The sequence below is a fragment of the Modestobacter lapidis genome, from assembly GCF_054780755.1.
This window is the reverse complement of record NZ_BAAGVS010000008.1, coordinates 1-56,100: the sequence shown is the minus strand read 5'-3', so window position 1 is coordinate 56,100 and position 56,100 is coordinate 1. Positions and strand designations below refer to the sequence as shown.

General features: G+C 74.7%; 53 protein-coding genes, 4 tRNA genes, 1 other RNA gene and 1 pseudogene (1 of these 59 only partly in view). 17 read left to right on the top strand and 42 right to left on the bottom strand.

The window, feature by feature from the left end; genetic code table 11:
- The 6 genes from ACYVG5_RS11015 to ACYVG5_RS10990 form a co-directional block, all read right to left on the bottom strand.
- On the bottom strand, positions 1-808 hold the 5' portion of the coding sequence (locus ACYVG5_RS11015; RefSeq protein WP_222047415.1) for a Gfo/Idh/MocA family protein. The gene continues 374 nt to the left of window position 1, outside the view; only the first 808 of its 1,182 coding nucleotides appear in the window; the start codon lies at positions 806-808; its stop codon lies off the left edge, out of view.
- Between the two features lie 64 nt (positions 809-872).
- Positions 873-1,928 carry a substrate-binding domain-containing protein gene (locus ACYVG5_RS11010; protein ID WP_222047416.1) on the bottom strand — a complete coding sequence of 352 codons (1,056 nt, stop codon included), beginning with the start codon at positions 1,926-1,928 and terminating at the stop codon, positions 873-875.
- A 117-nt stretch (positions 1,929-2,045) separates the two neighbouring features.
- Positions 2,046-3,212 carry an ABC transporter permease gene (locus ACYVG5_RS11005; protein ID WP_222047439.1) on the bottom strand — a complete coding sequence of 389 codons (1,167 nt, stop codon included), beginning with the start codon at positions 3,210-3,212 and terminating at the stop codon, positions 2,046-2,048.
- On the bottom strand, positions 3,209-4,771 hold the full coding sequence (locus ACYVG5_RS11000; RefSeq protein WP_460683179.1) for a sugar ABC transporter ATP-binding protein: 1,563 nt from the start codon (positions 4,769-4,771) through the stop codon (positions 3,209-3,211). Before ACYVG5_RS11000 ends, ACYVG5_RS11005 begins: the two co-directional genes overlap by 4 nt.
- Before the next feature lie 271 nt (positions 4,772-5,042).
- Positions 5,043-6,206, bottom strand: coding sequence for an ROK family protein (locus ACYVG5_RS10995; protein ID WP_460683178.1), 1,164 nt, complete (start codon positions 6,204-6,206; stop codon positions 5,043-5,045).
- Between the two features lie 84 nt (positions 6,207-6,290).
- On the bottom strand, positions 6,291-7,049 hold the full coding sequence (locus ACYVG5_RS10990; protein WP_222047445.1) for a VOC family protein: 759 nt from the start codon (positions 7,047-7,049) through the stop codon (positions 6,291-6,293).
- A gap of 142 nt (positions 7,050-7,191) precedes the next feature.
- On the opposite strand from ACYVG5_RS10990, the gene ACYVG5_RS10985 reads away from it, so the two are divergent.
- Positions 7,192-7,548 (top strand): Rieske (2Fe-2S) protein, encoded by a 357-nt coding sequence (locus tag ACYVG5_RS10985; protein WP_460683177.1) that lies wholly within the window; start codon positions 7,192-7,194, stop codon positions 7,546-7,548.
- A 35-nt stretch (positions 7,549-7,583) separates the two neighbouring features.
- Here ACYVG5_RS10985 and ACYVG5_RS10980 read toward each other — a convergent pair whose 3' ends face one another.
- The 9 genes from ACYVG5_RS10980 to ACYVG5_RS10940 form a co-directional block, all read right to left on the bottom strand.
- The gene (locus ACYVG5_RS10980; protein WP_222047451.1) at positions 7,584-8,402 is read right to left on the bottom strand and encodes a MetQ/NlpA family ABC transporter substrate-binding protein; all 819 of its coding nucleotides are present in this window, start codon (positions 8,400-8,402) and stop codon (positions 7,584-7,586) included.
- 62 nt (positions 8,403-8,464) lie between these two features.
- Positions 8,465-9,124 (bottom strand): methionine ABC transporter permease, encoded by a 660-nt coding sequence (locus tag ACYVG5_RS10975; protein WP_222047454.1) that lies wholly within the window; start codon positions 9,122-9,124, stop codon positions 8,465-8,467.
- Positions 9,121-10,212: a methionine ABC transporter ATP-binding protein gene (locus ACYVG5_RS10970; protein ID WP_222047457.1), complete on the bottom strand. Its 1,092-nt coding sequence runs from the start codon at positions 10,210-10,212 to the stop codon at positions 9,121-9,123. Before ACYVG5_RS10970 ends, ACYVG5_RS10975 begins: the two co-directional genes overlap by 4 nt.
- 422 nt (positions 10,213-10,634) lie before the next feature.
- Positions 10,635-11,234 (bottom strand): recombination mediator RecR, encoded by a 600-nt coding sequence (recR, locus tag ACYVG5_RS10965; RefSeq protein WP_222047460.1) that lies wholly within the window; start codon positions 11,232-11,234, stop codon positions 10,635-10,637.
- A gap of 66 nt (positions 11,235-11,300) precedes the next feature.
- Entirely contained in the window at positions 11,301-11,633 is a 333-nt protein-coding gene (locus ACYVG5_RS10960; protein WP_222047463.1) for a YbaB/EbfC family nucleoid-associated protein, read from the bottom strand.
- Between the two features lie 68 nt (positions 11,634-11,701).
- Positions 11,702-13,951, bottom strand: coding sequence for a DNA polymerase III subunit gamma and tau (locus tag ACYVG5_RS10955; protein WP_460683176.1), 2,250 nt, complete (start codon positions 13,949-13,951; stop codon positions 11,702-11,704).
- A gap of 81 nt (positions 13,952-14,032) precedes the next feature.
- Positions 14,033-14,734 carry a YceI family protein gene (locus tag ACYVG5_RS10950; protein ID WP_460683175.1) on the bottom strand — a complete coding sequence of 234 codons (702 nt, stop codon included), beginning with the start codon at positions 14,732-14,734 and terminating at the stop codon, positions 14,033-14,035.
- A gap of 45 nt (positions 14,735-14,779) precedes the next feature.
- Positions 14,780-14,875, bottom strand: an RNA gene (gene ffs / locus ACYVG5_RS10945) — signal recognition particle sRNA small type.
- 236 nt (positions 14,876-15,111) lie between these two features.
- Positions 15,112-15,196, bottom strand: a tRNA-Ser gene (locus ACYVG5_RS10940).
- Between the two features lie 163 nt (positions 15,197-15,359).
- On the opposite strand from ACYVG5_RS10940, the gene ACYVG5_RS10935 reads away from it, so the two are divergent.
- The 3 genes from ACYVG5_RS10935 to ACYVG5_RS10925 are packed head-to-tail and all read left to right on the top strand — an operon-like array spanning position 15,360 to position 17,918.
- The gene (locus ACYVG5_RS10935; RefSeq protein WP_222047472.1) at positions 15,360-15,707 is read left to right on the top strand and encodes a hypothetical protein; all 348 of its coding nucleotides are present in this window, start codon (positions 15,360-15,362) and stop codon (positions 15,705-15,707) included.
- A gap of 37 nt (positions 15,708-15,744) precedes the next feature.
- Positions 15,745-17,370 carry a serine/threonine-protein kinase gene (locus tag ACYVG5_RS10930; protein WP_222047475.1) on the top strand — a complete coding sequence of 542 codons (1,626 nt, stop codon included), beginning with the start codon at positions 15,745-15,747 and terminating at the stop codon, positions 17,368-17,370.
- 44 nt (positions 17,371-17,414) lie between these two features.
- Positions 17,415-17,918: a hypothetical protein gene (locus tag ACYVG5_RS10925; protein ID WP_222047478.1), complete on the top strand. Its 504-nt coding sequence runs from the start codon at positions 17,415-17,417 to the stop codon at positions 17,916-17,918.
- 93 nt (positions 17,919-18,011) lie between these two features.
- Here ACYVG5_RS10925 and ACYVG5_RS10920 read toward each other — a convergent pair.
- The 4 genes from ACYVG5_RS10920 to ACYVG5_RS10905 all read right to left on the bottom strand — a co-directional run bounded on the left by ACYVG5_RS10920 (position 18,012) and on the right by ACYVG5_RS10905 (position 19,945).
- Positions 18,012-18,096, bottom strand: a tRNA-Ser gene (locus ACYVG5_RS10920).
- A gap of 10 nt (positions 18,097-18,106) precedes the next feature.
- Positions 18,107-18,583 carry a nucleoside deaminase gene (locus tag ACYVG5_RS10915; RefSeq protein WP_246629974.1) on the bottom strand — a complete coding sequence of 159 codons (477 nt, stop codon included), beginning with the start codon at positions 18,581-18,583 and terminating at the stop codon, positions 18,107-18,109.
- 133 nt (positions 18,584-18,716) lie between these two features.
- Positions 18,717-19,400, bottom strand: a complete 684-nt coding sequence (locus tag ACYVG5_RS10910; RefSeq protein WP_222047481.1) for an HAD family hydrolase — start codon at positions 19,398-19,400, stop codon at positions 18,717-18,719.
- Positions 19,397-19,945: a tRNA adenosine deaminase-associated protein gene (locus ACYVG5_RS10905; protein ID WP_222047484.1), complete on the bottom strand. Its 549-nt coding sequence runs from the start codon at positions 19,943-19,945 to the stop codon at positions 19,397-19,399. Before ACYVG5_RS10905 ends, ACYVG5_RS10910 begins: the two co-directional genes overlap by 4 nt.
- A 12-nt stretch (positions 19,946-19,957) precedes the next feature.
- On the opposite strand from ACYVG5_RS10905, the gene ACYVG5_RS10900 reads away from it, so the two are divergent.
- Together ACYVG5_RS10900 and ACYVG5_RS10895 are read left to right on the top strand one after the other, a co-directional pair.
- Complete coding sequence (locus ACYVG5_RS10900) at positions 19,958-20,449, top strand: PaaI family thioesterase (protein WP_222047487.1); 492 nt, start codon at positions 19,958-19,960, stop codon at positions 20,447-20,449.
- Positions 20,446-21,357, top strand: coding sequence for a prephenate dehydrogenase/arogenate dehydrogenase family protein (locus ACYVG5_RS10895; protein ID WP_460683174.1), 912 nt, complete (start codon positions 20,446-20,448; stop codon positions 21,355-21,357). Before ACYVG5_RS10900 ends, ACYVG5_RS10895 begins: the two co-directional genes overlap by 4 nt.
- Positions 21,358-21,365: 8 nt before the next feature.
- Here the strand turns inward: ACYVG5_RS10895 and ACYVG5_RS10890 are convergent, their stop codons facing one another.
- A complete protein-coding gene (locus ACYVG5_RS10890; RefSeq protein ID WP_222047490.1) occupies positions 21,366-21,797 on the bottom strand; it encodes a VOC family protein in 432 nt (143 codons plus the stop codon).
- 104 nt (positions 21,798-21,901) lie between these two features.
- Here ACYVG5_RS10890 and ACYVG5_RS10885 point away from each other — a divergent pair, with 104 nt between their 5' ends.
- Complete coding sequence (locus tag ACYVG5_RS10885) at positions 21,902-22,144, top strand: DUF2630 family protein (protein ID WP_222047493.1); 243 nt, start codon at positions 21,902-21,904, stop codon at positions 22,142-22,144.
- Positions 22,145-22,299: 155 nt separating this feature from the next.
- The gene (locus tag ACYVG5_RS10880; RefSeq protein ID WP_222047496.1) at positions 22,300-23,289 is read left to right on the top strand and encodes a UDP-glucuronic acid decarboxylase family protein; all 990 of its coding nucleotides are present in this window, start codon (positions 22,300-22,302) and stop codon (positions 23,287-23,289) included.
- Between the two features lie 60 nt (positions 23,290-23,349).
- Here ACYVG5_RS10880 and ACYVG5_RS10875 read toward each other — a convergent pair whose 3' ends face one another.
- The 9 genes from ACYVG5_RS10875 to ACYVG5_RS10835 all read right to left on the bottom strand — a co-directional run bounded on the left by ACYVG5_RS10875 (position 23,350) and on the right by ACYVG5_RS10835 (position 32,805).
- Positions 23,350-24,267, bottom strand: a complete 918-nt coding sequence (locus tag ACYVG5_RS10875) for a glycosyltransferase family 9 protein (RefSeq protein ID WP_460683173.1) — start codon at positions 24,265-24,267, stop codon at positions 23,350-23,352.
- 98 nt (positions 24,268-24,365) lie between these two features.
- Positions 24,366-25,724 (bottom strand): D-glycero-beta-D-manno-heptose 1-phosphate adenylyltransferase, encoded by a 1,359-nt coding sequence (rfaE2, locus tag ACYVG5_RS10870; RefSeq protein ID WP_460683172.1) that lies wholly within the window; start codon positions 25,722-25,724, stop codon positions 24,366-24,368.
- Positions 25,721-26,431 carry a D-sedoheptulose-7-phosphate isomerase gene (locus tag ACYVG5_RS10865; protein ID WP_246629975.1) on the bottom strand — a complete coding sequence of 237 codons (711 nt, stop codon included), beginning with the start codon at positions 26,429-26,431 and terminating at the stop codon, positions 25,721-25,723. The genes rfaE2 and ACYVG5_RS10865 overlap by 4 nt, the downstream gene beginning before the upstream one ends.
- The gene (locus ACYVG5_RS10860) at positions 26,428-27,672 is read right to left on the bottom strand and encodes a glycosyltransferase (protein ID WP_222047502.1); all 1,245 of its coding nucleotides are present in this window, start codon (positions 27,670-27,672) and stop codon (positions 26,428-26,430) included. Before ACYVG5_RS10860 ends, ACYVG5_RS10865 begins: the two co-directional genes overlap by 4 nt.
- Entirely contained in the window at positions 27,669-28,634 is a 966-nt protein-coding gene (locus ACYVG5_RS10855) for a glycosyltransferase (protein ID WP_222047505.1), read from the bottom strand. Before ACYVG5_RS10855 ends, ACYVG5_RS10860 begins: the two co-directional genes overlap by 4 nt.
- Complete coding sequence (locus tag ACYVG5_RS10850) at positions 28,631-29,632, bottom strand: glycosyltransferase family 9 protein (protein WP_460683171.1); 1,002 nt, start codon at positions 29,630-29,632, stop codon at positions 28,631-28,633. The genes ACYVG5_RS10855 and ACYVG5_RS10850 overlap by 4 nt, the downstream gene beginning before the upstream one ends.
- Positions 29,629-31,128, bottom strand: coding sequence for an HAD-IIIA family hydrolase (locus ACYVG5_RS10845; protein ID WP_460683170.1), 1,500 nt, complete (start codon positions 31,126-31,128; stop codon positions 29,629-29,631). Before ACYVG5_RS10845 ends, ACYVG5_RS10850 begins: the two co-directional genes overlap by 4 nt.
- Before the next feature lie 82 nt (positions 31,129-31,210).
- On the bottom strand, positions 31,211-31,744 hold the full coding sequence (locus ACYVG5_RS10840; RefSeq protein ID WP_222047512.1) for a MarR family winged helix-turn-helix transcriptional regulator: 534 nt from the start codon (positions 31,742-31,744) through the stop codon (positions 31,211-31,213).
- A gap of 32 nt (positions 31,745-31,776) precedes the next feature.
- Positions 31,777-32,805, bottom strand: a complete 1,029-nt coding sequence (locus tag ACYVG5_RS10835; RefSeq protein ID WP_222047515.1) for a hypothetical protein — start codon at positions 32,803-32,805, stop codon at positions 31,777-31,779.
- A gap of 621 nt (positions 32,806-33,426) precedes the next feature.
- On the opposite strand from ACYVG5_RS10835, the gene ACYVG5_RS10830 reads away from it, so the two are divergent.
- The 3 genes from ACYVG5_RS10830 (at position 33,427) to ACYVG5_RS10820 (ending at position 35,724) form a co-directional block, all read left to right on the top strand.
- Complete coding sequence (locus ACYVG5_RS10830; RefSeq protein WP_222047518.1) at positions 33,427-33,780, top strand: hypothetical protein; 354 nt, start codon at positions 33,427-33,429, stop codon at positions 33,778-33,780.
- Positions 33,770-34,333 (top strand): hypothetical protein, encoded by a 564-nt coding sequence (locus ACYVG5_RS10825; RefSeq protein WP_222047521.1) that lies wholly within the window; start codon positions 33,770-33,772, stop codon positions 34,331-34,333. The genes ACYVG5_RS10830 and ACYVG5_RS10825 overlap by 11 nt, the downstream gene beginning before the upstream one ends.
- A gap of 77 nt (positions 34,334-34,410) precedes the next feature.
- Positions 34,411-35,724, top strand: coding sequence for an alpha-hydroxy-acid oxidizing protein (locus tag ACYVG5_RS10820; protein ID WP_222047524.1), 1,314 nt, complete (start codon positions 34,411-34,413; stop codon positions 35,722-35,724).
- Between the two features lie 180 nt (positions 35,725-35,904).
- On the opposite strand, the gene ACYVG5_RS10815 is transcribed toward ACYVG5_RS10820, so the two are convergent.
- The 5 genes from ACYVG5_RS10815 to ACYVG5_RS10795 form a co-directional block, all read right to left on the bottom strand.
- Positions 35,905-38,730, bottom strand: a complete 2,826-nt coding sequence (locus ACYVG5_RS10815) for a penicillin-binding protein (RefSeq protein ID WP_460683169.1) — start codon at positions 38,728-38,730, stop codon at positions 35,905-35,907.
- Between the two features lie 152 nt (positions 38,731-38,882).
- Entirely contained in the window at positions 38,883-40,166 is a 1,284-nt protein-coding gene (locus ACYVG5_RS10810) for a benzoate/H(+) symporter BenE family transporter (RefSeq protein ID WP_222047527.1), read from the bottom strand.
- Between the two features lie 53 nt (positions 40,167-40,219).
- Positions 40,220-40,292, bottom strand: a tRNA-Arg gene (locus ACYVG5_RS10805).
- Between the two features lie 26 nt (positions 40,293-40,318).
- Positions 40,319-40,407, bottom strand: a tRNA-Ser gene (locus ACYVG5_RS10800).
- Positions 40,408-40,516: 109 nt separating this feature from the next.
- Positions 40,517-41,725, bottom strand: a complete 1,209-nt coding sequence (locus tag ACYVG5_RS10795) for an MFS transporter (RefSeq protein ID WP_222047530.1) — start codon at positions 41,723-41,725, stop codon at positions 40,517-40,519.
- A 102-nt stretch (positions 41,726-41,827) separates the two neighbouring features.
- Between ACYVG5_RS10795 and ACYVG5_RS10790 the strand changes: the two genes are divergently transcribed.
- The 6 genes from ACYVG5_RS10790 (at position 41,828) to ACYVG5_RS10765 (ending at position 46,161) form a co-directional block, all read left to right on the top strand.
- The gene (locus tag ACYVG5_RS10790; protein WP_222047533.1) at positions 41,828-42,358 is read left to right on the top strand and encodes a CGNR zinc finger domain-containing protein; all 531 of its coding nucleotides are present in this window, start codon (positions 41,828-41,830) and stop codon (positions 42,356-42,358) included.
- A 192-nt stretch (positions 42,359-42,550) separates the two neighbouring features.
- Positions 42,551-43,126: a DUF6318 family protein gene (locus ACYVG5_RS10785; RefSeq protein WP_222047536.1), complete on the top strand. Its 576-nt coding sequence runs from the start codon at positions 42,551-42,553 to the stop codon at positions 43,124-43,126.
- 485 nt (positions 43,127-43,611) lie between these two features.
- Positions 43,612-44,037, top strand: a complete 426-nt coding sequence (locus tag ACYVG5_RS10780) for a hypothetical protein (RefSeq protein ID WP_246629976.1) — start codon at positions 43,612-43,614, stop codon at positions 44,035-44,037.
- Positions 44,038-44,233: 196 nt separating this feature from the next.
- Positions 44,234-44,416, top strand: coding sequence for a hypothetical protein (locus tag ACYVG5_RS10775; protein WP_222047539.1), 183 nt, complete (start codon positions 44,234-44,236; stop codon positions 44,414-44,416).
- 145 nt (positions 44,417-44,561) lie between these two features.
- Positions 44,562-45,110 carry a DoxX family protein gene (locus ACYVG5_RS10770; RefSeq protein ID WP_222047542.1) on the top strand — a complete coding sequence of 183 codons (549 nt, stop codon included), beginning with the start codon at positions 44,562-44,564 and terminating at the stop codon, positions 45,108-45,110.
- 10 nt (positions 45,111-45,120) lie between these two features.
- Positions 45,121-46,161: a PHP domain-containing protein gene (locus tag ACYVG5_RS10765; RefSeq protein WP_222047545.1), complete on the top strand. Its 1,041-nt coding sequence runs from the start codon at positions 45,121-45,123 to the stop codon at positions 46,159-46,161.
- A 26-nt stretch (positions 46,162-46,187) separates the two neighbouring features.
- Here ACYVG5_RS10765 and ACYVG5_RS10760 read toward each other — a convergent pair whose 3' ends face one another.
- The 8 genes and pseudogenes from ACYVG5_RS10760 to ACYVG5_RS10725 form a co-directional block, all read right to left on the bottom strand.
- Positions 46,188-47,612, bottom strand: coding sequence for an acyltransferase family protein (locus tag ACYVG5_RS10760; protein ID WP_222047548.1), 1,425 nt, complete (start codon positions 47,610-47,612; stop codon positions 46,188-46,190).
- Entirely contained in the window at positions 47,609-48,664 is a 1,056-nt protein-coding gene (locus tag ACYVG5_RS10755) for a glycosyl hydrolase family 18 protein (protein WP_222047551.1), read from the bottom strand. The genes ACYVG5_RS10760 and ACYVG5_RS10755 overlap by 4 nt, the downstream gene beginning before the upstream one ends.
- Positions 48,661-51,036: pseudogene (locus tag ACYVG5_RS10750) on the bottom strand (bifunctional polysaccharide deacetylase/glycosyltransferase family 2 protein). The gene ACYVG5_RS10755 and the pseudogene ACYVG5_RS10750 overlap by 4 nt, the downstream one beginning before the upstream one ends.
- A 199-nt stretch (positions 51,037-51,235) precedes the next feature.
- Entirely contained in the window at positions 51,236-52,639 is a 1,404-nt protein-coding gene (locus ACYVG5_RS10745) for a hypothetical protein (protein WP_222047557.1), read from the bottom strand.
- A gap of 137 nt (positions 52,640-52,776) precedes the next feature.
- Entirely contained in the window at positions 52,777-53,847 is a 1,071-nt protein-coding gene (gene argB, locus ACYVG5_RS10740) for an acetylglutamate kinase (RefSeq protein ID WP_222047560.1), read from the bottom strand.
- Positions 53,844-54,593 carry a BPL-N domain-containing protein gene (locus tag ACYVG5_RS10735; RefSeq protein WP_222047563.1) on the bottom strand — a complete coding sequence of 250 codons (750 nt, stop codon included), beginning with the start codon at positions 54,591-54,593 and terminating at the stop codon, positions 53,844-53,846. The genes argB and ACYVG5_RS10735 overlap by 4 nt, the downstream gene beginning before the upstream one ends.
- A 4-nt stretch (positions 54,594-54,597) precedes the next feature.
- A complete protein-coding gene (locus tag ACYVG5_RS10730; RefSeq protein WP_222047565.1) occupies positions 54,598-55,899 on the bottom strand; it encodes a heparan-alpha-glucosaminide N-acetyltransferase domain-containing protein in 1,302 nt (433 codons plus the stop codon).
- The coding region (locus tag ACYVG5_RS10725) for a hypothetical protein (RefSeq protein ID WP_460683168.1) at positions 55,896-56,100 on the bottom strand (205 nt) is incomplete at its 5' end. The genes ACYVG5_RS10730 and ACYVG5_RS10725, both read right to left, overlap by 4 nt.

The following is a 56,100-nucleotide window of genomic DNA, read 5'->3' as shown; positions in this document are numbered from 1 at the left end:
TGGCCTCGAAGGTGGCCACCGCCCCGCCGGTGAAGCGGCCGAGGAACACCGCGGCGTCGTCCACGGTGACCTCCCCCGTCTCGTCTCCGCCCACCCCGGACAGCTTCCCGGTGGCTGCCGGCAGCGGCCGCTGGTGCACGAACGTCTCCAGCAGCGCGCTCACCCCGGTGAGCCGCTCGCCGGTGATGAACTGGGTGAGGTCGACGATGTGCGCGCCGATGTCGCCCAGCGCCCCCGAGCCGGCCTTGTCCCGCTCCAGCCGCCAGGACATCGGCGCGGCCGGGTCGGCGATCCAGTCCTGCAGGTACTGGGCCCGCACGTGCCGGATCTGCCCGATCCGCCCCTCGGCGACCAGCCGCCGGGCGAGGGTGACCGCCGGCACCCGGCGGTAGGTGAAGCCGACCATGGCCATCACCCCCCGCGCGGCGGCCCGCTCGGCGGCGGCGGCCATGGCCTCGGCCTCGGCGACCGAGTTCGCCAGCGGCTTCTCGCACAGCACGTGCCTGCCCGCGTCCAAGGCGGCGATGGCGATCTCGGCGTGGGTGTGCCCGGGCGTGCAGACGTCGACCAGTGCGACGTCGTCCCGCTCCAGGACCCGCCGCCAGTCCGTCTCGGTGGCCGCCCAGCCCAGCCGATCGGCGGCGGCGGCCACCCCGGCTGCGTCCCGGCCGGCCAGCACCGCCATCCGCGGGTGCAGCGGCAGGTCGAAGAAGCGGGGCGCGGTGCGCCACGCGTGGCTGTGGGCGGCGCCCATGAAGGCGTACCCGATGAGGCCGATGCCCAGGGAAGGGCGGCCGGGGGATGTCATGGGGGCTCCTCGGTGCGGCGGAGCCGCCGGGTGCGGGAACAGGGCACCCGGCGGCTCCGGTCGGTCAGGACTCGAAAGCGCTGTCGATGTACTGGTCGACGTTCTCAGCCGTGACAACCGGGGCGTTCAGCACGATCTCCCGCGGCACCTCCTGGGAGACCAGGTCGGACATGCTCTTGCCCTGGGCGATCAGCCGGGCCAGCGCGATCCCGTCGGCCGCCTGGGTGGAGGGGTAGATGACGGTCGCCTCGAGCACCGAGTCGCCGGACTGGATCTCCCGCATCGCGTTGGCCGAGCCGGCGCCGCCGACCATGAAGAACTCGTCCCGGCCGGCGTTGCTGATCGCGGCCAGGACACCGACGCCCTGGTCGTCGTCGTGGTTCCAGAGGGCGTCGATCTCCGGGGCGGCCTGCAGCAGGTTCGCCGCCGCCTCCTCACCGGACTCGACGGTGAACTCCGCCGCCACCCGGTTGTCGACGTCGAGGCCGCAGTCGGCCAGCGCGTCGGCGAAGCCGCGGCTGCGGTCCTGGGTGAGCGGGAGGGAGTCGATGCCGGCGATCTCGGCGACGACGGCGTCGGGCTGGTCGCCCAGCCGCGAGCAGATGTAGGTGCCGGCCGAGACGCCCATGCCGTAGTTGTCGCCCAGGATCGTGGCGCGGGCGGCGAACGGGCTGGAGAACTCGCGGTCGACGTTGACGACCGGGATGCCGGCCTCCATGGCCTTCATCGCCACCGGGGTCAGCGCGGCACCGTCGAAGGGCAGCAGCACGATCGCGTCGACGCCCTCGTTGATGAACGTCTCGACCTGGGCGATCTGGGTGCTGACGTCGTTGGTGCCCTCGGCGACGATGAGGTCGACGTCCTCGTGGGCCTCGGCCTCGGCCTGCGCCGCGTTGCTGATGCCGGCCATCCAGCCGTGGTCGGCGGCCGGGGCGGAGAACCCGATCCGGACGGTCTCGCCGGTCTCGTCGTTCGAGCTGGCGACGTTGGCGGCACCGTTCCCGGACCCCTCGTTCTCGGGGGTGTTGCCCGTGCACCCGGTCACCAGCACACCGGCACCCACCAGGGCGGCGGTCGTGGACATCAGACGGCGGAACGGGCGCTGCCTCGTTGCAGACATGTTCTCTCCTCGCAGATCGCCTCCCTGGCTGTTCGCCAGGTGGTGGTGGGGCACCGACGGGCCCGGGTGGCCCGCCGGGTCGTGCTGACCCGGGCGGCGGCGCGCGCCGCGGACGGTTCAGGTGGGCGGGCGACCGTCCGCGTCGCCGGGACGGTCGCCGGCCGGGCCGCCGGCGGCGGCGGACCCGCCGGACACGGCACCGGCCGGGCTGCCCGCCGCCGCGTCCCGCCCGGGCCGGCGACGACGGGCGCCGCCGCCGGCCAGCCGCTGCTGCAGCAGGACGGCGATCACGATGATCACGCCACGGGCCACGGCCTGGGCGGAGCTGGAGAGGTTGTTCAGCGTGAAGACGTTGCCGAGCGTGGTGAAGATCAGCACGCCGAGCACGGTGCCGACGATCGTGCCCCGCCCACCGACCAGCAGCGTCCCGCCGATCACCACCGCGGCGATCGCGTCCAGCTCGTAGAGGGTGCCGTGGGTGGAGCTGCCGGTCGTCGTCCGGGCCATCAGCATCACGGCCGCGATGCCGCAGGTGACCCCGGACAGGACGTAGAGCCACACGGTGTGCCGCTGGACGCGGATGCCGGCCAGGCGGGCGGCCTCGGCGTTGCCGCCGACGGCGAAGGTCCGGCGGCCGAAGGTCGTCCGGTTGAGCAGGACCCACCCGGCGACGGCGACCAGCGCGAAGATGATGACCAGGGTCGGCACGCCGAGGACGTCGCCGGCGAAGAAGTCGCGGAACCCCGGGTTGTCGACGATCTGGGTCCGCCGGTTGGCGATGATCTCGGCCAGGCCCCGGGCCGCGGCCAGCATCGCGAGGGTGGCGATGAACGCGACGATCTTTCCGTAGGCGATCACCACGCCGTTGACCAGCCCGGCGACCGCACCGACCAGGACGGCGGTGAACACCATGACGATCCAGTGGAAGTCACGGGCCAGCGCCTGGGTGGCCAGCGTGGTGGCCCAGACCGAGGAGAGCGCCACGAGGGCACCCACCGACAGGTCGATCCCGCCCCCGATGATCACGAACGTCATCCCGATGCTGACCACGCCGATCACGGCAGCGAGCCGCAGGATCGTCAGCACGTTGTCGATGTCGACGAAGCGTCCCGGCGCCGTGATGCTGCCGACCACGCAGAGCACGACCAGGGCGACGACCAGGCCGAGGTTGCGGCCCAGCGGGCCCGACATCAGTCCCGGCCCCTTGCCGCCCGGCTCCTGCGGCGCGGTCGACCCGGCGGGAGGACCGCCCGCAGCCGGCGTCGCGGTGCTGCTCTCGCTCATGCCACTTCCCCTTCGTGTGCGGCACCCGCGGCCGGGCCCGCGCCGTGCATGACCAGGTCCAGCACGCGGTGCTCGTCCAGCGCGTCGGCCGGCGCCTCCGCAACCACCGCGCCATCAGCGATGACCAGCACCCGGTCGGCCAGCCCGAGCACCTCGGGTATCTCGCTGGAGACGACGACGACGGCCACCCCGCGGTCGGCCAGCCGGCGGATCAGCGCGTAGATCTCCGAGCGGGCGCCGACGTCGACCCCCCGGGTGGGCTCGTCCAGCAGCAGCACCGTGCAGTCGCGCAGCAGCCAGCGGGCCAGCACGACCTTCTGCTGGTTGCCGCCGGACAGCGTCCGGACCTCACGGGAGACGTCGACGGGCCGCAGGTCCAGCGCCTCGGCCTGCTCCCGGGCCGCCTTCTTCTGCGCCCGGCCGGAGAGGAGGCCGCCGCGGACGAACCGGGCCAGGCTGGAGAGGGTGATGTTGGCGTAGATGGGGTCGCCCATCAGCAGCGCCTGGCTCTTGCGCTCCTCCGGGGCCAGCCCGACGCCGGCGGACACCGCCGCCGCGACGTCCCCGCGGCGCAGCGCCCGGCCGGCGACCCGGACGGTGCCGGCGGTGGGCCGGCGGGCGCCGTAGAGGGTCTCGAGGATTTCCGATCGACCCGATCCGACCAGGCCGGCGAGCCCGAGCACCTCTCCGGGGCGCACGGTGAAGGAGACGTCGGAGAAGTGGCCCGCGAGGCTCAGGCCCGCGACCTCGAGCAGCGGCTCGGCGTCGGCCCGGGGCCGCTCGGCGCGGGGCGGGAAGACGTACTCGATGGTCCGGCCGGTCATCAGCGTGATGACCTCCCCGGTGGGGGTCTCCCGGGCCGGCAGCCCGGTGGCCACGGTGCGGCCGTCCTTGAGGACGGTGATCCGGTCCCCGATCTGCCGGATCTCCTCCAGCCGGTGGGAGATGTACACGACGGCGACCCCGTGACCGGTCAGGTCGCGGATGACGTCGAAGAGCCGCTCGACCTCCTCGTTGTCCAGCACCGCCGACGGCTCGTCCATGATGATCAGCCGGGCGTCCTGCGAGAGGGCCCGGGCGATGCTGACCATCTGCTGGGCGGCCGCCGACAGCTGGCCGACCTCGGTGGCGGGGCGGATCTCGGGATGGCCGAGGCGGGCCATCAGCGCCGCCGCCGCGCGGTTGTTCTCCGCCGGGCGGCTGAGCCCGAAGCGGGACCGCTCGCGGCCGAGGAAGACGTTGTCGGCCACCGTCAGCCCGGTGACCAGGTCGAGCTCCTGGTAGATGGTGGCGATCCCGAGCGCGATGGCGGTCTGCGGGTCGCCGAGGGAGACCTGCTCGCCGCGCCAGGTGATCCGGCCCTCGTCGGGCTGGTGGGCACCGGCCAGGACCTTGATCAGGGTGGACTTTCCGGCCCCGTTCTGGCCCAGCAGGCAGTGCACCTCACCGGCGCGCACGTCGAGGTCGACCCCGCCCAGGGCCCGGACGCCGGGGAACTGCTTGACGATGCCGTGCATCTCCAGCAGCGGGGCCTCCGCCGGTGCGGCCGCGGCGCTCACCTCGCCGTCCCGGCCCGGGTGACGGTGGTGGCGGCGCGGGCGGGCCCGGGAGCACCGGACCGGACGCCGTGGGCAGAGGACACCGCGACCACCTCCTACTTTTGCTCAACGCTGACCATTAGTCCGTGACGCGGGACACTATTGCCGCCGCTTCTCGGCGGTCAAGGGCTCCGGCGGACGTGACCGAACCGCAACCTGCGGCGCGCTGCGGGGTTCGGTGGCGGCGGCACTGCGGTGCGGAGACGCCGGGTGGCGCCAGGTGGCGCGTGGATCAGCGGGCGACGGCCTGGTGGACCGTGTCCTCGTCCAGGAAGCCCTCGATCGCCATCAGGGCGGCGCCGAGCCGGCCGGAGAGGTCGGGGGCGTCGCTCACCGTGATGTCCAGCGCCCGGGCGGCCAGGGGCATGGAGCGGCCGTAGACGGCCTCGCGGATGCCCGCGAGCAGCGGGGCCCCGGCCTGCGCGACCCCGCCGGTCATCACGATGCGGTGCGGGTTGAAGAAGTTGACCAGGCTGGCGAGCACCGTGCCGATCGTGCGGCCGGCGTTGCGGACGAGCTCGAGCGCGGGCCCGTCACCGTGCGCCGCCAGCTGGACGAGCTCCCGGGTGGAGCCGACCGGGAGGCCCGCCGCCACGGCGTCGCGGAGCAGCGCACCACCACCGGCGATGGCCTCCAGGCAGTTCTCGTTCCCGCACCGGCAGACCACGGCCCGACCGCCGGGTGCCGGGACGGAGATGTGCCCGATGTCGCCGGCGCTGCCCTGGGCCCCGCGGTAGACCCGGCCCTCGATGATGATCCCGCAGCCGATGCCGGTGCCGACCTTCACCACCAGCACGTCCTCGACCGACCCGGCGACGCCCATCTCCCCCAGCGCCATGACGTTCACGTCGTTGTCGGCGTAGACCGGGCACTCGTAGCGGCCGAACGCGCTCGGGATCGGGTGGTCGTGCCAGCCCGGCATGATCGGCGGGTGGAACGGCCGGCCGGTGGAGAACTCCACCGGCCCGGGCACGCCGACCCCCACCGCGCACACGTCGGCGGGGGTGAGCCCCGCCTCGGCCAGCACCTTCTGGGCGAGCCGGTCGACCTCGGCCAGCACCGGGCCCGGCCCGTCGGCGATGTCGATCGGGTGCCCGACCGTGGCGAGGACCTGCGCCGAGAGGTCGGTGACGGCGACGTCGACACTGGTCACCCCGAGATCGACGGCGAGCACGCACCCGGCCCCGCTGTTGAAGCGCAGCAACGTGGGGGGCCGCCCGCCGGTGCTCCAGCCCCGGCCGCCCTCCGCCAGGAGGTTCGCCCCGATCAGCTGGTCGACCCGCGCGCTCACGGTGTTCCGTGATGCGCCGGTGAGCGCGACGAGCTCGGCCCGGCTGCGCGCGCGCCCGGTGCGCACGTGGCGCAGCAGGGCGCTGGCCGAGGCGGGGTGCGTCACGCGGGCCATAGTGGCACGCGCTCCGGCGGCCGGGGACCCGCTGCCCACCGGGGTGCGGAGGCCGCCCCGGCAGGTGCGCGGGGCCTAGCCCAAGACGTCCTGCATCACGGAGAACGGTGCGCCCCAGGGGTCGCGCACGACGGCGATCCGCCCGTAGGGCGTGTCCTCCGCCGCCATCAGCACCGCGCCGCCGGCGGCTTCCACCTGGCGCACCGCCTCGTCGGTCACCGCGACCGAGAAGCAGGTGGTCCACCCCGTGGGCAACGACTCCGCGGTGGCGCCGAGACCGCCGAGCGGCTGGGCGCCGGTGGAGAAGGTGCAGTAGCCGCCGGAGTCGGGCATCTCCTCCCAGCTGAAGCCGAAGACCGCGCTGTAGAACTCCCGCGCCGCCGCCGGATCGTCGACAGCGGCGTCGTTCCAGCTCAGCGCACCGGGCTCGCCGTAGACCTGCACCCCGGTGTTCTGGGCGCCCTGCCACAGGCCGAACGGATGGCCCTGGGGGTCACGGGCGATCGCCATCGTGCCCATCGGGCCGACCTCCATCGGGGGGAATACCACCGTGCCACCGGCCTCGGTAATGCGCGCGGCCGTCGCCGCGGCGTCGTCGGTGGCGAAGTACGTCGTCCAGCGGGGCGGGTCGACCGGGTCCTGGTGCGGGGCCAGGCCCGCGGCGTCGCAACCGTTGCGCTGGCAGATCAGGTACCCGCCGAACTCCGGGTCGCCGCCGGTGTACGTCCAGCCCAGCACCTCGGCGTAGAAGGCCTTCGCCGCCTCGACGTCGGGGGCGCCGTAGTCGATCCAGCACGGGGTGCCGGAGGGCCAGACGGTGTCGCGAGTGGGCATGACTTCCTCCTCGGGGGTCGATCTGGGGAGGGCAACCGTCCCACCGCCCACCGACGGTTCCGGCCGTCCGCGGCGCCACGTCTGCCGGTCGCGGCGGTGGGTAAGGCTGCGGGTACCGACCGCGTTCACCAGGAGGCCCGCCGTGCCCGAGCCCGACCGTCTGCCCGCCGCCGACCTGCCCCCGGGCGCCGTCCGCCGGGCCAGCGACTGGGCCGTCGGCAACGACGGCGGGCGGCTGTTCGCCGTGTCCCGCCGGTGCCGGCACCAGCTCGCCGACCTGTCCGCCGGCCGCATCGACGCCGACGGCTGCCTGGTCTGCCCGTGGCACCAGAGCCGCTACGACGTCGACACGGGGGCGATGGTCGCCGGGCCCCGCGGCTTCCTCGGTTACCACGGCCCGACCCCGGGCTACTCGGGGGTGGTGCGGCTGCTCGGCGCGGTCGTGCCGCTCCGGGTGCGCCGGGCGCTGCGCCGGGGGGACGACGTCGTCGTCGAGTGACCCGCGGCCCCGGTGGCAGCTGCCCGGCGCAGAGCTCAGAAAGCGGGGATGACGGCGCCCTCGTAGGTCTCCTCGATGAAGGTGCGCACCTCGTCGGAGTGCAGCAGTTCCTCCAGCTGCTGGATCCGCTCGTCGTCCTCGGTGCCGGTGCGCACGACCAGGAGGTTGGCGTTCGGGTTGCCCTCCGCCTCCTCCAGCGCGAGCGCGTCCTCGGCCGGGACCAGGTCGGCGTCGATCGCGTAGTTGCCGTTGATCACCGCGGCGTCGACGTCGACCAGCGACCGGGGCAGCTGCGCCGCCTCGATCGGCTGGATCTGCAGGTTCTTCGGGTTCTCGGCGATGTCCAGCGGGGTCGGTGCGGCGTCCCCGGTGTCGGCCAGGGTGATCAGGTCGTTGGCGGCCAGCAGGTCCAGCGCCCGCGCGGCGTTGGTCGGGTCGTTGGGAATGGCCACGGTGGCGCCGTCGGGCAGCTGCGCGAGGTCGGTGAACGAGTCGGAGTAGATGCCCAGCGGCTCGATGTGCACGGGGGCCAGCGCGGTGAAGTCGTACCCGGCGTTGGCCTCCTGCTCCTCCAGGTACGGCACGGTCTGGAAGTAGTTGGCGTCGATCGAGCCGTCGTCCAGGGCGACGTTGGGCTGGACGTAGTCGGTGAACTCGACGACCTCGAGGTCCAGCCCGGTGTCGGGGGCCAGCTCCTCGTCGATGTAGCGCAGGATCTCCGCGTGCGGGAGCGGCGAGGCCCCGACCTGCAAGGGCTCGTCCTCGGCGGAGAGCTCGGCACTACCACCGCCGCAGGCGGCCAGGGCGAGAGCCGAGGCCAGGGCGGTGGCGACCAGGGTGGGCTTGGAGCGCATGGTTCGGGTTCTCCTCGGTGCGGGGGCTCCGGCCGGTCGGCCGGCGGACTGGTCGGGCCGGGTCAGGCGGCGGCGAGATGGCGGGCCCAGCGGTCGCCGGCCCACTGCAGGAGCTGGACGACGACCAGCAGCAGGACGACGGTCGCCAGGGTGATGTCGGTGCGGAACTGCTGGTAGCCGTAGCGGATCGCGAAGTCGCCCAGCCCGCCGCCACCGACGGCGCCGGCCATGGCCGAGTAGCTGATCAGCGCGACGACGGTGACGGTGACGCCGGCGACCAGCGAGGGCAGCGCCTCGGGCAGCAGCACGGTGCGGACGACGTCGCGGCGGCGCGCGCCCATCGCCAGGGTCGCCTCGACCTTGCCGTGCGCGACCTCGCGCAGGCTGGTCTCGACCAGCCGGGCCAGGAACGGGACCGCGCCGATGGTCAGCGGCACGATCGTCGCGGTGGAGCCGATGGTGGTCCCGACGATGCCGCGGGTGACCGGCGCGACCAGGACCAGCAGGATGATGAACGGCAGCGAGCGGCCGAGGTTGACCACCAGGCCCAGCAGCCGGTTGACCATCGGGTGCGGCGCGAGCGCGCCGGGTGCCGTCACGGTGAGCAGCACGCCGAGCGGAACGCCGAGCAGCACGGTGAGACCGGTGGCGACCCCCACCATGTAGAGCGTCTCCCAGGTGGCGTCCACCAGTTGCGGGACGAGCCGGGACCAGTCGTTCACCGCTGCACGTCCGGGGCGTCGGCGAGGCGCTGGACGTCCGGTTCCGGCTCGGGTCGGGGCTCGTCGTCCGCGTCGGGGAACGGGCGCGGATCGCCGGCCGCCGTGCGCCCGACCAGTGCCCCGGCCGCGCGCAGCCGGGCCAGCGCCGGGTCGAGCCGGCCGTCGTCGCCCCGGACCCGGAGCAGCAGCCGGCCGAACCGCCGGCCGGCGACGGTCTCCACCGATCCGCCGATGACCTCGACGGACAGGCCGAGCTCGGCGGCGAGGGTGTGCAGCACCAGCCCCTCGGGCGCCGCGTCGGTGACGGTGACCTCCACCAGCTCGCCACCGGCGGCATCGGTTCCCGCCGCCGGCGCCGGGACGAGCTGGGCGGCCAGCGCGGAACCCGGCCGGGTCAGCACCTCGCTCAGCGGGCCACCGTCGACCACCCGGCCGGCGCTCATCAGGACCGCGCTGTCGCAGACCGCGCGCACCACGGACATCTCGTGGGTGATCAGCAGCACCGTGAGCCCGAGCTCGGCGCGCACCTGGCGCAGCAGGTCCAGGACGCCGCTGGTGCTGCCCGGGTCGAGGGCGGAGGTCGCCTCGTCGCAGAGCAGCACGGTGGGCCGGGCGGCCAGCGCCCGGGCGATCGCGACGCGCTGCTTCTGCCCGCCGGACAGCTGGGCGGGGCGGGACCCGTGCCGGTCGGCCAGGCCCACCAGGTCCAGCAGCTCGGCGACCCGGCGGCGGCGCTCGGCGCGGCCCACGCCGGCCAGTTCCAGCGGATGCTCGACGTTGCCGGCCGCGGTGCGCGAGTCGAGCAGGTTGAAGTGCTGGAAGATCATGCCGACCGACCGCCGGGCCCGCCGGATCCCGCCGGCGTCGAGGTCGGTGAGCACCTGACCGTCGACGGTCACCGTGCCCGACGTGGGCCGCTCGAGCAGGTTGACCAGCCGGGCGAGGGTGCTCTTGCCCGAGCCGCTGGGGCCCACCACTCCGGCGAACTCGCCGCGGGCGACCGACAGGCTCACCCCGTCGACGGCGACGACCTCCCCCGCACCACGGCGGGCGGGGAAGACCTTGCGGACGTCGGACAGCTCGATCACGGGATCCTCTGCGGTGGTGCGGACACGGGCGGCGGCTGTCCCGTACCCACCGGCGGCGCGGTTGCACGGGAGGCGCTGCGCGATCTGGCCGGGGTTGCGGGAGGCGATCGCCCGACGTCAGAGGAGGCTGGCGGTGCGCATCAGGTCGATGACGCGACGACGCGTCAACGAACCCGGCCCGACCATTCCTCGAGGATGCCGCGCCGGCGCGCCACCCGCCACCGCGCGCGCAGCATGTGAGCGATCGCTCAGCCATCATCGGGCGGCCCTCCTGCAGGGTCCCGCCGCGAGCCGGCCCCGTCCTGGGCGGAGCGGCCCCCCTGCAGGGTCCCGCCGCGAGCCGGCCCCGTCCTGGGCGGAGCGGCCCCCCTGCAGGGTCCCGCCGCGAGCTTGCGAGTAGCGGGGGGCAGGGGGGTCCTTCCTCAGGCGTCGATCCGCCGCCGGCCCTCGAAGGCCCGCCCCAGGGTGACCTCGTCGGCGTACTCGAGGTCACCGCCGACCGGCAGCCCGCTGGCCAGCCGGGAGACGGCCAGCCCCATCGGGGCGACCAGCCGGGCGAGGTAGGCCGCGGTCGCCTCGCCCTCGAGGTTGGGGTCGGTCGCGATGATCAGCTCGGTGACCGAGCCGTCCATCAGCCGGGTCATCAGCTCCCGGACCCGCAGGTCGTCCGGGCCGATGCCCTCGATCGGGCTGATCGCGCCGCCGAGCACGTGGTAGCGGCCTTTGAACTCGCGGGTGCGCTCGATCGCCACGACGTCCTTCGGCTCCTCGACGACGCAGATCACGTCGAGCGAGCGGCGAGCGTCACGGCAGATCCGGCACTGCTCGCCCTCGGAGACGTTGAAGCAGATGGTGCAGAACCGCACCTCGGCCTGGACCCGCTGCAGGGCCGCGACGAGCCGGCTGACGTCGGCCGACTCGGCCGAGAGCAGGTGGAAGGCGATGCGCTGCGCGCTCTTCGGCCCGACACCGGGCAACCGGCCGAGCTCGTCGATCAGGTCCTGGACAGCGCCCTCGTACACGGTGCTCCTCGCAGAGGTGGGCTCCCCCGGGCGCGGTTCGCGCGCCGGAGGACCCCACGGGGTGGGTCAGGCGCCGGGGAGCCCGAGGCCGCCGAGCCCACCGGTGACCGGACCCATCGTGCTGGCGGCCAGCTCGTTGGCCGCCCGGCCGGCGTCGCGGATGGCGGCGACGACGAGGTCCTGCAGCGTCTCGACGTCGTCGGGGTCGACCGCCTCGGGGGAGATGGTGAGCGCGGTCAGCTCACCGCTGCCGGTCATCGTGGCACTGACCAGGCCGCCGCCGGCCGTGCCGGTGACCTCGGCGGAGGCCAGCTCCGCCTGGGCGGCAGCCAACTGCTCCTGCATCTTCTGCGCCTGCTTCATGAGCTGCTGCATGTCGGGCTGGCCTCCGGGTCGCATCCCCCGAGAGTAGGTGCTGGCCCCCGACGGCGTCGCCGTACCGCTCCCGGGCCGGGGCGCGCCGCCCGTCAGCTGTCGATCGGGCGGGCGCCGAGCTGGGTGCGCAGCAGCTGCAGGGCGGCCTGCTCGGCGTCCAGCGCCGGCTCCGCATCCTGAGCCGTACCGGTGTCGGTGTCGGCGGCGCGTTCGGCGAGCAGCTCGGCGGCCTCGGCGCTCTCCGCCGCCCGGGTGGCCGCCCGCGCCGCCTCGGGGGTGGGTGCCGGCACGCCGGCAGCGGGCTGACCGGGGGTGTCCGCGACGGCCTGCACCCGCCAGCGGACGCCCAGCAGTTCCTGCAGCGCCGTGCGGACGACGTCCTTGTTCAGGTCGTCGTTCATCAGCCGGGCCAGCGCCGGGGACGTCATCGCCAGGCTGAGCACGCCGTTGGTGAGGTCGTGGACCTGGGCGCTGCGCAGCAGCGCCTCGGTGGTGCGCTTGTGCCGCTTGACCACCGCCAGCAGCTCCGGCCAGATCCGCCGGATGTCGGCGGTGGTGAGCTCGCCGTCGTCAGCTGCCTGCGCCGGTGCGGCGGACACCAGTGGGGACGGCTCGCCGCCGCGCGGCGCCGGAGCGGACTCCGCGGCGGCCCGCGGCGCCGGTGCGGACTCCGCGGCGGCGGCCGGGGCGGGAGCCGCCGCCGGCTGCGGCCAGTCCTCGTCGTCCGGCTCGGGGGGCAACGGGATGTCGGGCTCTCCGGTGGCCGCGACCGGCCGGCGAGCGGGAGCACCGGCCGGCGGCGCGGGACGCTCGGGAGCCGGCGGCGCGGGGCGGCCGGCGGCAGGCTCCGGGGCGGCGAGGGCACCCGGTCGGGCCGTGGCCGGCCAACCGTCGTCCCCGTCGGTGGCCGAGCCGGTGGACGAGCCGGTGGACGCGGCGGCGGGCGCGACCGGGCGGGGCGGCGCGGCCTCCGGCCGCGCCTGCGACGGGCGGACGTAGGGCTTGCGCGCGGTCGCGGACTCCGCGGCGCGGACCGGCTGGGAGGCCCGCTCCGGCGCCGGCCGGACCGGCTCGGAAGCGGGCTCGGGCTCACCGGCCCGCTCGGGCGCCGCTACCCGCGGCGCCGGCGCCGCCGGGGTGGCGGCAACCTCGGCGACCGGCCGGCCGGCGTGCTCGCCGGCGATCGACATCCGCCGCTCGAGCCGCTCCAGGCGCTGCAGCGTCGCCGCGGCCGACCCGTCGACGCCGGGCAGCAGCATCCGGGCGCACACGAGCTCGAGCAGCAGCCGGGGCGCCGTCGTCCCCCGCATCTCGCTGAGCCCCTCGTGCACGGTGTCGGCCAGCCGGGACAGCGTGGCCGAGCCCAGGGCCTGCGCCTGGCGGGACATCACGTCCATCCGGTCGGGCGGGCAGTCGAGCAGCCCGTTGCCCCCGGCCTCGGGGACGGCGTCGAGCACGATCAGGTCGCGCAGCCGGTCGAGCAGGTCGGTGGCGAAGCGGCGGGGGTCGTGCCCGGCCTCCACCACCCGGTCGACGGCGCGGAACACCCCCGGCGCGTCGGAGGCGGCCAGCGCGTCGACCGTCTCGTCGATCAGCGCGTCGTCGGTGACGCCGAGCAGGCCGACGGCGGTGCGGTAGGTGACGCCCTCGGGGCCGGCGCCGGCGAGCAGCTGGTCGAGGATCGACAGCGAGTCGCGGACCGAGCCGCCGCCGGCCCGCACCACCAGCGGGAACACCGTGGGCTCGACGGTGACGCCCTCCGCCTCGCAGGTGCGCTCGAGCAGGCCGCGCAGGGTGCCCGGCGGCACCAGCCGGAACGGGTAGTGGTGCGTGCGCGAGCGGATGGTGGGCAGCACCTTGTCCGGCTCGGTGGTGGCGAAGACGAAGACCAGGAATTCCGGCGGCTCCTCGACCACCTTCAGCAGGGCGTTGAAGCCCTGCGTGGTGACCATGTGCGCCTCGTCGACGATGTAGACCTTGTACCGGCTGTTCACGGGCGCGAAGAAGGCGCGTTCGCGCAGCTCACGGGCGTCGTCGACGCCGCCGTGGCTGGCCGCGTCGATCTCCATCACGTCCAGCGAGCCGGGCCCGTCGGGTGCCAGCGCGACGCAGGAGGGGCACACCCCGCACGGGTTCGACGTGGGGCCCTGCACGCAGTTCAGCGAGCGGGCGAGGATCCGCGCCGAGGAGGTCTTGCCGCAGCCGCGCGGGCCGCTGAAGAGGTAGGCGTGGTTGATCCGCCCGCCGTCGACGGCGTTGACCAGGGGCGTGGTGACGTGCTCCTGGCCGACCACCTCGGCGAAGGTCGCCGGGCGGTACTTCCGGTACAGAGCCAGTGCCACGGTCGCCGAGGCTACTCAACGGACCTGGCCCCCCTCACCACTCGCAGGCTCGCGGCGGGCCGCTGGACGAGGCCGCGGGCGTCACCGGGTGAGATGCAGGAAGAACTCCACCGCCCCCTGGTCGTCCACCCGCACGAAACCCAGGCTGGGCGCGTCGATGCCGTAGTCGCCGAACGTGACCGGGACCGACCCGGAGACGTCCACGCCCGCCGCGGTGCGTACGACGGAGAGGTCGACCTGAACCGGCCGGGTCGTCCCGGCCAGGGTCAGCTCACCGGCCACCGGGACGGCGACCGGGGTGCCGGTCAGCTCCGGCAGGTCGGCCGGCCCGGTGATCGCGAAGGTGGCGGTCGGGTGGGCGGCCACGTCCATCACGGTGTCGCGGAAGTACGCGTCCCGCGGGGACCGGTCGGTGGTGATGCCGGCGACGTCCACGGTGACCTGCCCCTCGGTGAGGTCGCCACCGGAGATCACCACCGAGCCGGTGACCTGGTCGGTGGTGCCGGCCACCGTCACGTCGGCGCCGTTGAGCACCTCGTGCACCCGGTACCCCGCCGAGGAGCCCGGCGCGACGGTCCAGGTGCCGTCGGTGCCGGCGACGAGCGGGGCGTTCGAGGGTTGGGCCCGGACGGTGGGCGCCGGGGGCGCGTCCTCTTCCAGGGCGGCGTAGACGAGCGGCCCTCCGACCACACCGGCGGCGAGCACCGCGGCCGCTCCACCGACGATCCACCAGGTACGACGTCCGGCCATGACCACTCCCGAGGAGAGAATGTGAAGGTTCATGCATCGAAGCGCATGGACCTGTGCGTGCCATGTGGATCCGGGAACGAAAAGGACCCCCCGCACACCCGTCAGAGCCCGCTTATCCTTGCTGCCTTCCGGCCCTGGGGAGGTTCACAGGGTGACGCCGCACGAGGGGTCGGTCCCCACTGTAGACGACCGGCCGGCGCCGGACCCCGATCGGACACCAGGGAGACGACGTGGCGGCCCCGCCCGCGGCTGCTGACCCCGGGCCTCCGTCGGCGTGTGGTCGCCGTCGATGGCGTGGGGGTGGCGCCCAGCACCCTGGCCTGGCCGCCGCCGTGCTCGGCGAGCGGCTGACCCCGACCGCACTGGCCGGGGGCGCGCTGATGCTCGGCGCCGTGACGGCGCTCTACCTGCGGAGGATGGGAGATTCGAACTCCCGAGGGCTTGCACCCAACCCGCTTTCCAAGCGAGCGCCATAGGCCACTAGGCGAATCCTCCAGTGCGGGGCCCACTTTACCGGGCGGGGGCCGGGCGGTCAGCCGCCGCCCTCCGGATCGGCGGGTCGGCGCGTCGCTCGGGTGGTCGTCCGACCCCCGCGCCAGGGATGATCAGACGTCGGAGAGTGCGAGGTGGCCCGGGAACGGGCCGGGAGGGGCAGGCCATGACCGAGTCCGAGCAGGTGCGCCCCGAGGTGGTGGCGGCGATCGTGGCCGCCCTCCGGGACACCGACCCCACCCAGCTGCCCGACGACGCGACGAAGGCGGAGAAGGCCGCGGCGAAGGACGCCTACCTCTCCGGGCTGGTCGCCGGCCGGGCCCAGCACGAACGGCAGACCCGAGCGTGGGAGCTGCTGCTGACCCGCAGCTACGACGACCCGCCGAGCTGGGAGCAGCTGTTCGACGAGCTGCCCGAGAGCTCGCTCGGCGAGCTGAGCGAGCTCTACGACGCCCTGCCCGAGGGGGCCCAGACCGAGTACACGCGTCGGTTCGGGGCCCCCGTCACGGCCTGACCGCCGCCGTTCTCCGGCCCGTGCTCCCCTCTTCCCGGTGACCGGCCCCGGGGCCCTCGTGGCCGACCGGTACCGGCTGCGCTCCCAGCTGGGCGGTGGCGGCATGGGCGCGGTCTGGCTCGCGCGCGACGAGCTGCTGGGCCGGGAGGTCGCGGTCAAGCAGGTGCTGGTGCCCGCCGGCATCGACCCGGCGCTCGCGCAGGCCAATCGCGAGGCGGCCATGCGCGAGGGACGGATCGCCGCCCGGCTCTCGCACCCGCACGCCGTCTCGGTCTACGACATGGTCCTCGACCAGGGCCAGCCATGGCTGGTCATGGAGTACCTGCCCTCGGTCAGCCTGGCGGCGCTGCTGCAGGAGCGGGGGGTGCTGCCGATCGCCCAGGTGGCGCAGATCGGGGCGCAGGTGGCCGATGCGCTGGCCGCGACGCACGCGGCGGGCATCGTCCACCGCGACGTGAAGCCGGGCAACATCCTCATCGGCGAGGGTGCCGGCCGCGAGGGCCTGGTGAAGATCACCGACTTCGGCATCTCCCGGGCGGTCGGGGACGTCTCGCTGACCCAGACCGGGGTGGTGAAGGGGACGCCGGCCTTCCTGGCCCCGGAGGTGGCCCAGGGCTCCTCCCCCGACGAGGCCAGCGACGTCTTCTCCCTCGGGGCGACGCTCTACGCCTGCCTCGAGGGCACCCCGCCGTTCGGGCTGAGCGACAACGCCCTGCAGATGCTGCACAAGGTCGCGGGCGGTGACTTCCAGCCGCCGCAGCAGGCCGGCGCCCTGACCGCGCCGCTGATGCGGATGCTGTCGGCCGACCCGGCCCAGCGGCCGACGATGGTGCCGGTGCGTGACCAGCTGGCGACGCTGGCGGCCGGCCCCGACCGGGACGTCACCGAGGTGCTGACCGCCCGCACCACGCTGCCGAAGACCCTCCCGGGGATGCCGGCCCGGCCCCGGCCGGCGCCGGTGGAGCGGACGCCGATCGCCCCGCCTCCGCCGCCGCCCGGGGCGGCCGCGGAGCCGCCTGCGGCGCCTCCCGCCCAGCCGGCGCCTGCGGAGCCGGCCTCCCGGCCGGCCCCCGCGCCGGTGACCCGGCGGCGCCCGCGGTGGCCCGCCGCGCTGGTCGCGGTCCTGGTGCTGAGCGTGGTCGCCGTCCTGCTGGTGATCTGGCTGAACCGCCCGGATGGACAGGACGGCACCGCCGCCGGGAACGCCCCGACGTCCTCCGCGCCCGCCCCGGACTCGGCCGGGCAGAGCGCCTCACCGGAGCCGGACGCCGAGCCGGAAGGGACCACGCCGAGCGTCGAGGAGAGCACTCCGGAGACCACGACCCCCACCGCGACGACGCCCGACGGCCCGCCCACCGCGGCGGAGATGCAGCAGTTCGTCACCGACTACTACGCGCTGCTGCCCGGACGACCCGACGCGGCGTGGGAACGCACCGGTCCGACGCTGCGCGACATCAGCAGCCCCGGCGACTACCGGGCGTTCTGGAGCAACTTCCGCTCGGTGACGCTGGGCGAGGTCCGGGCCGACCCGAGCACGCTGGTGGTGGACGCCGAGGTCACCTTCGTGGAGAACGACGGCGACACGTTCCCCGAGCAGCACGTCATCCAGCTCGTGGCGGGCCCGGACGGGCAGCTGCTGGTCGACTCGGACGTGCCCGTCTGACCGCACGCCGACCGAGTCGGCCGAGGGCTGGTTACCGTGCGCCGATGCGCACCTCGCGGCTCGGCACCGTCCTGCTGGCCCTGGTCGTCGCGCCCGCCGTCCTCGTCGGGTGCTCGTCGGGAGGCTCGTCGGGAGGCTCGGAGCCGCCGTCCGCGGCGCCCTCGACCGGGGCCCCGTCCGCAGCCACCACGGCCACCCAGGACGCGGCGGCGGCCGAGGCGGCGAGGAAGGAGACGTTCTGCACCGAGGTGCCCGGCCTGCTCACCGGCATCACCGCGGACCTGCAGAGCCTGCAGGCGCCGGAGGACGCCCGGCGGGTGCTCGGCGAGGCGGTGGACCGGATCGCCGCGGTCGAGCCGCCGGCCGGGGCGGAGGCGGAGTGGGAACGCCTGGTCGCCGCCTGGACCGGCATGCGCGACCTGCTGGGCGAGGCGGACCTGCGGAACCCGGAGGCCAACGCCGCGCTGGCACCCCGGCTCCAGGAGCTGCAGACCGAGCTCGTCGACTCCGGCGCCGCGATCGACGCCTACGGCAAGGCCCACTGCTGACCCGCGCTCCCGGCCGGTCGGGCCGGTCGGGCCGGGGAACGACGACGGCGGCGCCCCGTTCCCTCGTGGGAACCGGACGCCGCCGTCGGAACGCGGTGGCGGTGGGATTTGAACCCACGGAGGCTTGCACCTCACACGCTTTCGAGGCGTGCTCCTTCGGCCGCTCGGACACGCCACCGCCGAAAAGACTACAGGCCCCGCTTGGCCCGGAAGAACGCACGTAGCAGCGCGCCGGACTCCTCGGCGCGGATCCCGCCCACCACCTCGGGACGGTGGTTGAGCCGCCGGTCCCGGACGACGTCCCAGAGCGATCCGGCGGCGCCGGCCTTCGGGTCGTCGGCGCCGTAGACCACCCGGGAGACCCGGGCCAGCACGCTGGCGCCGGCGCACATCGTGCACGGCTCCAGGCTGACCACGAGGGTCGCGCCGGTCAGCCGCCAGCCGTCGCCGTGCACCCGGGCGGCCGCCCGCAGCGCCAGCACCTCGGCGTGCGCGGTCGGGTCACCGCGCTTCTCCCGCTCGTTGGCTGCCTCGGCCAGCACGTTTCCGTCCGCCCCGAGGACGACGGCGCCGATCGGCGTGTCCCCCCACTCCTGAGCGGCGGCCGCCAGCTCCAGCGCCCGCAGCATCGCCCGGTCCTCGTTCACCGGGTACCCCTGCGGCATCTAGTGCTCTGCGTACCCACCGCACTCAGAGCACGAAGGCCGGGAGTCGCATCCACATCCCGCCATCTAGTGCTCTGCGTACCGGGGGTACTCAGAGCACTAGATCGTCGGGAGGTACCTCCCCGGGCGGTGGTCACCGCTGCCCGCCGTCCGCGGGGTCGGTCGCCAGGTCGAGCCCCGTGAGCACCGAGAGCTCGGCCAGCGCCGCGCCCGGCTCGATGACCTTGAGGGTGCGGAAGCCCATCGCCCGGGCCGGCTTGAGGTTGATCCCCAGGTCGTCGAGGTAGCCGCAGTCGGTGGCCGCGACGGGGCGTCCGGCGGCCGTCGACAGCCGCTCCAAAGTGCGGGAGTAGATCGCCGGCTCGGGCTTGCGCACGCCCTCCACCGAGGACTCGACCACCGCGTCGAAGAGGCCGAGCAGCTCCCCCAGCGGCCCGGTGCGCGGCATCGGGGCGACGTTGTTCGACAGCAGCGCCAGCGGCACGCCGGCGCTCCGCAGCCGGCGCACGGCTCCGACCATCGCCGGCCGCAGCTCCCCGGCCAACGCCGCCAGCACCCGGCCGGCGTCCACGGTGTACCCGGCCGCGGCCGCCTCGGCCTCGAAGGCGGCGCGGAAGCCGGCGACGTCGAGCTCGCCGCGCTCGTAGCGAGCCCAGGCGTTCGCGTCGGGGTGGCTGCTGCTCAGCCGGCGGACCAGTCCGTCCGGCAGGCCGGCCTCGGCCTCGTAGGCGCCGAACGCGGTCATCGGGCTGCCGGTGAGCACCCCGCCCAGGTCGAACACGACGGCCGTGACGACGGCGTCCCGGGAGGCGGTCACGGTGCGGCCACCGCGATCAGCTGCTCGGCGAAGCCCAGTCGCTCGGCGATGCGCAGCACCATCTCGTCGGCCCAGAGGTCGTCGGCGGCGAGCAGCAGCCCCAGCTCGTCGGCGGGCAGCCCGGCGTCGGCGAGGACGGCGAGGTCGCCGCCGGGCCAGCCGGTCCCGTCGTCGTCGAAGGCGTCGTCGACGGTGGCGGCGAAGGAGGAGCCGTCCTCGGCGCCGATGCCGTACCGCTCGACCACCTCCGCGGCCAGCAGCCACTCCTGGAAGGTGGCGTCGGAGATGAGCGCGCGGACCAGACCACCCGGGCCGTGCCGCAGCACGACGAAGTAGAGCCGGCTGTCCACGACCAGCACGAAGGGCCCCGGCCAGCCACCGGCGCCCGGCTCCCCCAGCGCCCGCTCGAGCACGGGCAGCTCGTCGCCGGCGTCGGCGGCGAGCAGCTCGCAGGACCAGCGCCCGGCAGGGCGGCTCACCCGCACGGCGAAGCTCGGCCGCAGCACGGGCGGATGGGTTCCGGAGGGGCGGGGCGGGGAGGCCATAGCCTTCAGATCATGGCCGACGACCCCGCGACCGACAGCACCGAGACCGCCGGCGACGCGGCGGCCGGCGACGACGCCGTCGACCCCACCCTGTTCGGGGCCCTGGCCGCCGATCCGCTGGCCGCACTGCTGGGCATCGAGCTGGAGTTCGTCGGTGCCGGCTACGCCCGGGCGGCGATGACCGTCGGCCCCCGGCACCTGAACGCCGTGGGCACCGCGCACGGCGGGGCGACCATGGCGCTCATCGACGTGGTGCACGCGGCGGTGAGCAACAGCCACGGCACGCTCGCGGTGGCCCAGGACGTGCACACCGAGTTCCTCGACGCCGCCCGCGCCGGCGACCGGCTCGTCGCCGAGGGCGTCGAGGTGCACCGCACCGGCCGGACGGCGGTCTACCGGATCGACGTCAGCACCGGCGACGGCCGGCGGGTGGCCACCGCGCTGGCCAGGGTGTTCCGGCTGGGCACCTCCTGGGCCGGCCCCGCCGGGGAGCCCCGGCCGTGAGCTTCCCGGTGCCGACGATGCCCGTCCCGCCGGTCTCGGTCGTCGGGCTCGGCCAGCTCGGCGGCTCGCTGGCCGCCGCGCTGGTCGCCGCGGGCCGGCCGGTCTCCGGCTGGGACGTCGACCCCTCCGCCCGGGGTGCGGCCGCGGCCCGCGGGGTGGCGATCAGCCCGGAGCTGACCGGGGTGGTGGTGCTCGCCGTCCCGATGCCGGCGCTGACCAGCGCGCTGGACGGGCTGTTCCTGGACCCCGACGCGACCGTCACCGACATCGGGTCGGTGAAGGGAGCGGTGGTCGCCGCGCTCGGCGCCGCCCACGGTGACCGCTTCGTCGGCGGGCACCCGATGTGCGGCACCGAGCGCTCCGGCCACCAGGCCACCGACCCGACCCTGTTCGCCGGCGCCCGGTGGGCCCTGTGCCTGGAGCCGGGAACCGACCTGCGCCGCTGGCTGCGGGTCGCGGAGGTGGCGCTGGCGGTCGGGGCCGAGGTCGTCCCGGTGACCGCCGCCGAGCACGACGACGCGGTGGCGGCGATCTCCGCCGTTCCGCACCTGCTGGCCGCGGCGCTGGCCGCCGCCGCGGCGGAGGCCGGTCCGCTGGCGCTGGGCCTGGCCGCCGGCAGTTTCCGCGACGGCACCCGGGTGATCGCCAGCGACCCCCGCTTCGTCACCGCGCTGGTCGAGGGCAACGCCGGGCCCGCGGGGGCCGCCCTGGACCGGGTCCTGGCCCAGCTGGACCGGCCGTGGCCGGACCTCGTGACCGCCGGGCACACCGCCCGGACGGCCGCGCCCGGTCGGCGTGCGGTGCGGGTGCCGCTGGACCGGGCCGCGCTGCTGGCGCTGGGCCGGGCCGGGGGCGCGGTGGACCGGCGGCAGGCGGCCTTCGTCGAGGGCTGGGTGCCGGAGGTCTGAGACGGGGGTCAGGAACCGCCGAGGTCGGGAACGGTGAGCGCACCGTCCGGGCCCAGCGGGAAGCCGGGGTTGAACGCGATCTCCCAGACGTGGCCGTCGGGGTCGGCGAAGCAGCCGGCGTACCCGCCGTAGAACGTCCGGGCGGCGGGGCGGCTGACCGTCGCGCCGGCGGCGGCCGCCTCGGCGAGCACCGCGTCGACCTCCGCGGGCGAGCGGACGTTGTGCGCCAGCGCCGTGCCGCCGAACGCGGCGCCGGTGTCCTCCACGCACGCGTCCGCGGCGAGCGCGGCGCGCCCCCACAGGACCACGGCCAGGCCGCCGGCCTGGAAGAACACCGTCTGCTCGACCTCCTGGCCGCGCCAGCCCAGCGCCTCGTAGAAGGCGCGCGCCCGGGCCACGTCGAACACCCCGAGGGTGACCAGGCTCACCCGCTGCTCCACCCGGCCACGCTACCGCCCGGGACGGACCACGCGCGGCCGGTTTCCCGGCGCCGCTCCGGGGCAGGCTCAGGGACGACGACCGAGCACCGAGGAGAGGACACCCCATGGCCGACGACGACGACAAGGACATCCGCAGCCGCATCGAGGCGCTGGTCGAGGAGGAGCACCGGCTGCGCGACAGCGCGGAGCACACCGACGAGCAGCGGGCCCGGCTGACCCAGATCGAGCACGACCGCGACCAGTTGTGGGATCTCCTGCGCCAGCGCGACGCCAAGCGGCAGTACGGGGAGAACCCGGACGAGGCCAGCCCCCGCCCCGAGCCGCAGGTGGAGAACTACCTCCAGTAACAGGAGGACCCCCTGCCCCCCACCGCTCGCAAGCTCGCGGCGGGACCCTGCAGGGGGCCGGAGGACAACACTTCGGCGTCGAAGTGTGCGAAGTTGATCTACGGGTAGGGGCTGTCCGCGACGCGGGGCCGACCCGCACGAGGAGGAGGACGTCGATGGTGCACACCGCAGTGCGCAGCGCGCGGGAGGTCCGCCGCGCCGTGGTGACCGGCGGTGCCGGGTTCCTCGGTTCGCACCTGTGCGAGCAACTCCTCGCCCGGGACGTCGAGGTGGTGTGCCTGGACAACTTCCTCACCGGCTCCCCGGAGAACGTGCTGCACCTGATGGAGCACCCCGGTTTCCGGCTGGTGCGCTGCGACGTCACCGACTACGTGCACGTCCCCGGCCCGGTCGACCTGGTGCTGCACTTCGCCTCGCCGGCCAGCCCGCTGGACTACCTCAGGATGCCGATCGAGACGCTCAAGGTGGGCAGCCTGGGCACCCTGCACACCCTCGGCCTGGCCAAGGACAAGGGCGCCCGCTACGTGCTGGCCTCCACCTCCGAGGTGTACGGCGACCCGCTGGTGCACCCGCAGCCCGAGGACTACTGGGGCAACGTCAACCCGGTGGGCCCCCGCGGGGTCTACGACGAGGCGAAGCGGTTCAGCGAGGCGCTGACCACCGCCTACCGCACCTCGCAGGGCATCGACACCGGCATCGTGCGCATCTTCAACACCTACGGCCCGCGGATGCGCGCCGACGACGGCCGCGCGATCCCCGCCTTCATCGGCCAGGCGCTGTCCGGGCGCCCGCTCACGGTGGCCGGCGACGGCTCCCAGACCCGGTCGATCTGCTACGTCGACGACACGGTGCGCGGCATCCTCGAGCTCGCCGGCTCCCCGCACGCCGGCCCGGTGAACATCGGCAACCCCGACGAGCTGTCCATGCTGCGGCTGGCCCGGTGGATCGTCGAGCTCACCGGCTCGTCGTCACCGGTCGAGTTCATCGACCTGCCGGTCGACGACCCGAAGGTGCGCCGCCCGGACACCACCCGGGCCGAGGAGCTGCTCGCCTGGCGGCCCTCGGTGCCCTCCGCCGAGGGGCTGCGCCGCACGGTCGACTGGTTCGCCGCCACCCGGGAGCTGGCGGCCGCGCACGCCGGCTGACGAAGGACCCCACTGTCCCCCGCCACTCGCCCGCTCGCGGCGGGCCCCTGCAGGGGGCCACTAGAGCAGGCGGTCGAGGGCCGCGGTGACCTCCGCGACGGTCACCCGGGCCAGGGCGGGGTCGAGCTCGGCGCCCCACGGGTCGCCGGCGCCGTCGCCGTGCCAGCGGACGACGTGCAACGGCCCCCGCTTCCCCGCCCTGGCCGGCGGGCCCCACAGCGCCGGCGACACCGGCCCGAACAGCACGACCGAGGGACGGCGGTAGGCGGTCGCCAGGTGCGCGACCCCGGTGTCACCGCAGACCACCACCCGGGCGGCGGCGACCACGGCGGCCAGTTCCAGCGACGTCGTCCGCCCGGCGAGCACCGCGGCGTCCGGCAGCCCGGCCGCGGCGGCCACCGCCCGCGCCAGCTCCACCTCGGCGGGCCCCCCGGTGATCCGCACGTCGTGCCCGCGCCCGGCGAGGTGCCGGGCGACGGCGGCGAACCGGTCGGGCGGCCAGCGCCGGCCGGGGAACGCGGCGCCCGGGTGCACGACCGAGGCCCCGGTCACCGGCGCCGGCACGGCCGGCACGGCGAGGTCCAGCGCGTCGGGATCGCAGGCCGCGCCGAGCCCCTCGTCGACCAGCCGGCACCAGCGGCGCACCTCGTGCTCGTCGGGGTACCAGGTCGGGCCCGGGTAGCCGGGGCTGTCGAAGGTCAGCAGCCGCCCGGGGTGCAGCCCGGCGACGACGGCGTGCGACAGCGGCCCCTTGCCGTGCAGGTCGACGGCGAGCTCGGGCGGTGGGCCGGACCAGTCGAGCGGCTCGAGCTCGCGGGCGGGCAGCACCTCGTCGACGGCGTCGAGGAGCCCGGCGAGCGGGGCCAGCGCCGCCGTCGTCGCCAGCACCAGCCGGTGGCCGGGGACGGCGGCCCGGATGCCGCGGATCGCCGGCACGCCGGTGAGCAGGTCACCGAGCCCCAGCGGCCGCAGCACCACCGCCTGGGGGGCTCTCGATACCGAGAGCCCCGACGCGTGGCCCTGCTGCAGGGGCCCGCGCCGAGCCTGCGAGGCGTGGGGGGCAGCGGGGTCCTTTCTCACACCCGGGAGCGCTCGACCAGGGCGGTGGTCGAGTGCCCGTCCAGGTAGGGCAGGACGACGGCCTGCCCGCCCCAGCTGCGCAGCACGGCGGCCTCGGGGAGGTCCGCGCCGGCGTAGTCGCCGCCCTTGGCCCACACGTCGGGGCGCAGCCGGTCGAGCACCTGGGCCGGGGTGTCCTCGTCGAAGACGACGACGGCGTCGACGAACTCCAGCGCCTCCAGTACCCGGGCCCGGTCGGGGGCGCTGACCAGCGGCCGGGACGGGCCCTTCAGCCGGCGCACCGAGGCGTCGGAGTTGATGCAGACCACCAGGCAGTCGCCCAGCCCGCGGGCGGCCCGCAGGGTGGCGACGTGCCCGGCGTGCAGCAGATCGAAGCAGCCGCCGGTGGCGACGACGGTGCCGCCGGCCGCCCGGACGCGCGCCAGCAGCGCGTCCACGCCCGGGGCGGGCGCCGCCCCGGCAGCAGGAGCCGCGTCCCAGGACGTCGCCCCGCCGCGGCCGACGAACGCCGAGGCCGCGGCCACCGCGGCGGCCAGGGCCTCGCCGGTCACCGCGCCGTCGGCGAGCGCCCGCGCGGCCGCCGCGGCGAAGGAGTCGCCGGCGCCGCACGGGTCGCCGCCGGTCACCGGCGCCGCCGGCACCACCATCGGCGCACCTTCGCCGTAGGAGAGCAGCGCGCCGCGGGCACCGAGGGTGACCGCGACCGCGCCGACGCCCCACTGCCGGATGAGCGCCTCGGCCCGCGCGCCGACCGCGGCCAGCCCGGCGCCGGCCACGTCGGCGGCCACCCGGGCGGCTTCCGCGCCGTTGGGGGTGACCAGCCGGGAGCTCGGCACCGGGTCGGCGCCGCGGGGGTGCGGGTCCCAGACGACCGGCCCGCGGGCGGTGGTCAGCGCGGCGCGCACGTCGGGGGCCGACGTCGTTCCGCGGCCGTAGTCGGCGACCAGGACGGCGGCGGCCGTACGGATCGCCTCGGCCGCCTCGGCCGGCAGCGGCCCGAGGACGGCGACCGGGTCGCCGCTGTCGATCCGCGCCACCGAGTGGTCACCGACCCGGACCCGCTGCTTGACCGCGGTGCCACCGGTGGCCGGGATCCCGATCAGCGTCACCCGGCCGGCGAGCAGGGCGCGCAGCCGGGCGGCGCCGTCGTCCTCGGCCATCGGGGCGACCAGCACGACCTCGCGGGGAGTGGCGGCCGCCGCGATCACCGCGGCCAGCGCCGCGCCGCCGGGGCGCTCGCGCGTCTCGACGTCCTCGATCACCGGGACCGGTGCGTCCGGGGTCAGCCGGGAGGCGGTACCGACCAGGTCGACGTCGAGCAGCGCGTCGCCGACGACCACCACGTGCCCGCTCACGGGAGCACCTCCAGGTGGGTGTCCGGGGACACCCGGGCCGGCTCGGCCAGCACAGCGGCGTCGAAGGCGGCGCAGACCAGGTGCAGCGCGACCAGGTGGCACTCCTGCACGGTGGCGGTCCACTCCGAGTCGATGCAGAACGCCTCGTCGGCGGCCGCGGCCAGCGGGTTGGGTGCCGGGCCGGTCATCGCCAGCACGGTCATCCCGGCCGCCCGGGCGCGCCGGGCGGCGGCGACGATGTTCGGGCTGCGACCGCTGGTGGACATCAGCACGACGACGTCCCCGGCCCGGCCGTGCGCCTCCACCTGGCGGGCGAACAGCTCGTCGGCCGGGTAGTCGTTGGCGATCGCGGTGAGGCTGGAGGTCTCGGCGTTGAGGCAGATCGCGGAGAACGGTGGCCGGTCGGCGCGGTAGCGGCCGACCAGCTCGGCGGTGAGGTGCTGGGCCTGGGCCGCGCTGCCGCCGTTGCCGGCGGCCAGCAGCCGGGCCCGGCCGGGCCCGCACAGCGCCCCCGCGATCAGCCGGCCCCAGCCGTCCAGGACGTCGACCTGGGCGGTGACGCCGGCCAGCGCGGCGGTCAGCGAGGCGACGTGGTCGGAACCGGTGAGGTGCGTACAGGTGTCGGGCGAGACGACCTCGGCCGTTCGCAGCGGAGCCGCACCGATCGGTGCCATCGCCATTCCTCCAGGATCCAGGGTTGCGGTCATCGGGCCACCTCCACCGGGCGCCGGCTGGCCAGCACCTGCCGGTAGACGGCTTCGGTGTCGGCCACCACGCGGGCCCACCGGTAGCGGGCGCGGACCCGGGCGACCCCGGCCGTGCCGTAGGCCGCGCGGCGTTCGTCGTCGGCCAGCAGCGCGGCCAGCGCGGCACCGAGCCGCGCCGGGTCGCGGGCGGGCACCAGGTCACCGGTGACCCCGTCGGCGACGGTGTCGACCAGCCCGCCGACGGCGCTGGCCACGACCGGGCGGCCGCAGGCCATCGCCTCCAGCGGGGTGATGCCGAACGGCTCGTACCAGGGGACGGCGAGCACCACGTCGGCCGACCGCACCCAGGCCGGGACGTCGGCCCGGGCCACCGCGCCGGTGAACACCAGCCGGTCGCCCACGCCCAGCGATGCGGCGACGGCGCGCAGCCGGCGCACCTCCGGGTCGGCGTCCAGGGAATCGCCGGGCGGCCCGCCGACGACGACCAGCTCGGCGTCGGGCACCGCGGCCAGCGCGCGGACGGCGTCCTCCTGGCCCTTGCGCTCGACCAGCCGGCCGAGCACCAGCAGCCGCGGGCGGCCCGAGCGCGGCGCGACCGGGCCGCGCGGGCTGAACACGGCGGTGTCCACCCCGCAGGGCACGATCGACGCCCGGTCGGTGGACAGGCCCAGCCGGCGCAGCTCGAAGACCTCGTCGGAGCAGGTGGCGATCACCTGGTCGACCGTCGCGCACAGCCCGCGTTCCAGCTCCACCCGCTGCGGCGGGGAGGGGTCGGCCGCGCCCTGGTGCCGCTTCTTCACCGAGCCCAGCGCGTGGAAGGTCTGCAGCACCGGCACCGGGGTGAGCAGGCTGCCGGCCGCCTCGACCGCGGCCAGGCCGCTCATCCAGAAGTGCGCGTGCACGACGTCGGGGCGCTGCACCGACCAGCGGGCGCGCAGCGCGGCGGCGAAGGCCGGCATGTGGCCGAGCAGGTCGTCCTTGGGCAGCGCGACCGGCGGGCCGGCGGCCACGTGCGCGACGTCGTAGCCGTCGGGGGTGCTCACCCGGTCGGGCAGCGCGGCGTCGTCGCGGCGGGTGTGCACGGTGACCGCGTGACCGTTGCGGGCCAGGCCCGCGGCCAGCGCCGCGACGTGCACGTTCTGCCCGCCGGCGTCGACGCCGCCGATGGCGGCCAGCGGGCTGGCGTGCTCGCTGACCAGGTCGATGGTGAGCGGGTGACCGCCCATCCGGCTGCCGCTCACCGGGTCACCTCGGCCAGCAGCCGGTTCCAGTCGCCGAGGAAGCGGTCCAGGCCGTAGCGCTCGAGCGCGGCGGCGCGGGCGGCCTTGCCGGCCAGCCGGGCGGCGTCCTCGTCGTGCACGAACTCGCGGACGGCGGCCCACAGCCGCTCCGGGCGGGTGGACAGCACCCCGGCCTCGGCGGGCACCGCCTCCACGGCCTCGGTGCTGGCCAGCCCGACGACCGGCATGCCCAGGTGCATCGCCTCCAGCAGCGACAGGCCGAGGGAGGTCCAGCGCACCGGGTGCACGTAGACCCGGCGGCGGGCCAGCTCGGCGTGCATCGCCGCCTGGGGCGGGTCGTCGTGCAGCGCGACCCGGTCGGGGTCGAGCCCGTAGCGCTCGTGCAGCCCGGCCAGGCCCATGCCGAAGACGTCGACCGGCGCCGCCGCCGCCAGGCCGGGCAGCAGGTCGCCGCCGGTGGTGCGGCCGCGACGGACCGGTTCGTTCACCACCACCGCGGCGCGGGCCAGCTCGCCGGTGTAGCGCTCGCCGGGGTCGACGATGCCGTGCTCGATCACCGTGGTCGGTGCCCGGCCGTTGTCGTAGAAGAGCTGGTTGAAGTGCGTGACGTGGGCGATCGGGATGTCGTTCCGGTCGGCCAACGGGTGCCGGGTGTCGGGGACGTCGCCGACGGGGGCGTTGTGCTCGAGGAACACCGCGGGCAGGTCGCGGCCCGGCTCGCGGCCCAGCCACTCGCGGACCAGTTCCAGGTCGCGGGCGCGCTGCAGCACCACGACGTCGACGTCCTCGGTGCGCAGCTGCTCCGGGGGAACCTCGCGGGCCGAGGCCGGCCAGGTCCAGGTGCGGGCGCGGCCGAGGCCGTCGGGACCGCGCCCGGGGACGACGGGGAGGAGGTACTCGTGCGGGCCCGCCACGAACGCCGTCGTCCAGGAGCCGTGCACGTGCCAGAGCAGGACCTTCATGCGCTCACCAACTTCTCTACCGCCGAGACGACGTCGGCTGGGCTCACCGAGGTCAGACAGGGATGGCCGGGCACCGGGCACTCGCGGGCCCGCGTGTCCCGGCACGGGGCGTCCTGGTCGCCGAGCAGCACGGTGGGCACGCCGTAGGGCGCCCACCGGGCGGCCGGCACGACCGGGGAGAACAGCGAGACGACGGGGGTGCCGACGGCGGCCGCCAGGTGCGCCGGGCCGGTGTTGCCGACGACGACCGCCGCGGCGCCGTCGAGCAGCGCGGCCATCTCGGCCAGCGAGGTGTCCCCGCCCAGGTCGACGCCGCGGGATCCGGCGACCGCCGCGGTGAGCCCGCGCTCCCCCGGCCCGCCGGTGACCAGCACCCGCCAGCCGGCGTCGGCCAGCGCCTCGACGGCCTCGGCGCAGCGCTGCGCGGGCCAGGCCCGGGCGGGCACCGAGGCGCCGGGGTGCAGCACGACGTAGCCGGGTTGCCGGCCGACCGGGGGCAGCGGGCGGCGGACGGCGAGGCGGCCGTCGTCGCCGGCGGGCAGCTCGAACCCGGCGGCGCGGGCCAGCGACAGCGCCCGCTCCGGCTCGGGCAGGTCGTCGTCGACCCGGTGCCGGACGTCGAGCAGCGAGCCGGGGTAGTCGACGCTGATCGCCGAGATGCGCCGCACGCCGGCGGTGCGCAGCACCAGCGCCAGCGGTAGCGGCGACTGGTGGAACGAGGTGCTGATCACCGCCTCGCCGACGCCCAGCGCCCGCACCCGGCCGGCCAGCGCGGCGATGTCCGCGGCGTCGACCGGGGTCGGGGTCGCGTCGATCCACGGGCAGTGCCAGGTCAGCACGTCGTCCACCCCGGGCAGCAGGCGGGCGGCGTCGGCACCGCGCGGGCCGGCCAGCACGACGACGCGGTCGGCGCCGGCGGCGACCGCCCTGACCAGCGGCCCCTGCAGCAGCACGTCGCCGGCGTTGTCCAGCCGGGCGACGAGCACCGTCCCGCTCACCACTCACCGGCCAGCACGTCGTCGACCGCCTCGGTCAGGGTGGGCGCCCGGTGCACCGCGGCGGTGACCTCCTCGGGCCGGGTGACCGGCGTCGGCACCAGGATCCCGACCGCGCCGGCCGCCTCGGCCGCCGCCACGTCGGCGGCGATGTCGCCGATGACCACGCAGCGGGCCGGGTCGACGCCGAGCTCGGCGCAGGCGGCCTCGACCATGCCGGGGGCGGGCTTGCGGCAGGCACAGCCGTCCTCGGGGGCGTGCGGGCAGACCTGCACGGTGTCGAACGGGCCGAGCAGCTCGGCGAGCCGGGCGTTGACCGCCGCCACCTGCGGCATCGTCAGCATGCCGCGGCCGACCCCGGACTGGTTGCTGACCAGCCCGATCCGCACGCCGCGGGCGCGCAGCGCGTCCAGCGCCGCCCGGGCGCCGTCGACCGGCCGGACCAGCGCCGGGTCGCCGTTGTAGGGCACGTCGTGCACCAGGGTGCCGTCGCGGTCGAAGAGGACCAGGTCGGGCAGGCCCCGCCAGGGCGGCACGCCCCGGTGCTGCGCGACGCCGCGGAGGACGTGCCAGGTGGCCAGCGGCGGGATCGCGACCGACGTGAGGGCCATAGTCGCGACTTCGGCCCGGGTGCGGGGGCCGGGTGCGATGCGTGCCCAGGCGAACTCGGCGGTGCCGGCCGCCCAGCCGAGCGCGGCCAGTGCCGCGGCGCGCGGCCGCCGGGCGCCGGCGAGGCCGACGGCGGCCAGCGCGGCGCCGGTGACGGCCAGGTGCCGGGGGCGCCGGCCGAGCGCGGCGTCGGCGCGCGCCCGCCAGGTCGGGCCGTGCAGCCGGCGCATCAGGACGTCGTCGGCGTTGCCGGCCTGCACCCGGACGCTGACCCAGCGGTCGACCGGGCGCACCGGATGGGTGATCCACCGCTCGCCGCGGGTGAGCCGGGCGCCGGTGTCCAGCACCCGCAGCGCCAGGTCGGAATCCTCCCGGAAGGCCCGCGGGAAGCGCTCGTCGAACCCGCCGACGGCGGCCAGCGCGGCGCGCCGGTAGGCCAGGTCGGCGGTGATCCAGCTGCTGGTGGCCAGCCCGGCGGTGCCGCGCTCCCAGTCGGTGGGCCGGCGGTCGGCCGGCAGCGGCACCCGGACCCGGCCCTGGCTGCCGGCGGCGTCCGCGGGCAGCGCGGCCAGGTCGCCGGCCAGCCGGGCGTACCAGTCGGGGTCGGGGACGACGTCGTCGTCGAGGAAGGCGATCCACTCGGTGCGGGCGGTGCGCCAGCCCAGGTTGCGTGCCCGGGCGGGGCCGCCACCGCCGGTGCGCACCACCCGGACCGGGGGCAGGCCGGGGCGCTCGACCGCCAGCGGGTCGCCGGCAGGGCGGTCGTCGACCAGCACCAGCTCCGCCGGCCGGGGCCCCTCGGCGGTGGCCAGGGCGTCGAGCAGCACGTCGAGGGACGGCCGCCCGATGGTCGGCACGACGACCGTGCAGGCGCCCAGGGATCCGCTCATGCCCGGGCTCTAACCCGGATGATCACCAGCCAAACACTACGGGCTTTAAGTGTTCGGGACGGCGGCAGCCGGGTGACCGGGCTCAGCGGGTGCGGCGCGCCGCCGCGGACACCCGGGCCAGCGCGTCGGTGACCGCCGCGGCGTCGTCGCCGAGCAGGGTCAGCAGGTGGGCGAGCAGGTCGTCGTGGGTGGCGCGGGCCCCCTGCACGCGGTCCCGGCCGACGGGGGTGAGCCGGGCGTGCAGCAGCCGGCGGTCGGCGTCGCCGCGCTCGCGGGTGACCAGGCCCTCCTCCACCAGCCGGGTCACCGTGCTGGTGATCCCGGGGCGGGACAACCCGACCGCCTCGGCCAGGTCGCTCATCGACGCCTGCTCCTGCGGGGAGTCGGCGATCCGGCGCAGCACCTCGAACCCGGTCAGGGAGATCCCGTGCTGGCGGTGCAGGGCGGAGTCGACCCGCCGGGTGATCCGGTCGTGGACCTGGACGATGCGCAGCCAGGTCTCCGGGGCGCCGGGGCCGGCGGCGGCCAGCCCGCGGACGTCGCGGGGCACGCCACGGGCCGGCGCCGCGTCGTCGGGGACGGCGTGCCGGGGATCGTTCCGGGAGGTCTGGTCCATCGTCCTCTCTGCTGTTCCTGGGTGCGGGTGGCTCAGCGTCGCCGGGTGGGGGCGGCCGAATGGGCGGAGACGGTCCGCGGCCGGCGGGCCGCGGCCATCCCCAGCCCGACGCTGGCCACCAGCAGGGCGGCCCCGGCGGCGAACGCCGGCACCGGTGCCGACGACGCCGCCAGCGTCTGCTGGCGAGCGGCGACCTGGAGGTCGAGCCCGGAGGTGGCCGAGGAGCTCCGGCCGACCAGGTGCACGGTGACCGAGCCGAGCTCGGCCCCGCGCGGAACCTGCACGATCGCCTCGACGGTCCCGTCGGGTGCCGCGACGACGGTGGCCAGCGGCTCGGCGACGCCGTCCAGCGAGACGTCGACCGCCTCGCCGGGGGTGAAGCCGCTCCCGCGGACGGTGACCACCCCGCCGGGCGCCACCGGTGCGGCGACCACCTGCTCCGGCAGGGAAGCCGGTGCCGGGTCACCGACCGGAACCGCGTGCGGTCCGGGAACGAGCTGGCCGGGGACGGGCGACGGTCCGCCGGCACCCATCGGCGGCAGCGGCGCCGGCGCCTTCGCCCCGCCGGCGGGCGGCGACCCGGGGGAGGCCGGGGCCACCGCGTCCGGCAGCGGCCCGACGGGCCCCGGCCGCGGGACGAGCGCGTCGCAGTCGGCCTTGCTCGGCCGGGTGTAGGTGCCGAAGTCCAGCGGCAGCTGCGCCTCGCCCGCGGCGTCGGTCACCGTGACGGCGACGTGGACGGTGCTCCCCCAGCCGACGTCGGCGCTCCCCAGCTCCACCCGGTCACCGGGCTCCAGGTCGGCGACGTCCTGCACGACCGTCCCGTCGAAGACGAGGGCGACCCGGTGCGGCTGGTTGCCGTTGGCCACCTGGACACGCACGACCCCGGGGCCGCAGCTGGGCCCGTGGGTGACCTCGGCGACCGGCCGGCGCGGGTCCTCGATGGCGGCGGCCGGCCCGGCGAGCGCCACCCCGGCCAGCAGCAGCGCTCCCACGGCCGCAGACGTCCGCGGCGCCCGGCGACGGCCGGCCGGGCGGGCGGCCTGGTGGGTCGTCGGCACACGCCTCCCGTCCTGGTGCGTCGCTGGTGGATGTCGGTGAGTGGCGTTCCACGGGTGGCCGACTGACTGCCCAGGAACGCCTCCCATCATGTGTCGCATCGCCTCAGAGTTCTCGCTCCGTCACTCCAGCCCCACGCGTGTCACGGCGTGTCGGGTCCGGCGGCGTGTCGCGGCCGGCGGAGCAGGCCGGCGATCCCGTCGTCGCTCCACGACGACTCCGCCACGCCGGAGTTCGGCATCCCGAGGAGGCAGTCGACAGCAACGTATTACGTTGTAATACTGGCACCGTGGCAGGCCTGACCTACAAGGGCGTGCCCCTGGAGGAGTTGAGGATCGATGCCGTGGAGTGGTCCGCAGAAGCAGCTCAGCACATCCGGACTCGATCGTCTCGACAACCGGGCGACCTCGACCTCGAGCCCGAGTGGGTCACCGAGGCGGCGCTGTCCCAGGACCGCATGGTCCGCCTAGCGATGACGGGCTCCGAGGAAACGGCCTCCCTGAAGGTCGTAGGGACGAGCGCAGCCGTCCCTGGCGGACCACGATTGCTCAAGGTCTGGTTGTGGTCTGACGATCCTCGTGATGCGACTTGGCAGGTCGGGTCTGCAGCCTTGGCCAACAGCAGTGACCAGCGACGACACGGAGAACGGAATCGGAATGAGCCGACGGGACGCTGAGATGGTCGCCGCCCTTGCGGCACTCGAAGCTGACGACGATGACGGACCGGCGATCCCGGTTCCGCCTGCCCGCAACCCTGCGCAGGTCTACTCGGTCCGCATTCCCCTCGACCGCATCGATCAACTCCGGGCCGTGGCAGCTGAACGGGGCACCACGCCGTCGGCGCTCATGAGGGCGTGGGTAGTCGAAAGGCTCGAGGCTGGGGCACGACCGCGGTCGAATGTGCTGGACATCCGCGGGGTGCAGGCGCCCAGCCCCGACCTCTCGCAGGCGAGGCGGTTGACCAACCGTGCGGTCTGAGGATCCGGTCAGCAAGCGCCTGGACCGCGCATGGTTCAGCGGTGGTGATACCGATCGCGTGTTCAACCTGCTCGCCGTCGTCAGCTCGGGTCTCCCGGTGGCCGTCGGCCTCTTGGTGGACGGCCGGGTCATCCGCGGGGTGCTGAGCGATCCGGACGCGTTGACGGATGCTGCTACAACGGCTCTTCAGAGGCCACTGGACACCTTCGCCGTCGAGTGGGAAGACGACGTCAGGACGACGTTCGGCGAGACATTCAAACGTCACGCCGAACAACGAAAGACCCAGGCGGCGGAAGACCGTGAGGTCGTCAACCGATACTTCGAAGCCCCGACGCCCCCGTCCGTCGACGCCATCGCCGATACCGACCTCGCACCCTTCTACCGCGAGCTGACCGAACCGAGCACCGTTGTGATGCGTCAGGTTCAACTCGTCCTCGACGAGTCCACTGCAGACATCGACGTCCTGTCCGTGCGTCGTTCAGCCATCTCGGCCTGGTGGTTCCTGGACAGCGAAGACGGCGCGAGAGTCAATTACGGCCCACCAGCGAACTGAAGACGCAGCGACGCGTCAGTGAGGCCGGCCGCACGAGCCGTTCCGACCGCGAGGAGTGGCTCACTACGGTGGCCGGCGTGACCTCAGCGGCAGGAACCGGACGGCGGCGGCAGGACACGGTGTACCGGGCCGGGGTCTACGGCCACCGGCCCCGGGTGCCGACCGTCTACCGCGCGCTGGCCCGGGAGGCCCGCCGCCGGCTCGACGCCCGCGCCTACGGCTACGTCGCCGGGGGCGCCGGCGACGAGGCCACCCAGCGGGCCGACCGGGCGGCGTTCGACGCCTGGTCGGTGGTGCCGCGGGTGCTGCGGGACGTGAGCCGGCGGGACACCTCGGTCGAGCTGTTCGGACGGCGGTTGCCGGCGCCGGTGCTGCTCGGCCCGGTCGGTGCCCTGGAGCTGGTGCACCCGCAGGGCGACCTCGCCGTCGCCCGGGCCGCCGCGGCGGTGGGCGTGCCGATGGTCTTCTCCAACCAGGCGTCGGTGCCGATGGAGACGACCGCCGCGGCGATGGGCGACAGCCCCCGGTGGATGCAGCTGTACTGGTCGACGTCCGACGAGCTGGTGGAGAGCCTGCTGGGCCGGGCCGAGGCCAGCGGCTGCGAGGCCGTCGTCGTCACCCTGGACACCACGATGCTGGGCTGGCGCCCGCGCGACCTCGAGCTGGGCCACCTGCCCTTCGCTCTCGGCAAGGGCATCGCGCAGTACACCTCCGACCCGGTCTTCCGCCGGCTGGTGGCGGAGCGGGCGGCCGCGGGCGGCACCCCGCCGACCGGTGCCGCGGGCGCGGTGGACCGGCAGCGGCCCACGGTGGCCGCTGTCCGGGCGCTGGTCGGGATGGCCCGGGCCTGGTCGACCGCCACCGGCATGCCGCTGTCCGAGGCGCTGCGCTCACCGCTTCCCCGCGCGGCGGTGGAGACCTTCCTCGGCATCTACTCCCGGCCGTCGATCACCTGGGCGGACCTGGCCTGGCTGCGCGCCCGTACCTCGCTGCCGATCGTGCTCAAGGGCGTGCTGCACCCCGACGACGCGCGCCGGGCGGTCGACGAGGGCGTGGCCGGCCTGGTGGTGAGCACCCACGGCGGCCGGCAGGTGGACCGGTCGATCGCCGCCCTGGACGCGCTGCCCGACGTCGTCTCCGCCGTCGACGACCGGATCCCGGTGCTGTTCGACAGCGGCGTGCGCAGCGGCGCCGACGTGCTCGTCGCCCTCGCCCTGGGCGCCCGGGCGGTGCTGCTGGGCCGGCCGTTCGCCTGGGGGCTGGGCGTGGCGGGCGAGGAGGGGGTGCGGCAGGTGGTCGAGGACGTGGTCGGCGAGTTCGACCTGACCCTGGGGCTGACCGGGCACACCGCGGTCGACCAGCTCTCCCGCGAGGTCCTCCGGCGCCGCTGACGGCCTCCCGCGCCGCCGGCGGCTCGCCCGCCCGCCCTTGACTGACACGTGTGTGCTGGGTCACAGTGGGAACGGGCGGGGGAAGCCGGCTACCAATGGCCCTCCAGTGCTGGAGGGACCGACCAACGCGGCCAGACCGTCAGGACCGGCCCCCCGCCCCCACATCCTCTCCAGCCGGGCTCACGCGTCGGCGGAGGTGTCCTCCTCCGGCGCCGCGGACTCGTCGGCCGGCTCGGCCGTGCCACCCTCGGGCGACGCCGGTCGATCCGCCTCCTCCCCGCCCCCTTCCGGCGCGGGTTCGGTCTCCGGGGCGGCCGCGTCCGGCGCCACCTCGTCCTGCGTGGCCTCGTCCTGCGCGGCCTCGTCCGGCGCGGCCTCGTCCGGCGACGCCTCGTCCTGCGCGGCCTCGTCCGGGGCGCGCGCTCCCGGCGCCGACGAGCGCGCCGCTGCGACCGCGGATTCCGCCGCTGCCGCGCGTTCCCCGGCCGCCGCCGGGGCGGCCTCGGCCTCGTCCGGCGCGGGCTCCCCCGGCGCGGGCTCGGGCTCGGGCGCCGGGGCCGGCTCGGGAACCGGCTCCGGCTCCGGCTCCGGCTCCGGGGCGGGCTCGGGTGCCGGGGCCGGCGCCGGCTCGGGCGCGGGTTCCGGGGCGGGCGCGGGCGCGGGAGCGGGCGGCTCGGGCTCGGGCTCGGGCGGCCGCGGCCGCGGCCACGGCGGCACGTACTCGGAGCCGTTGCTGACCAGGATCGTCACCTGCTGGCCGACGTCCATCGGCCGTCCGGCGGGCGGGTCGGTGGCGAGCACCCGGCCGCGCGGCAGGTCGTCGTCCACCAGCACCGTCCGGGGTTCGAGGCCCGCACCGCTGATCAGCGACCGGCAGCTCCCGACGGTGGCGCCGATGCATCCGCGGGGCAGGGTGGTCCGGGTGCCCCGCACGTAGGCCGGGTCGGCCGGGGGGAAGGCGACGGGCTGGACGCCGGACAGGATCGGGGCCATGGCGTCGTGCCAGATGGTCGCCGCCTTGCCGCCGCCGAAGCCGCCGACGTCGCGGTTCTCCACCGGGTCGTAAACCATCACGCTGGCCGCGTACTGCGGCGTGTAGCCGACGAAGGTCACCGAGTAGTTGTCCTGCGTGGTGCCGGTCTTGCCGGCGATCTGGTGGCCGGGTACGTACGCCCGCCGGCCGGTCTGCCCCGGGTACCCCGGCTCGACGTCCTTGCGCAGCGCCTGGGTCAGGGTGTTGGCGATGCCCGGCTCGAGCGCCGGTTCGCACTGGGGGCCGGGCACCAGGGGCTGGCCGTCGTCCCGGGTCAGCGGCTGGCCGGCCCGGTCGAGGATCGCCTCGACCAGCCGGGGCTCGCAGTGGGTGCCCTCGGCGGCCAGCGTCCCGTAGGCGCTGGCCAGGGCCAGCGGGCTGGTCGGCTCGGCGCCGAAGGTGAACGAGCCGCGGTTCTCCGCGATCACCTGGTCGGCGATCGGGTCGAGGCTGGACAGCCCCATCCGCTGCGCCGTCCGGACCGGGCCCTCGACGCTGCCCAGCGCGTCCTCCAGGGCGAGGAAGTAGGTGTTGGAGGAGCGGTAGAGCGCCTCTTCCATGTCGAGGCGGCGGGGGTAGCGGCCGGCGTTCTCGACCTCGTAGGGCTCGTCGCCGTCCCGGTAGACCCGGGAGGAGTACGGGTCCGAGGTGCTCTGCGTGTAGCTGAGGCCGTAGCCCTGCTCCATGGCCGCCGCGGCGGTGAAGACCTTGTACGTCGAGCCCGCGCCCTGCCCGGCGACGGCGGGCAGGTCGACCGTGGTCTGCGCGGGATCGTTCTCGTCGAGCCCGTAGACCCGGTTCACCGACATGCCGAGCACCCGGCCCGTGTCGGGCTGCAGCGCCACGAAGATGCCGGCCCGCGGGTCGCCCATGGCCAGCGTGCCCCGCACCGCGGCGTCCCCCGCGGACTGCACCGCCGGGTCCAGGGTGGTCTGGATGGTGAGCCCGCCGGCCTGCAGACGCCGCAGCGGTAGTCCGTACTGCTCCGCCAGGACCCGCAGCAGGTGGCCGCAGAAGAACCCGCCGATGTGCGCCTCGGTGCAGCCGTTGGGTGGGCTCCCGCCGGGGACGAGGCCGAGCGGCTCGGCGCGGGCGGCCGCCGCTGCGGCGGGGTCGAGGAACCCGACGTCCAGCATCCGGCTCAGCACCAGGTTGCGGCGGTCGATCGCGCGCTCGGGCGCCGTCACCGGGTCGTAGATGGTGGGGCTGCGGACGATGCCGGCCAGCAGCGCCGCCTGCGCCGGGGTGAGCTTGTCGGCGGTGGTGGAGAAGTAGGTGCGGGCCGCGGCGGCGATCCCGTAGGCGCCGTTGCCGTAGTACACCGTGTTGAGGTAGCGGGTGAGGATCTCGTCCTTGCTGTACGCCTGCTCGACGGCCAGCGCGATCTGCGCCTCGGTGAGCTTGCGCCCGACGGTGTCGGCGGTGGCCGCCTGCCGGCCCTCGGCGTCCTGGGCGCGCTGCAGCCGCAGCTGCTTGACCAGCTGCTGGGTGATCGTCGACCCGCCCTCGGTCACCTCCCCGGCGGCGAGGTTGCGGATCAGCGCGCGGGCCATCCCCCGGGCGTCGACGCCGGCGTGGTCGTAGAACCGCGCGTCCTCGATGGCCACCAGCGCCTGCTCCATCACCGGCGCGATCTGGTCCGGGGTGAGCGGGTGCCGGTTGCGGCGGTAGATCTCGGTGATCAGCGAGCCGTCCGCGGCCAGCACCCGGGTGTTCCCGGGCAGCCGGGTGTCGACCGCCGCCGTCTCCAGCGGCTGCACCAGCGCGGCGCCGCGCCCGAGGGCCACCGCCGCGCCCCCCAGCCAGGGAGCGAAGACCCCGGCCACCAGCGCACCGGCGAGGACGACCGCGAGAAGCAGCCGCAGCAGCAAGCCGGCCCGGCGCCGCCGGGACGGAGCCGCCCGGTTCGCGGTCGGCAGCTTCCACGACCGCGAACCGACGGGACCCCGCGGGTGCTCGGACTTCGGGCGCACAGCGACGGGGGTCCTCCTCGGTCGGCTTCCAGGTTCGCCGGCCCCGATCAGGCCGACGTCGGCCTTCCTGTCTGCCACGTGCCGCCCCGGTCATGCACGGATCGGGTGGATCTACACGAGATCGTCATGTGCCGCGGCCCGGCCGGGCGGCGTCACGGCGCGGTGAAGTCGGCGCGCTCGAGCAGCCAGGCGCCGGCGAGCCCGGCGACGAGGCCCCAGAGCGGCGATCCGATGTTGAGGAACGTCACGTCGGCGACGGTCACCACGAAGGTGATCAGCGCGCCGAGGGTGAAGCGGCTGCTGAACGCGATGACGAACGAGCTCTGCAGCACCCGCAGCATGGCCAGCCCACCCAGGGCGGCGATGAATGCGGTCGGGGTGCCGAGCATCAGGCCGGTGAACAGCGGCGCGAAGAGGCCGAAGATCATGGCGAGCAGCCCGCACACGATGCCCGCGGTGTAGTGGCGCGACCGCTCGCCCGACGCCGACAGCAACGCGTTCGTCGGCCCGGTGAGGCAGCTGGACACCGTGCCCACGGCGGCCGTGAGCAGCGACCAGCCGCCGCAGGCGATCGTGACCGCGTTCACCGGCGCCGCGTGTCCCGCGGCCCGCAGGACCGCCACTCCCTGGCCGTTCTGCACCACGAGCACGGTGACCGCCAGGGGAACGACCAGCTCCAGCAGGGCCTGCAACGACCACGCCGGTGCCGTGAGCACCGGGGCCGCGAACACGGGCCCCGCGCCGATGGGATCGAACCGCCCCGACAGGGCCACCGCGATCGCCCCCACTACCAGTGCGCCGACGACCGGCGGCAGCGCCCGGCCGAGCGCCGGCACGGCGCTCAGCAGCAGGAACGCGATCACCATCGGGGCGGCGACGGCCACGTCGTCGCGCAGCGAGTGCACCAGGTCGAGCCCGAACCGCAGGAAGACCCCGGCCACCATCGCCATGACGATGGGCATCGGGATCAGCGCCATGGCGCGGCGGACCCAGCCGGTCAGCCCGAGCGCCGCAATCAGCAGGCCGGTGGCGAAGAACGCGCCCACCACCTGCGGCCACGTCAGGTGACCGAGCGCCGGGCCGACCAGGACGGTGCCGGGGATCGTCCAGAAGAACGCCAGCGGCTGCCGGTAGAGCCAGCACGCCAGCACGGTGAGGACGCCGTTGAGGAAGAAGGCACCGAAGATCCACGACGCCAGCTGCTCCTGGGTCAACCCCCCGTCCGCGCCCACCGCCAGGATGACGGCGACCGGGCCGGTGGCGGCGAAGATCAAGCCGATGAACCCGTTGGCCGCGTAGAGGGTGCCCAGGTCCCGCACCAGCTGACGAGGCCCGACGAGGGGCCGAACCGGCCGCTCGATCAGCTGCGTGGGCACGGCGATCCCGGCCGCGTCCTGCTCCTGGGCCATGCCCACCCCGTTCCGCAGTGAGAACATCGCGGCCCCGCTCTCCGAGGAGGGCGGGGCCGCGGCGCTGTCTCAACCAGACGTGCGCCCGAAGGGATTCGAACCCCTAACCTTCTGATCCGTAGTCAGATGCTCTATCCGTTGAGCTACGGGCGCCTGGTGCTGCGTGTTCAGTTGTCGCGCGGAGGCTCCGGGATTTGAACCCGGGATGGGGATTAACCCAAACCGCATTAGCAGTGCGGCGCCATAGACCGGACTAGGCGAAGCCTCCCGAGGACCGGGTTACCCCGGAACCACCGAGGATGAAGGCTACCAGCGCCCCGGGGCGGCTCCCAACGGGGGGGCGGCGGGAGGAAGCCGTCCGTCGTCCCGACCGGGCGTCAGGCCGGGACGACGTCGCGCCGCGGCGCAACCGCGACCACCGGCCGGCGACCGGGCACGAGGGTCACCAGGACGGCCAGACCGGCGGCGACCGTGGCCAGCACCAGGGTGCCGGACACGCCCACGCGGGTCTCGACGAGCGCCCCGCCGATCGCCGCACCGACGGCGGAGGCGCCGAACGTCACCGTCGAGAGCCAGGTGAAGGCCTCGGTGGTGGCCGACGCCGGGGCGATCGAGCCGACCAGCGCGTTCTGCACGGTCAGGGTGGGGGCGATCGCCGTCCCGCCCAGGAAGAGCAAGACGCCGAGCACCCAGGGGCTCTGCACGGCCGCCAGCGGGGCGAGCCCGATCGTCACGCCGAGCAGGCACCAGCGGTACTGCCGGGGCAGCGTGGCGCTGATCATCCGGGCGCCGAACCACAGGCCGCCGGCCGTCGAGCCCAGCGACCAGACCGCGAGCAGGACGCCGGACATCCCGGGCGAGCCGGCGGCGTCCGCGAACGCCGGAACGGCGACCTCGAGTGCGCCGAAGCCGAGCATCAGCGCCGTGCCGCTGACCAGCACCCGGGGCATGCCACGCGCGGTGACGGTGGCGAGCAACGGGCGGGCGGGTGCGACGACGGGCACCCAGGCGCGCATCGGTGCGCTGGTGGTGATGCCGAGCGCACCGAGCATGCCCAGGACCGCGCCGGCGACGATGGCGGTGGCCGGGCCGGCGAGCAGCGCCAGGACGGCGACCGCGGTGGGGCCGGCGACGAAGACCAGCTCGGTGGCGGTGGCATCCAGGGCGTAGGCGGTGGGCCGCACCCGCGGATCGACCCGGGACCACAGCGCCCGGACGGTGCCGGACACCAGTGGCGTGCTGACCCCGGCGGTCGCCGCGACGCACAGGAGTGCCCACGTGGGCGCCCCGGCGAGGACGACGGCGAGCAGCGCGCCCAGCAGCACCGGGTAGGCGGCGGCCTGGGTGAGCAGGATGGGGCGCGGGCCGCGCCGGTCGGCCAGGCGGCCGAGGACGGGGGCGGTCAGCGCCGTGGCGATGCCGGTGGTGGCGGAGACGGCGCCGGCGATCGCGTAGGAACCGGTCTGCTGCTGCACCATGAGCAGCAGCGCGAGCGGGACCATGGCCGACGGCATCCGCCCGGCGAAGCCGGCGACGAGGAGCACCGGGGCGGACGGCAACCGCCACACGGGGAGGTACGAACGCATGGCGAACTCACTTCAGGACGAGCGAAGAGGAATCGTAGGGGGTCAACGGCGGTTGACCGCCTACACCTCGGGGAGACTACGGAGACAGGGGTAGGGAGTCAAATGAACTACGACACCTACGGGTCGACTGCGGTGGAACTGGCCATCGACCTGGCCAACGTCGACCGCGACGCTCCCGGCTGGGTGCCTGCGTTCCTGGACGCCCACGCCGAGTGGTTCACCGCGGGGACGGCGGTCACGTTGTCGGCGGACGACGGAACGCAGATCGAGCAGATCTCCGAGCTCGTCCGGGCCGTGGCGCTGGCCGACCGGGAGGACGAGGTGAAGGCCCAGCTCAACGCCCTCCTCGGCCTGGCCTCGCCGCGGCCCTACGCCACCGATCACGATGGCGACCTGCACCTGCACTACGCCCGCCCCGATGCCGGCGCTCTCGAGCAGCTGACGACGACGGTGGCGATGGGGTTGTCCCAGGTGGTGATCCAGCACGGCTGGCAGCGGCTGGGGGTCTGCTCGGCCGAGGGCTGCGGCAACGTCTACGTCGACACCTCGCGCAACGCCAGCCGCCGGTACTGCTCCAACACGTGCGCCAGCCGGTCGACGGTCGCCGCCTACCGGGCCCGCCAGCGCACCTGACCCCGCTCGCCGTGCTGCTCGAGCGCGCCGGCGCCGAGCCGGAGGGGCGCTTTCGAGGAAGCTTGTGCTCTGAGTACAGGGGGGACTCAGAGCACAAGCGTCCACAGGTGGTACTTCCGAGGGACGCCCGGGCCTGCTGAGCTGCGTACTCTCCGTCTTCCGGAACCGAGCGGGGACGACGGAGGATGACGCATGCGGCTGGCGCGGGGAGCTGCGGGGGCGCTGATCGCGCTGGCGGTGCTGACGGGGTGCTCGAGCAAGGCGCCGGCCAACGACACGCTGCCGAGCGCCGCGCCGACCTCCGCCGACGCGAGCGAGACGCTCCCACCCCTCGGCCCACCGGACTTCCCCATGCCCGCCGAGGCAAGAGCGCAGACGCCCGCCGGAGCCGAAGCCTTTCTGCGGTACTACATCGGGTTGTACAACGCAGCCCAAGAATCCATGGACACCCGGTACTTGAAGCAGTTCGGAAGGGCCTGCGACACCTGCATAGGATTGTCGAATCAACTCGAAGAGGACGCCAAGGCGGGTTACCGCTACCAGGGGGGAGATGTCATCGTAAACGGCATATCCCCGCCGTTAACGAGAAGGTCTGAGGCGGAAATTGCATTCAGTATCACTCAAGCCGCGTTGACGCTAACCACGGCAAGCGGCGAACCGGTCGAAGATCTAAGCTTCCCCGAGAAGAAGAACCCAGCTTGTGGCGCCATTTTATCCTGGTCTCCGACCACCTCATCATGGGCGATGACCCAATGGGACGTCGGCTAACGCGCGCACTCGCTGCGGTCACCGTTGTGATGGCAGCGTTGGTTGGGACGGTGTCGGTAGCTGGAGACGCTGCTGCTCAGCCGTGTCGAGGCCCGAACTGCTTCAGCACTGGCCTCGAGAGTGGACAAGCGTTCGTAGCGGCGAGCAGCGTTATCGGACCGATCGACAGCGGCATATACGTCGCCTCGAACATCCAAACCCCGATCGCAATCTACAGTTGGCGTCTTCGCACGCCTTGCCAAGTGGACGACGAAGCCCTTGGCGCTTGTACGCCCGGAGTGGTCGCGTGTCCCTCAATAGGTGGTCGGATCATCAACCGCTACGTCGTGCAGAGACAAAGACTCGTTCAGCCAGATGGCACAGCAGTCGACGGCATCACGCCTGAACCCGGATTGCCGCCCGGGAGCGGCTATGGCGCTTGGGCGACAGTCGCAACTGCCTGCGTCGACGTCACGGACCTCAACCCTCCGCCGTCCCCGGACGAGGTGTTCCGCTTCTTCCAGACCCTCCCGCTCCCCCAGTTGACCACCCGGCAGCAGCCGCCGGGCAACGGCCTGGTCGGCCTCCCGGTCATCTTCTTCACCGACAGCCCGACCACCCAGACCTTCACCGTCGACATCCGCGGCTTCGAGGTCGACATCCAGGCCCGGGCCGTCGAGTTCGCCTGGCACACCGGTGACGGCACCACCCTCACCACCCCCGACCCCGGCGCGCCCCATCCGAACGAGACGATCACGCACGACTACCGGGCCGGCACGTACACCGCCTCCCTCACCACCACCTGGGGCGGCACGTACTCGGTCGACGGGGGCGCGTCCGCCGACGTCCCGGGCACCACGACCACCGACGGCCCGCCCGCCACGTTCGCCGTCCTCCAGGCCCGCACCGTGTTGACCAACCCTTACGACTGACCGCCCCGAAACCGCGATTCCCTCGTCAGCTCTTCGCTCCGGACGCCGCACTCCCGCCCCTCCGGACGCATCCGGCACCGCCCGCACCACTGGTCGCCATCGAGTCCAACGCGACCAACGAAACGGCCGATGCTTCGTCAGCATCTGCCCGGGTAAGAGGGCCAGCGGACCAAGCGGTCCACGTTAGAAACAGGGAGTGATCGTCGTGGTGCTCGCCGTTACCTGGCTCGTCGTCGCGATGGGGGCTGCTCTCCTCCTGGGCGGCGCCATCCGGATCGCCGAGCGACGCGCACCGCTCACCGACCACCTCGCCGGCTTGCCGGCCGACCTCACCGTCGACGACGTGCTCGGCCGCCACCGCACCGTCCCCTCCCGCTGACCGCCACCCCGGAGACAGCCGGCAACGACCCCGCTTGACCAGGCGGGAAGCGCGGTACCTCACTACGGTCCGAAGGCAGAGGTTGCCCCGGCACACGCCCGGGCAGTGCACGTGCTGCTGACGCACCCGATGGAAGAGGTCTCCCATGTTGGTCCGCCGGATCGCCCGGCCGTTGCTCGCGTCGTCGTTCATCTACGGAGGCATCCAAACCCTCCGGAACCCGCAGAGCCGCGTGCCCGGCGCCACCCCCATCGTCGAACAGCTCACCGAGGTCGCCGACAAGCAGCTGCCCGTCCAGGTACCCAGGGACGTCGAGCAGTGGGTCAAGATCAACGCGGGCCTGCAGGTCGGCGCCGGCGCCCTGCTGGCCCTCGGCAGGTTCCCGCGCTTCTCCGCCCTGGCCCTGGCCACCTCCCTCGTTCCCACGACGCTGGCCGGCCACCGCTTCTGGGAGCACGAGGACCCGAAGGAGCGCTTCGGCCAGTCCGCCAACTTCGCGAAGAACACCAGCATGCTGGGCGGCCTGCTCATCGCCGCCGTCGACACCGAGGGCCGGCCGTCGGTCGGCTGGTTGACCCGCAAGACCGCCGGCCGGGCCGCCGCCGCGGCCGAGGCCAGCTACGAGCGCGCCTCCAAGAAGGCCGCGAAGGCCCAGAAGAGGGCCGCCAAGCAGGTCAAGAGGGTCACGCACTGACCCCAGCACGATGAGCACCGCACCGCTGCCGCCCGCCGGCGCGCTCCGGAGGATCGCCTTCCTCCTGGAGCGCGCCCGCGAGCCGTCGTACCGGGTGCAGGCCTTCCGGACGGCGGCCACCGTCGTCGCCGCCCTGGACGACGCCGAACTCGACCGGCGGGTGCGCACTCGAACGCTCAAGGACCTCAAGGGCATCGGCACCAAGACCGCCGCCGTCGTCCTCGAGGCGCACCGCGGCGAGGTCCCGGCCTACCTGCAGGCGCTCGAGGAGCAGTACGCGGAGCTGGCCCCGCTCGCCGACGACGCCGCCGCGCTGCGTGCCGCGCTCAAGGGCGACCTGCACGCCCACTCCGACTGGTCCGACGGCGGCAGCCCCATCCGGGACATGGCCGAGGCCGCGATCGGCATCGGCCACGAGTACCTGGCCCTCACCGACCACTCCCCCCGGCTCACCGTCGCCAACGGCCTCACCGCCGCCCGGCTGGAACGCCAGCTCGACGAGGTCGCCGCGCTGAACCAGGAGCTCGCCCCGTTCCGGATCCTCACCGGCATCGAGTGCGACATCAACGTCGACGGCTCGCTCGACCAGGCCGACGAGCTCCTCGGCCGGCTGGACGTCGTCGTGGCCAGCGTGCACTCCGAGCTCCGCGCGCCCCGCCCGCAGATGACCGAGCGGATGCTCGCCGCCGTCGCCAACCCGCACACCGACGTCCTGGGGCACTGCACCGGCCGGCTGGTCATCGGCCGGCAGCAACGCAACGGCACCCAGCGGCCCCGGCCGGAGAGCGACTTCGACGCCGAGGCCGTCTTCACCGCCTGCGTCGAGCACGGAACGGCGGTGGAGATCAACTCCCGCCCCGAGCGGCTCGACCCGCCGCGCCGGCTGCTCACCCTGGCCGAGGAGCTGGGCTGCGAGTTCGCCATCGACACCGACGCCCACGCCCCCGGCCAGCTCGACTGGCAGGACGCCGGCTGCGTCCGCGCCGTGGAGTGCGGAGTGCCGGCCGACCGGGTGATCAACACCAGGACGGCGGACGTCCTGCTGCGCTGATCGACCACGGTCGGCCGGCACCTACCTCACTGCGCGTCCGAGCCCGGGCTGCCCTTCCGGGCAAGGGCACGGGCAGTGGCCCCGTCGCCGCGCGGAACGATCGGCGACGGGTCGGGATCGCTGACCTCCGCGTCCTCCCGACCGGGCCGGGCACCCGCGAGCGCCTGCGCCTGCTCCGGGGTGACGTCGTCGACGACGAAGTTCGCCCGCACCGCCGGCCGCTCGTCGAGGACGACGGTGGAGCCGCTGATCGCCACCTGCGCGGCCCGGTCGGGGTCGACCACGAAGTTGCCGTACGGCGACCGTGACCCCTCGGCCACGAACGACCGCTGCGGGCGCGCACCGTCCCCGGCCGGCACCGGCTGCTCGCGAAGGACAGCGACCGGCGTGACCCGGACCCAGGGCAGCAGCCGGGCCCCGCGGCCGGCGGCGACGTCCTCGACCCAGCCGACGAGCAGCACGGCCACGAAGATCAGCGCCCAGGTCGCGGCGAACTGCAGCGCCATCCCCTGCCCGTCGTCGGTGTGGTACCGGGCCAGCGGGGTGCGCGCCAGCACGTACGGCGCGAGGAAGATCGCGAAGTTGCCCCACAGGTAGATCGTCATCGCCCGGCTGTTGAACAGCGAGACGATCGCGTCCAGGGTGGGCAGCCGGCCGAGCCAGTCCATCCGCGTGTAGAGGCGCAGCAGGATCAGCACGGTGCCGGTGAAGTACAGCATCGCGGCCATCGGGTTGTCGTCGACGTTCCACGAGCCGTACCGCTCCTGCTGGGACAGCGCGAACCACAGCCCGCCGGCCATCAGGGCCAGCCCGGCCAGGATCGTGCTGCCCAGCGGGAGGTCGCGGATCTTGCCGTCGTGGTGGGCGAAGCCCAGCATCCAGCAGATCCCGTAGATGCACAGCGAGGCGATGATGTCCCAGTACGGGTCGGGGAAGTCGACCAGCCCGAGGGTCATCAGCGGCAGCACCAGCGCCGGCACCGCCATCGTGCGCAGCGGCCACCGGCGGAACAGCCACAGCAGCGCCGGGCTGATCAGCAGGAACCACAGGTACGTGCGGATGTACCACAGCGGCAGCACCCAGTCCGACCCCAGATCGGACGCCGGCGGGTCGGCCAGCGGGAAGATCCACAGCCAGGCGTTGCGCCAAGTGAGGTCCGCGGTGCCGTACTCGTCGCCCGCCGTCCAGCCGGCCGCGAGCATGAACACCAGGACCGTGGCGCCGAACACCCAGAACGGCGGGAGCAGCCGGCGCAGCCGCTTGCGCCAGAAGTCCCGCGAGCTGACGGCGCGGTCCAGCGACGACGTCACCAGCGCGCCACCGAGGGCGAACATGATGCCGATCGACGGGAAGATCGCGGGCAGCCACACCCAGCCGAAGGTGTGGAAGGTGACGACCCGGATGAGGGCGAGCGCCCGCAGCAGGTCGATGTAGCGGTCCCTGGTCCTCATGCGGCGCTCCCTCGTGTGGCCGCGGCCACTGATGTCCACAGCTCGGGGTCCTCGCCGCCGAGGGCCCAGATGGCCACTCCGCGGAGCTCGGCGTCGATCGCCAGCTGCTGCTTGGCAGCCAGCGAGCGGGCGTCCTCGTACCAGACGGTGTGCTGCACGCCGTCCTGTTCGTAGCTGAAGGTCCAGCTGGCCGACCGGGGAACCCACTCGGGCGTGGCGCCGACCCTGCGGGCCAGCTCCACGGCGTCGGTCGCCTGCAGGGTCGTGCCCTGCTGCCCCACCCAGTCGTAGCCGTAGGTGGCCAGGCCGAGCATCAGCTTCTCCGCCGGCACCCGCTGCGTCGCGTACGTGATGACGCCGCGCACCCACTCCAGCGGCGCGACCGGCCCGGCCTCGCTGGTCGACCAGGAGTGGTCGTAGGTCATGACCCGCACCTCGTCGGCGATCTGCCCGAGCACCTGGTAGCTGTAGGCCAGCCCCCACTCGTCCTGGTCGTTCACGCGGGCCGGCACGGCCACGGTCAGCCGCATGCCCTCGGCGTGCAGGTCGTCGGCCAGCTGGTCCAGGAAGTCGGTGAACACCGGGCCGGCCGTGGGCGGCAGGGCCTCGTAGTCGATGTCCAGCCCGTCCCACTCGTGCTGCACGGCGGTCCGGACGAGCTCCCTGCGGTGCGCGTCGGCCTTCCCCGGGTCGGCGAGCACCTCGGCCACCAGGCCGCCCTGCCAGCCACCGTCCAGGTAGTTCTGCACGGTCGGGATCACCCGCACGTCCGGGCGCTCCAGCAGCGCCTGCACCTCCGGAGCCGGCTGCTGCACCGCCACCCCGCCGTCCGCGGTGAAGGACGCCAGCGTCGGGCTCACCTCGGTGACCCCGGCGTCCAGCGCCGGGGGCAGCGAGCCTCCGGCCCGGGGGTCGGCCGTGGGCAGCCAGGCCGCCGCGACCAGGGTGTGCGGGCCGGGGAGGACGACCGGTCGCAGGACGACGATGCCCGCCGCCACGCCGAGGACGGCGACGACCGCCGCCGCCCACAGCGCCACTGATCTCCGGCTCATGCGCGCACCGCCACGGGCTGGACGGCGTCCGGCTCGGCCGGGAGCGGCCGGACCTCGTTCGGCTGCGTGGCGACCTCGTCCATGTGGGCGGTGCGGGCCAGCTTGTTCCAGCCCAGCCGCACGCCGCGCAGCGCGGTGCCCAGCGAGGCGTAGAGCAGGTAGGCCCGCAGCGGCTCGTAGATGAGCCGGTAGAGCGGCACCATCAGCAGGTGCGTCGGGCGCTCCTTCATCAGGTACAGCGCCACCGCGGCCATCACCCCGTAGATCGCGGAGAACAGGCCGAAGTACAGCAGCACGTGGGCCAGGCCCTGCGTGGCCAGCATCTGCGCGACGACGATGAAGATGAACGGGGTGAACACCAGCGGCACCAGCACGGTGATCAGCGCCATCGGCATGATCAGCATGCCCAGCCAGCCGTACCGGGGCCGCAGGATCATGTTCCGGTGCCGCCAGACCGCCTGGAGGGTGCCGAACATCCACCGGACCCGCTGCTTGAGCAGCGCGTCCACCGTCTCCGGCGCCTCGGTGTAGGCCACCGCGTCGTCGGCCTGCTCCACCCGCCAGCCGTACTGGTGCAGCATCAGGGTCAGGTCGCAGTCCTCGGCGAGCGTGGCGTCGCTGTACCCGCCGGCCTGCAGGACGGCGCTCTTCCGCCAGGCCGCGCAGGCCCCGGGGATGACCATCACCGCGTTGAGCAGCGCGGACGCCGAGCGCTCCACCCCGATCTGGGTGATGTACTCCAGCGCCTACCACCGGGTGATGACGTTGCGCGAGTAGTTGCCGACCTTGATCACCCCGGCGACGGCGCCGACCCGCGGGGAGCGGAAGCCGGCCATCAGGTGGCCGACGGTCTCCTGGGTGAACAGGGTGTCGGCGTCCAGGGTGACGACGAAGGGCTGGGTCACGGCCCCGAAGCCACGGTTCAGCGCGGCCCACTTGCCGGCGTTCGCCTGGGTGATCAGCCGGACGCGGCTGTCCCGGGCCGCCAGGTCGCGCACCATCGCGGCGGTTCCGTCGGTGCTGCCGTCGTCGACCACGATGACCTCGCGCACCGGGTACTTCGACGCGAGCACGTACTCGACGGTGCGGGTGATCACCAGTTCCTCGTTGAAGGCGGCGATCAGCACCGACACACCCGGCCGGGCGGTGGACGGCGCGGCCGCCGTCCGGCGGCGCACCACCCAGGCGCGGACCAGGGCGAGCACGGTGTTGAACAGGCCGAGCCCCAGCATGGTGACCAGGGCGAGGACGAACAGGCCCTGCAGCAGACCGCCGGGCAGGACGAACAGCACCTGGGCCACGTGCAGCGCGGTGCGGTCCCAGATGGTCACGTCGGCGGTGCCGGTGCCCGCCTCGATGTCCGGGTTCACCTGGGCCATCGTGTGGAAGGTGTAGCCGGCCTCGCGGGCCTCGCCGATCAGCTTCTCGACGTAGTCGAGGGTGATCTGCCGGTCGGCGCCGCCACCGTCGTGCAGCAGCATGGTGATGTTCTCCCCGCTGCTGAGGTCGGGCAGCGGGATCTCCCCCTCCTTCTCGCCGCTGGCGTAGGCCCAGTCCAGGGTGTCGAAGTCGTGCGAGGCCACCACGTAGCCGAGCTGCTGGGCGCGGAGGATGCCCGGGATGTCGCCCTGGATCGACTCGACGTCGTCACCCTCGTAGGGCAGCCGGAAGTAGGAGGCGTACTCGCCCGTCTGCGCGCGCATGATCCGGTCGGCGAGCGCCAGCTCGGCTTCCTGGCGGAACCCCGTCGCGGTGTTGATGTCGACGTGCGTGGTGGTGTGGTTCCCCAGCGCGAAGCCCTCGCGCAGGAGCCGCTTCATGATCTCGGGGTTCTTGGCCATCTGCTCGCCGGTCACGAAGAACGTGGCCGGCACCTGGTACTCGCTGAGCAGGTCGAGCAGCTTCGGGGTCCAGTACGGGTCGGGCCCGTCGTCGAAGGTCATCGAGATGGTCCTGGTCGCGGCGGCGCTGTAGCCGTAGCGCTGGACGACGTACTCGGCGCCGTCGGTCGCGTCGACGTCCTGCGGCGACAGCTCGGCGAGGATCTCGCCGTCGAACGGGTCCTGGCCGTAGACGACGCCGGCGGCCGGGACCAGCCGGAGGACGCGGGTCAGCGGGCCGTCGCCGATGACGGGGGCGGTGCCCACCTCGTCCGCGGTCGGCCCGTCGAGCGCCGGCCGGCCCTCGAGGGCGGGGGACGTGGTGATCCGGGGGATGGCGATCGCGACGAAGGCGATGGCGAAGGCCAGCAGCGTGAGCAGGAGCGCGCGGATGACCTTCCAGCGCCGCCCGGAGGGGTTGAGGAAGACCGGGCGGTCGGGGTGGACGCGGCGGCGCACGGTGGCACCGCGGTCACGGACGGAGCGGAACATCGAGGGGGGCCCTCCTCGGGCGTGCACAGGGCGGCACGGTGGAAAGACGGGTCAAGGTCTTGGGGGATCGAGGAACGGGCCCGACGAGGGGCCGGCCGCGATCAGGCCGACGGGCAGCAACGCAGCGGCCGCAGCGGGCCGGGCCGGCGTGCACCGGGGCGTGCCTGCACGAAGGCAGGCGGGAAGAGAGCCCGCAGGCTCAGCCGGGGCTGGACCCCGGAACGGCGGCGCGGAGGACGACCGGAGCGACCGTGTGCAGGACGACGGCGCCCGCGGGGTTCGCGTCGCTGGACGCCGCGGCGAGGGGGTGCACCGCCCACGGGAGACCCTGCGCGCCACCGCCGCCACCCGTGCCGGGGCCGGCCTGGGACGACGTGGGGCAGGCGCCACCGGACACCGGCGCGGCGGGTGCCGACGCGGGCATCGGGGTGGGGCCGAGCGGGGCCGGCACGGGGGCCGGCGCCTGGACCGGCGCGGAGGCGATGGCCTGGGCAGCGGCCGCGGTGCGCGACGGCGTCGCGGTCTGGACCTGGGCGCTGCGCGGTCGGGCGTGCGTGGCCGGGGTCGACCCGACCGCGACACGGGCGACCGAGGAGGCGGTGGTGATGTCCGCGCGCCCCGCGCACAGCGCCGACGGCGCGACCGCGTCGGCCGGCCGGGCCGGGGCCTGGGCCGTCTCGTCGGCGGTGGTGGTTCCGCTGCGGAGGCCTGTCGCGCTGCGGAGGTCAGCCGTGGTGGGCCCGAGGGAGAGGGCGGGCCCGGCCGCACCGGCCGCCGGCGGGGCGTCGGCGGCGGCGTCGGGCTGCTCGGCGGCGTCGGACGGCTCGGCGGCGCCGGCCGGCGACTGCTCCGCCGGGTCCTGCTTCACCGGGTCCTGCTCCGCCGCGACGCCGGCCACGGGGCCGGCCACGGGGCCCTCGACCACGACGGGCTCCACCACGACCGGCTCCACCACGACCGGCTCCACCACGACCGGCTCCACCACGACGGGGGCTTCGGGGGTGGGCGGCGGCACGGGCAGCGCCGGAACGGCCGGCGGCCCGCCGGCGTCGGGGAGCTGGGGGGTCTCGTTCCCGGGAGCTGCGTCCTCGGCGGCCGGGTCGCCCGCGGGGGCGTCACTCGGCGCGGGGACATCACCGGCGTCGCTCGGCGCCGGTCGGCCGGCGTCGGCGCCGGGGTCCACCGCCGGACCGGGCGCGCCGCCGGGGGCCGGAGCCGGAGGCTGCGCCGGCTGCGGCTCGATGGAGGAGGGAGACGAGGGCGCCGGGCGATCGACGGGAACGCCCTCGCCGACAGCCTCGGGGTCACCGACTGTGACGTCGACGGGTCCGAAAGATCCCGGAACTGCGGGCTCGCCGACCGCGACGCCGGCCGGAACGGGGGAACTGTCGGTGAGGACGCCGGCGAGTCCGTCGACCGGGGCCGGCAGCGAGGCGCTCCGGTCGGCTGACGAAACCTCCTGCGCAACGGCGGTGTCCGCGGCTGCGGCGGCGACCACGCCGGCCCCCAGGAAGAGGAACGCGCACGTGACCAGCCGCCGGCGCCAGTTCCGGCCGAGCACGGTCAGTGACTGACCGTTTCGCTCCGCACCGACGCTGCTCACTCGGGCGAGGCTAAGGCCGGAGATCATCAGTCACCAAGTGTTACCCCGGTGGGATGGAGCTCACCCGCGACACCCCGCACCGGCTTCGCGTGGAGTGCCCCCGGTGTCACTCAGTGTGGCCATTTTCCCGGGCGTGATCACGGCCCGGTAACGGCGGCAGGCTGCCGGCGGTGTCCCAGCACGACCTCCCTGTTCCCGGTCGGAGCCGGCTGGGCGGCGTCGACCGCCGGGAGGACCATCGTCCCGGTGCCTTCGGTGGTGAACGTCTCCAGCAGCAGTGCATGCGGCAGCCGCCCGTCGATCACCGTTGCCCGGGACACCCCGCCGTCGACCGCCCGGAGGCAGGCCGCCATCTTCGGGATCATCCCGGCCTGCAAGGTGGGCAGGACCTCGGCCAACTCCCGGGTGTCGATCTTCTGGACGAGGGATTCCCGGTTCGGCCAGTCGGCGTACAGCCCCTCGACATCGGTCAGGACGACGAGCTTCGCCGCCCCCAGCGCCACGGCGAGCGCGGCGGCGGCGGTGTCGGCATTGAGGTTGTGCACCGTGCCCGCGGCGTCCGGGGCGACCGTGGCGACCACCGGGATGTGGCCGGCCTCGATCAGCGCGGTCACCGGGGCCGGGTCGACCATCGCGACGTCGCCGACCAGGCCGACGTCGACCGGCTCGCCGTCGACGATGGCGTGGGTGCGTTCAGCGGTGAACAGCCCGCCGTCCTCCCCCGACAGCCCGACCGCCAGTGGACCGTGCTGGTTGATCAGCCCGACCACCTCCGGCCCGACCTGGCCGGTGAGCACCATCCGGACGACGTCGATCGCCTCCGGGCTGGTGACCCGCAGCCCGCCGCGGAACTCGCTGGCGATGCCGAGCCGGCCCAGCATGCGGCTGATCTGCGGCCCGCCGCCGTGCACCACGACGGGGTAGATCCCGCAGGTGCGCAGGAAGACCATGTCCTCGGCGAACGCGGCCCGGCACTCCTGGTCGACCATCGCGTGCCCGCCGTACTTCACGACGATCACCCGGCCGTGGAACTCCCGGAGCCAGGGCAGCGCGCCGGTCAGCACGGCGGCCTTGGCCTGGTCGCCGGCAGGATCGTGCCTCCGCATGACCCGGGTGCCGCCCACCGTCCGGACCGCACGGACCTCGTTGGGCGGCAGGCCGGTCAGCGTGGGAGCCGAGACGACTGAGGAATCAGTAGCGGTGCTCATGTGAAGTTTCCGCCTTTTCCGCTCGATGTGGATGTCCGGGACGAAGTGCTCGGGAAAGTGGCTCGAGGTGTGCCCCGGCCGGCGACCATGACGCGGTCGAGCAGGTGCTGGGTGAGGTCGCCGGTGGAGTCGGCGGGTACGGGCAGCCCGCTGTCGCTGTACCAGTCGGCCGTCGCTTCGGGATGTGGCCCGACGACGCCGACCGCGCCGTGGCCGAAGGGGGCGACCACCGCCGCGGGCAGGCCGTTGTCGTAGGTCGCCAGGATCTCGGCCGGCCCCCGGCCGGCGTCCAGGTCGAACCACGGGCCGTCCTGGAAGTACACCTGCCGGCGGCGCCCGGCCCAGGTGAGGGTCACGACGTCGTCGTCGGCGTGGTCCGGCCGGGCGCCGGGAGAGGAGATGAACCGGTCGGTGTCGCCGGGTAGCAGGCCGAACCCGGGGGTCTCGCCGGCCAGGTAGCCCCCGAGGCAGAAGCCCAGGTAGCGGCCGCCGGATCCGACGAAGTCGCGGATCGCGGGCGCGTCGCCCTTGAGCTTGCGGTACGCCCGCTTGAGGGTGCCGCCGCCGGGCTGGGCGTAGAGCACCGCGCGCGCCAGCACCTCGGGCCCCAGCTGCAGGGTCTCTTTCGGCCCGACGTAGCGGACGTCGAGGTTCCAGCGGCTGCGTGCCAGCGCACCGGCGACGGCCTCCGGGCAGCCCGGTACGGACGCCGGGCCCCGGTAGACCAGTGCCAGGCCCCCCGGCATCGCGTCAGCTCCGGCCGGCGCCATTGCGCTCCTTCGCGGGCGCTGCGCCCAGGACCTTGCGGCGGGCGGCGCCGGCTGCTTGGGCGACGATCTCCTCGAACGGGCCGCGGGTGTGGGTTCTGCTCCAGGCCAGGGCGAAGGCGATCAGGACGGCGGTCTGGATCAGGAAGCCGGTCAGGTTTCCGGGCATGACCGGCCAGCTGAGCATGAGCAGGTGGGCGCAGTAGAGGGTGAGGGTCATGCTGCCGGCGGCGGCCAGCGGCCGGAGCACGGTGGTGGTGGTGCGGCCGATGAGGATGCAGACGCCCAGCACGGCGAGCCCCACGCCGATCGTGTACGCCAGGTCCAACGGGGTGCTGGAGTGCGGGGCCATCGTCGCCAGCCACCACGAGGTGTCGGTCGCGGTCGTCCCATTCCACCCGGAGGTCATGACGTCGGCGTAGGCCTTGGGCGTCATCGTCTGCAGCGCGGCCTCCTCGAGCCGGCCGCGGCCGCCGAGCACGTCGAGCAGCAGCCAGGACACCGCGGTGGAGGCGGCGGCCAGGGCGGCCCCGATGATCGTGATCAGCACGACGGTGCGCCGCGACGAGAGCACGGAGCGCCCGACCGCCAGGCCGACGCACAGGTACGCCATCCAGGGCAGCGCCGGGTACTGCCCGGTCAGCGCCAGTTCCGCGATCGCCTGCACCGGGTGGTCGGCCAGGTCGGTGAACGTCATGTTGGGCACGATCACCGTCTCCGTGCCGAGCCGAAGCACGTGGCTGAGCACCGGCACCGCAACCGTGATCGCCGCGGCCAGCCCGATCAGGGCGCGGATGGGCAGTGCCAGCAGCGGGATGGCCAGCACGAACAGCAGCGCGTAGTAGGGCAGGATCACCCCGGCGTAGTCGGTGGGCACCAGGTAGCCGATGGTGAGCCCGACCGCGCCGATGAGCAGCCCGCGGACGGCCAGCGAGGCCGCGTTGGCGGTCCAGGTGCGGCCGGTGGGGCGCCGGCGGCCGCCGCTGGCGAAGGCGATGCCGACCCCGGCGAGCAGGGCGAACAGCGCCGCGGACTTGCCCGCCGACAGCGTCCAGGCCAGCGACGCCGTCCCGTCGGCATCGGTGGCCTCGATGTTGTGCACCGCGACCATGCCCAGCAGCGCGATGCCGCGGGCGGCGTCGATACCGACCAGCCGGGGCTTGGACCGCTGGGCCGGGGCGGTGCTGGGCGGGGTGCCGGCGACGTCCCCCGAGGGAGTGGGGTCGCAGTCGTGGCTGAGCGCGGCGGCCCTGGCCGGGGTGGCCTGCGGTTCGGCGGCGGTCATCGCCGGTCGGCTGTGGGGAGGGTCCGGCCGTGGCGGTCGACCGGGGCTGGTGTGGTGGGTGGGCGGTTGACCTTCTGGGCGGGGATGCCGCACCAGGTGGTTGCGGTGGGGAGTACTTCGCCCTTCATGACCAGGCTCATGGCCAGCAGGGTGGCGTCTTCTTCGATGAGGGAGTCGTAGAGGACGACGGCTTTGGCGCCG

Coding starts and splice junctions, on each gene's coding strand:
- ACYVG5_RS11010 (WP_222047416.1), bottom strand. CDS start 1,928: ATGTCTGCAACGAGGCAGCGCCCGTTCCGCCGTCTGATGTCCACGACC.
- ACYVG5_RS10735 (WP_222047563.1), bottom strand. CDS start 54,593: ATGCCGGGGGGCCTGGCACTGGTCTACCGGGGCCCGGCGTCCGTACCG.
- ACYVG5_RS10755 (WP_222047551.1), bottom strand. CDS start 48,664: ATGAGCCGGAGATCAGTGGCGCTGTGGGCGGCGGCGGTCGTCGCCGTC.
- ACYVG5_RS10855 (WP_222047505.1), bottom strand. CDS start 28,634: ATGAAGGTCCTGCTCTGGCACGTGCACGGCTCCTGGACGACGGCGTTC.
- ACYVG5_RS10915 (WP_246629974.1), bottom strand. CDS start 18,583: ATGCCGCAGGGGTACCCGGTGAACGAGGACCGGGCGATGCTGCGGGCG.
- ACYVG5_RS10865 (WP_246629975.1), bottom strand. CDS start 26,431: ATGACCGCAACCCTGGATCCTGGAGGAATGGCGATGGCACCGATCGGT.
- ACYVG5_RS10990 (WP_222047445.1), bottom strand. CDS start 7,049: ATGCCCACTCGCGACACCGTCTGGCCCTCCGGCACCCCGTGCTGGATC.
- ACYVG5_RS10925 (WP_222047478.1), top strand. CDS start 17,415: ATGCGCACCTCGCGGCTCGGCACCGTCCTGCTGGCCCTGGTCGTCGCG.
- ACYVG5_RS10980 (WP_222047451.1), bottom strand. CDS start 8,402: ATGCGCTCCAAGCCCACCCTGGTCGCCACCGCCCTGGCCTCGGCTCTC.
- ACYVG5_RS10765 (WP_222047545.1), top strand. CDS start 45,121: ATGAGCACCGCACCGCTGCCGCCCGCCGGCGCGCTCCGGAGGATCGCC.
- ACYVG5_RS10795 (WP_222047530.1), bottom strand. CDS start 41,725: ATGCGTTCGTACCTCCCCGTGTGGCGGTTGCCGTCCGCCCCGGTGCTC.
- ACYVG5_RS10785 (WP_222047536.1), top strand. CDS start 42,551: ATGCGGCTGGCGCGGGGAGCTGCGGGGGCGCTGATCGCGCTGGCGGTG.
- ACYVG5_RS10730 (WP_222047565.1), bottom strand. CDS start 55,899: ATGACCGCCGCCGAACCGCAGGCCACCCCGGCCAGGGCCGCCGCGCTC.
- ACYVG5_RS10885 (WP_222047493.1), top strand. CDS start 21,902: ATGGCCGACGACGACGACAAGGACATCCGCAGCCGCATCGAGGCGCTG.
- ACYVG5_RS10880 (WP_222047496.1), top strand. CDS start 22,300: ATGGTGCACACCGCAGTGCGCAGCGCGCGGGAGGTCCGCCGCGCCGTG.
- ACYVG5_RS10810 (WP_222047527.1), bottom strand. CDS start 40,166: ATGTTCTCACTGCGGAACGGGGTGGGCATGGCCCAGGAGCAGGACGCG.
- ACYVG5_RS10840 (WP_222047512.1), bottom strand. CDS start 31,744: ATGGACCAGACCTCCCGGAACGATCCCCGGCACGCCGTCCCCGACGAC.
- ACYVG5_RS10905 (WP_222047484.1), bottom strand. CDS start 19,945: ATGGCCTCCCCGCCCCGCCCCTCCGGAACCCATCCGCCCGTGCTGCGG.
- ACYVG5_RS10900 (WP_222047487.1), top strand. CDS start 19,958: ATGGCCGACGACCCCGCGACCGACAGCACCGAGACCGCCGGCGACGCG.
- argB (WP_222047560.1), bottom strand. CDS start 53,847: ATGAGCACCGCTACTGATTCCTCAGTCGTCTCGGCTCCCACGCTGACC.
- ACYVG5_RS10950 (WP_460683175.1), bottom strand. CDS start 14,734: ATGAACCTTCACATTCTCTCCTCGGGAGTGGTCATGGCCGGACGTCGT.
- ACYVG5_RS10760 (WP_222047548.1), bottom strand. CDS start 47,612: ATGAGGACCAGGGACCGCTACATCGACCTGCTGCGGGCGCTCGCCCTC.
- ACYVG5_RS10935 (WP_222047472.1), top strand. CDS start 15,360: ATGACCGAGTCCGAGCAGGTGCGCCCCGAGGTGGTGGCGGCGATCGTG.
- ACYVG5_RS10770 (WP_222047542.1), top strand. CDS start 44,562: ATGTTGGTCCGCCGGATCGCCCGGCCGTTGCTCGCGTCGTCGTTCATC.
- ACYVG5_RS10845 (WP_460683170.1), bottom strand. CDS start 31,128: ATGAGCGGATCCCTGGGCGCCTGCACGGTCGTCGTGCCGACCATCGGG.
- ACYVG5_RS10960 (WP_222047463.1), bottom strand. CDS start 11,633: ATGCGACCCGGAGGCCAGCCCGACATGCAGCAGCTCATGAAGCAGGCG.
- ACYVG5_RS10790 (WP_222047533.1), top strand. CDS start 41,828: ATGAACTACGACACCTACGGGTCGACTGCGGTGGAACTGGCCATCGAC.
- ACYVG5_RS11005 (WP_222047439.1), bottom strand. CDS start 3,212: ATGAGCGAGAGCAGCACCGCGACGCCGGCTGCGGGCGGTCCTCCCGCC.